Raw genomic sequence first — 56244 nt, forward strand, 5'->3', positions numbered from 1 at the left:
CGCCCTCCATGCCCTGGTAGCGGCTGAAGTCGAGCGGCTTGCCGATGCGGATGCCCGGGCGCATGAGCTTCGGCATGACCTTGCCCGGCGGCTGGATCTTCTCCGTGTCGATCATCGCGACCGGGATGACGGGCGCGCCGGTGGCGAGCGCCACGCGCGCGAGGCCGCCCGGCTTGCCGCGGTAGAGACGGCCGTCGGGCGAACGCGTGCCCTCCGGGTAGATGCCGAACAGCTCGCCGCGCTCCAGGACCTCGATGCCGCTCTTGATGGCGGCCTCGCCCGCGCCGCGCGAACCGGAGCGGTCCACCGGCAGCTGTCCGACCCCCTTGAAGAAGGCGGCCGTCAGCTTGCCCTTCACCCCCGGAGTGGTGAAGTACTCGGCCTTCGCGATGAAGGTGACCTTGCGGTCGAGCATCGTCGGCAGGAAGAAGGAGTCGGAGAAGGAGAGGTGGTTGCTGGCCAGGATCGCCGGGCCGGTGGCCGGAATGTTCTCCAGACCCTCCACCCACGGCCGGAAGCCGAGCTTGAGCGGCCCCCCGATGGCCACCTTCATTGCGCCGTAGATCAACCCTCTGCCTTCCCTCGTTCTCGGACCCGGTACACGGACTCGTACGCGGATCGGTCCGAGGATCAGACCTTAACCCGCAGGGCCGTCAGGGAGCCCGACGACCCTGGTCGGTGTCAGTCCGGTCGCGTACGGTGAAGACCTCACTCCCGATGCCCCCGTAGTCCCCACATACCCACGAACAGGAGACCGAAGGTGCCGGTCCTTCCTGGAGCCGAGCCGTACCGCCACGACGGCGGCGAGATCGGCGTCCTCCTCTGTCACGGCTTCACCGGAACGCCCCAGTCCCTGCGCCCCTGGGCGGAGTACCTGGCCGGGCGCGGTCTGACCGTCTCGCTCCCCCTGCTGCCCGGGCACGGCACCCGCTGGGAGGACCTGTCGGTCACCGGATGGCAGGACTGGTACGCGGAGGTGGACCGCGCCCTGCGCGATCTCAGGGAGCGCTGCGCGCAGGTCTTCGTCTTCGGTCTGTCGATGGGCGGCGCGCTCGCGCTGCGGCTGGCCGCCCGCCATGGGGACGAGGTGGCGGGTCTCGTTCTGGTGAACCCGGGGAACAAGGTGCACGGTCTGGCCGCGCACGCGCTCCCCGTCGCCCGGCACCTGGTGCCCACCGTCAAGGGGATCGCCAGCGACATCGCCAAGGAGGGCTCGCAGGAGGTCGGCTACGACCGGGTGCCGCTGCACGCGGCGCACCAGCTGCGCCAGTTCTTCCGGCTCGTCGACCGGGAGCTGCCGCAGGTGACCCAGCCGCTGCTGGTGCTGCACAGCGTGCAGGACCACGTGGTGCCGCCGGCCGACTCCGCGCGCGTGCTCAGCCGTGTCTCGTCGACGGACGTCACCGAGATCCTGCTGGAACAGAGCTACCACGTCGCGACGTTGGACCATGACGCGGACCGGATCTTCGACGAGAGCGTGACGTTCGTCGACCGGATCGCCCCCCGTGTCGGCCAGATCCCCGGCGAGGGTGGGACAGGCCCCGGCGACAGTGCGGAAGGGACGGCCAGCGGTGGCTGAGCAGGAGGAGCGGCGGGAGCCCGAGAAGCCCGAGCCGCAGGAGCCGGAGCAGACGGACGGGCAGCAGCCCGACCCCCTGCTGCCGGCCGACGAGGACGCCGCCTGGGCCGAGATCGTCGCCGGGTACGGCGCCGAGCCGCCGGACCCGCCGGGTGCCAAGCCGTTCAAGTCGGTGGAGGACCTGGCGCTCCTGGACCCGGAGACCAACGACTCCCCCGACGCGGGACCGCGCCAGGACACCCCGGGGCCGCTCGGCTCCTCGGTCTCCTTCGCCCCGGGCGTCGCCGCGACCCCGGGCCCGCGCGACTATGCGGCGTCCGAGCCGTCCGACGACGACCTCGGGGACGACGACGAAGGCCACTTCGTGCAGCCGGACCCGCAGCTCCCTGAGGCGGACGTCACGGCGAAGTTCGCCTGGCTGGCCGTGGTCGGCGGCCCGGTGCTGCTGCTCCTCGCGGTGCTGCTCGGCTGGGACATGACGTGGTGGCTGGCGACGCTCTGCATCGGCGGCTTCCTCGGCGGATTCGCGACGCTGGTCGCCCGGATGCAGTCGGGCGACGAGGAGGACGACGACCCGGGGCGCGGCGCGGTCGTCTGACCTGCACGAGTACGCGGAAGAAGGCCCGGCCCGGATGCTTCCGGCCGGGCCTTCGCCATGCCGGACGGAACCCGATCGGGCGCTGCGGCGAAGTACCGGTGAACCAGCCCAAGCCTTCAAGGCGTTCACACGGACGAAAGGAGCCCCGATGACCGTCAGACCCCGGGAGCACCGCCTGTCTCAGCACGACGAGAGCGACGCCCGGGCGATCGAGCGGTCGCGGGAGGAGCCCGAACAGTTCGCCGCCCTCTTCGACCGGTACGCCGACGCCGTGCACCACTACGCGGCGCGGCGGCTCGGCCCCGAAGCGGCGGAGGATCTGACGGCGGAGACCTTCACCACCGCCTTCAAGCAGCGCCACCGCTACGACCCGGCAAGGTCCGACGACGCCCGCCCGTGGCTCTTCGGGATCGCCACCAACCTCGTCGGCCGGCACCGCCGGGCGGAGGCGCGCCGCTTCAAGGCGCTGTCCCGCCTGCCGGAGCCGGTCGAGCACGAGGAGCCGGTGGCCGATCGCGCGGTGTCCCGGGCCGGCGCGCACGGTCTGCGCCGGGAACTGGCGGCCGCTCTCGCCGCCCTGCCGGCGCGGCAGCGGGACGTGGTGCTGCTCGTGGCCTGGACCGACCTCGGCTACGAGGAGACGGCCGAGGCCCTGGGGGTGCCGGTGGGCACGGTCAGGTCCCGCCTGAGCCGGGCTCGCAGCGCGTTGCGTGAAGCACTGGGCGGCACCGATCCGACCGCTCCGACCGCCCTCCGGGAGGCATCCGCCCATGACTGACCGCGAACTCGACCTGGCCCTCGACGAACTGAGCACCTGGGAGGGGGACGCCGCGCCCCTCGACCCCGCCGCCCGCCACCGGGTCCGTACCCGCCTGCTGTCCGCGATGGAGGTCCGCCGTCCGCTGTGGCAGCGGCCCGGTCTGCGGATCGCCGTGACGGGCCTGGCCACGGCGGCGGTCGCCGCGACCGTCCTGGTGGCGGTGCGCGACGACGGCGGTTCCGCCGGGCCGGCCACGGCTCAGCGGACCGAACAGCCGGCGGTGCGGCCGGTGTCGGCCCGTACCGTGCTGGCCGGGGCCGCCGTCTACGAACGCGAGCACTCCCAGGCGCCCGCGACACCGCCGCGCGACGACCAGTTCATCTACACGAAGGAGATCATCAAGGAGACGAACCAGAAGACGGGCGAGACCAAGACGCACGTCGACGAGGACTGGCGCTCGGTCGACGGCTCGCAGCGCTCCTGGGTCATGGAGATCGGCAAGGGCTGGTGGTCGGAGCCCCTGAAGAAGAACGAGTCCTCCTGGCCGCCGCAGGACTGGACGGTCCTGGAGAAGCTGCCCACCGACCCGGAGAAGCTGATCCTCTCGCTGCTCCACAAGAACGGCGGGTCCGCCAAGAACGACTCGCTCGCCCACATCACCGCGCAGGACTGGTCCCTCATCCACTTCAGCCTCGCCGGGCTGCTCAAGCTGGTCCCGGTGATGCCCGAGGGCCTGCGCCCGGCGGCGTACGAAGCGCTCGCCAAGGTGCCGGGGGTGAAGACGGTGCCGGACCAGAAGGACGCGAAGGGCCGGACCGGCGTGGCGATCACGTACAAGGACCCGACGCTCCCCAAGGGCGTCACCAGCTTCGGCGGCTACTTCATCTTCGACCCGAAGACCTACGAGTTCCTGGGCTTCAAGGACGACCGCACCTCCGGTGACGGCGCGAAGAAGAAGACGTACACCCAGCTCTCCTACCTGGACAGCTGGGCGATCACCGACAAGGTGAAGCAGCGCCCGTAGCTCACGCGGCGGGGATTCTGAGGGCGGCCAGGACCGGCAGATGGTCCGTGGCCGCCCTCAGTTCGTCCGCGTCGAGGAAGTCCGGCACCCCGCACCCCAGCACCTCCACGCCCTTGGTGGCGAGGATCGCGTCGATCCGCTGATGGGGGTCGTCCGGCGTCGAGGTGTACTCGCCGCCCCAGGGCGCCTTCGCCCAGCAGTCCTGGAGCGCCGCGCTCAGCCGCCGGAAGGTCCGTCCGTCCGGCCGCTCGTTGAGATCGCCGCCCGCGACGACGTGCTCGACGCCCAGCTCCGCGATCCGGTCGAGCAGCAGCCCGCCCTGCGCGTACCGCTCGTCCTTCTGCAGGCTCAGGTGGCAGCTGATCACGCCCAGCCGTGGGCCCTGAGAGCCCCCGAACCGTACGACGGCGGTGGCGAAGCCGCGCCGGTGCAGGCCGGGGGTGAGCGGGAGCAGCACGTCCTCGGTCCGCTCGACGGTGGCGCGCAGGGAGCAGAGCAGCGCGGGTCCCGCGGCGCTGCCGCCGCCGGAGAGGAGCACCAGGTTCGCGGCGCGGGCGAGCCTGGCGAGCTGCTTGCGCCAGCGGAAGAACCGGGGCGCCTCCTGGATCAGCACCAGGTCCGGGGCGCAGGCCTTGATCACCCGGGCGAGGGCGACCGGGCTGTCGCGCATCGAGCGGATGTTGTAGCTGAGGACGCGGATGACGGCCGAACCGTCGGGTTCCGTAACGGAGTTGGGCAGTTCGGAAAGGTCGCTGAGGGAGCCGGAGTCCATGACGATCAAGATACGCCGGTGCCCGCCGCCCCCGGGGGGAACGACGGGCACCGGGCCGTACGGATGTCACATGACGGGGTCGGGCTCCCGCGCCAGGTCGGCGGCGCCGACCATGCCCGCCTTGTTGCCGAGCTGGGCCGCGATCACGTCGGCCACCGGCCGCCAGTTGCCGCCGACCAGCCAGCGCTTGTACGACTTGCGGATCGGGTCGAGGACCAGTTCGCCCTCGTCCGACAGGCCGCCGCCGACGATGAACGCCGACGGGTCGAAGAGCGAGGCCAGGTCGGCCAGGCCCGCGCCGGCCCAGCGGGCCAGCTCGCGGTAGGAGTCGACGGCCACCAGGTCGCCCTGCCGGGCGGCCATGGAGATGTGCTTGCCCTCGATGCCCTCGGGGGTGCCGTCGCCGAGCGACAGCAGGTACTCGGCGCTCTCCGGCGTCGCGTTGGCCCGCTGGCGGGCGTAGCGCACCAGGGCACGGCCGGAGGCGTACTGCTCCCAGCAGCCCTGCGAGCCGCAGCCGCACAGCAGGCCGTCCGGCACCATGCGGATGTGGCCGAACTCGGCGGCCACGCCGAAGTGGCCGCGGCGCAGCTTGTTGCCGATGATGATGCCGCCGCCGAGGCCGGTGCCGAGCGTGATGCAGATGACGTTGCGGTGGCCCTTGCCGGCGCCGAACTTGTACTCGCCCCAGGCCGCCGCGTTCGCGTCGTTCTCCACGACGACGGGCAGGCCGACGCGTCCCTCGACCTTCTCCTTGAGCGGCTCCTGGCGCCAGTCGATGTTCGGCGCGAAGTACACGGTGGAGCGCTGCCGGTTGACGTATCCGGCGGCACCGATGCCGACGCCGACGATCTCGTGTCCGGCCCTGGCACCTTCCACGGCCGAGGCGATCGCGTCCACGATCCCGTCAGGCGTGGAAGGCGTCGGCACCTTGAACGTGGAGAGGATGTTCCCCTCCTCGTCGACCACGCCGGCCGCGATCTTCGTGCCGCCGATATCGACGCCGATGGTGAGTCCCATGAATCCCTCAGTTCGGTCGAGCCCCGCTATGGCCCACCGTACCTGAGCGGCGTTCAGTCCAGGTCGATGTGCTCCCCGCCGGGGCCTTCGTCCTCGGGCTTGCGGGGCTCGGGCGGCCGGGGCTCCTGAGACGCCCTGGTCCAGCGCCCTTCCTGGCCCTCGACCGCGGAGCGGTAGGCGGCGAGCAGCTCGGAACCGGCGGCGGCGAGGTGGTCGAAGACGTCGGCGTTGCGCTCGATGACGGGCTCGACGACATTGCGGACCTGCCGGACCACCTGCCTGGCAGCCTGCTCGGCGGTGCCCTGCGCGACGGAGCCGAGGAAGGGGGCCTGTCCCGCGGAGATCCCCGAGAACTCGGACAGCTTGTCGGCGACCGCGTCGACGAGCTTCTTCAGCTCCTCGGCGGCGGAGCCGGGCGGCGCCCCGTGCTCGGCGCGGCGGCGGGCCTTCTCCTCCGCGAGGTCCTCGGCGCACGCCTTCTCCCACGCGTCGGCGTCTACGGGCTTCTCGGTGGCGTCGCTCATGGCGCTGACTCCTGCGAAGAGCTGAGGGTTTCCTGAACCGGTTGCATCTTCGACGTTACCCGAACGGGTGCAGGGCGTTCACCGTGCTTGCGGCCACAGATCCGGGTCGGGTGCGAACCGTACGCACAGTTCCCCGTCGACCAGGCCGGCGCCGGCGACGGTGCAGCGGCGCGGGGCGGAGGGCAGCGGGACGATGCGGCGGAAGGGGCCCGCCCCGATGACCAGCTCGTCGCCCCGGCGCACCAGGCTCAGCTCCTCGCGCACGGCGCCGGGCAGCGGGATCCGCCAGACCAGCACGCCGTCGTCCGCGAGCCGGTCCTCGACGGGCCAGGTCACCGGGGGCACGGGCGCCGCGGGCGGCGGCACGTCGAGGTCGGCGGCGCGCGCGTCCCGCCCCAGGTGCGCGATGGCGTACGTCTCGTGCTGCCACCCGGCGATCACCTTGCGCTGCCGGGCCGCGGCGTCGGCGAGCCAGGGGTCGGTGGAGCCGTCGGGCAGGAGGCGGTTGGCGAGCACCGCGTCGAGGCGCAGTCCGTGCAGCGCGAGTCCGGCGACGGTGGTGCGCAGGATCTCGGCGGCGGCCTCGGTGGGCTCGGCGACGAGGCGTACGGAGGTGTCGTCGGCGTCGATCACGGCCTGCGCGGCGGCGAGTTCCCCGTCCCAGCGGGTGGCGGCCTCGTACAGCCATTCCGCGGGCATCGGCACCCCGGCCAGCCGGCCGAGGACGGGCCGCAGGGCGCGGGCGGCCTGCCGTTCGGCGGGCAGCAGCCGGCGCAGATAGCGGCGCAGCTGCTCGGGCAGGGCGAGCAGGGAGACGGCGCGCGGGGCGGCCGGGAGGTCGACGACGACCAGGTCGTGGGGTCCGTCGGCGCTGTCCCGCAGGGCGCGCAGCAGGGCCAGTTCCCCGGCGCCGGGCAGCGGGGTGAGTTCGTCGCCGTCGAGCCGGGAGGCGCCGAGGAGGTCGAGGCCGGTGGCGGCCCGCTCCTGGAGCGCGAGCAGGTCGGCACGGAAGTCGTCGGCCGGGGTGAGCCGGGTGACGGTGACGCCGGGGAGGTCGTCCTCGGCGCCCCCGGTGCCCCTGGTGTCTCCACCGATCAATCGGACGCGCGCGCCGTCCCGGGCGGCCCGGAGGGCGGTGGCGGAGGCGACGGCCGTCGTGCCGGAACCGCCGGGGCCGGTGACGAAGAGGGTGCGCATGAGAGTGCAGGGTACCGACGGCCGCCGGGGACCTGTCGGGCGCTACTTGGCGGCGCCCGACTCCACCCACTTCTTCAGCCCGGCCAGCGCGCGGTCCGTGATGACCTTCTCGGCCTTGCGCTTGATCATCCCGAGCAGCGGGATCTTCACGTCGACGGTCAGGGAGTAGGTGACCTCGGTGCCGGTGCCGGCGGGCCGGAGGACGTAGGACCCGTCGAGGGAGCGCAGCATCTGCGACTTCACGAGGGACCACGACACCTCGTCCGGACCGGCCCAGGTGTACTTGAGGACCTGGTCGTCCTTGATGGCGCCGGCGTCCATGACGAGCCGGACCTGCTCGGCGCGGCCGGCGTCGTCGGAGCTGAGGACCTCGGCCTCCTTCACCTCGCCCGTCCAGTCCGGGTAGCGGGCGAAGTCGGCGATCACCTCCATGACGTCGGCCGGTGCCGCCTCGATCGTGATGCTCGAACTGGTGTGTTCCGCCATCGCCGTGGCTCCTCCGGATACCGGTCAGGGGTGGGTGCGCCGCGCTGGGGTGCCTGCGCCCATGCGCGTCGCGAGCAGGCTATCGCGCGCGAGTGGCCGCGCCGTCACCACTCCAGGGCCCAGGGCCTGCCGGAACCCGCGAAATGGCCGACGTTGACGCATTCGGTGGCGCCGATCCGCATCCGCCGGACCAGCGGCTGATGGACGTGGCCGAACAGGGCGTAGCGGGGGCGGGTCCTGCGGATGGCGTCGAGCAGCGCCCGGCTGCCGCGCTCGAACCGCCGCGCGACGGTGTCGTACACGAGGTCGGGCACCTCGGGCGGGATGTGGGTGCACAGCACGTCGACCTCGCCGAGGGCCTCGATCTTGGCGGCGTACTCCTCGTCGTCGATCTCGTACGGGGTCCGCATCGGGGTGCGCAGGCCGCCGCCGACGAAGCCGAAGACCCGGCCGCCGATCTCGACCCGCTGTCCGTCGAGCACGGTCGTGCCCGGTCCCGCGTACTCGCTCCACAGGTGAGGGACGTCGACGTTGCCGTACGTGGCGTACGTCGGGGTGGGGAAGACCGCGAACAGCTCCGCGTACTGCTTGCGCACTGCTTTTTCGATGGCGGGCCTACGGTCGACGCCCGCCCACAGGCGCGCTCCGAACTCCCGTGCCTCGTCGAAACGGCGGGCGGTGCGCAGCTCCACGAGACGCGAGGCGTTCTCCTTTCCGAACAAGTCCGGGAAAATGCCGCGCGAGTGATCCGCGTAGTCGAGGAAGAGCACCAGGTCACCGAGGCAGACGAGCGCGTCCGCCCCGTCGCCGGCCCGTGCGAGGTCGGTGGAGTTTCCGTGCACATCGCTGACTACATGAACGCGCATGCGATCACCCTAGGACGACCGGCCTAAGGTGGGTAGAGCCCGCCGGACCTGCGGTTACTTCCGAGTCGGGAAACTCCTGGACTACTGTGCGCTGAGCACCGCCGTGACGTGTGACGCAGCGAACATCTGGCCTGGACCCCCTACCGAAAAAGCAGTACTGGTGGGTAACGTCCGGGCAGTCCAGTCGTGCTCAGTTCAACCGGATCGACCAGTTCAGGGACTGAGCACCTGCCCGATCTTGGACCGCACCGACGCAGCACACAGAGTCGTGGCGCCGGCGCCCTATGAGGAGCAGCAGTCTTGCGCGAGTTCAGCCTTCCGGCTTTGTACGAGGTCCCTGCCGACGGCAATCTGACCGACATCGTCCGCAGAAACGCCGCGCAGCATCCGGACGTCGCCGTCATCGGCCGCAAGATCGACGGCACCTGGCAGGACGTCACCGCGACCGCCTTCCTCGCCGAGGTCCGCGCCGCGGCCAAGGGTCTGATCGCCTCCGGTGTGCAGGCGGGCGACCGCGTCGGCCTGATGTCCCGTACGCGCTACGAGTGGACGCTGCTCGACTTCGCGATCTGGAGCGCGGGCGCGGTCACCGTCCCGGTCTACGAGACCAGCTCGCCGGAGCAGATCCAGTGGATCCTCGGCGACTCCGGGGCCGTCGGCATCGTCGTCGAGTCGGACGCGCACTCCGCGGCCGTGGACTCCGTGCGCGGCGCGCTGCCGCAGCTCGCGCACGTCTGGCAGATCGACGCGGGCGGGGTCGAGGAGCTGAACCGGTCCGGCGCCGAGGTGCCGGACACGACGGTCGACGAGCGCAGCGCCGTCGCCAAGGCCGACGACCCGGCGACCATCGTCTACACCTCGGGCACCACCGGCCGCCCCAAGGGCTGTGTGCTGACCCACCGCAGCTTCTTCGCGGAGTGCGGCAACGTGGTCGAGCGCCTGAAGCCGCTGTTCCGCACCGGCGAGTGTTCGGTCCTCCTCTTCCTCCCGGTGGCGCACGTCTTCGGCCGGCTGGTCCAGGTGGCCTCGCTGATGGCCCCGATCAAGCTGGGCCACGCCCCGGACATCAAGAACCTCACGGACGAACTCGCCGCGTTCCGCCCCACGCTGATCCTGGGCGTCCCGCGCGTCTTCGAGAAGGTCTACAACTCGGCGCGGGCCAAGGCGCAGGCCGACGGCAAGGGCAAGATCTTCGACAAGGCCGCGGACACGGCGATCGAGTACAGCCGCGCGCTCGACACCCAGAAGGGCCCGTCGCTGGCCCTCAAGCTGAAGTACAAGACGTTCGACAAGCTGGTCTACAGCAAGCTGCGGGCCGTGCTCGGCGGGCGCGGCGAGTACGCGATCTCGGGCGGCGCCCCGCTCGGTGAGCGGCTCGGCCACTTCTTCCGCGGCATCGGCTTCACGGTCCTGGAGGGCTACGGCCTCACCGAGTCCTGCGCGGCCACCGCCTTCAACCCGTGGGACCGGCAGAAGATCGGCACGGTCGGCCAGCCGCTGCCGGGCTCGGTGGTCCGCATCGCCGACGACGGCGAGGTGCTGCTGCACGGCGAGCACCTGTTCACCGGGTACTGGAACAACGAGGGTGCGACGGAGGAGGCGCTGGCCGACGGCTGGTTCCACACCGGTGACATCGGCACCCTCGACGAGGACGGGTACCTGCGGATCACGGGCCGCAAGAAGGAGATCATCGTGACGGCCGGCGGCAAGAACGTCGCCCCCGCCGTCATCGAGGACCGCATCCGCGCGCACGCGCTGGTCGCCGAGTGCATGGTCGTCGGGGACGGGCGGCCGTTCGTCGGCGCGCTGGTCACGATCGACGAGGAGTTCCTCGGCAAGTGGGCCGCCGACCACGGCAAGCCGGACGGTGCGACGGTGGCGTCGCTGCGCGAGGACGCCGATCTGCTGGCCGCGATCCAGTCTGCGGTCGACGACGGGAACGCGGCGGTGTCTAAGGCGGAGTCGGTGCGCAAGTTCCGCATCCTCGGCACCCAGTTCACCGAGGATTCGGGGTACCTGACGCCCTCGCTGAAGCTCAAGCGAAACGTTGTGGCGAAGGACTACGCGGACGAGATCGAGGCCATCTACCGGGGCTGACCGTTCCGCGCGCCCCTGAAGCGAGCGAAGCTCGCCCTCGGGGGCGCGGGGAACTGCGCGAGAAGCGGCCACCGGCCGTCAGCCGACGACGAATCCCCGTTACAGCAGCTCCTTCAGGCGCTCGGCAAGCAGATCCCAGCGCCACTTCTCCTCCACCCAGGCGCGCCCCCGCTCCCCCATCCGGGCCCGCAACTCGGCATCGAGCAACAGCGGCACCACCCGGTCCGCCGCCTCCTCGGGGGAGCCGCCCCGGACCACCCAGCCCGTCTCGCCGTCGAGCACGGCGTCCGGCGCCCCGCCCGAATCCCCGGCGACCACGGGCAGCCCGGTGGCGGAGGCCTCCAGATAGACGATGCCGAGCCCTTCGACGTCCAGGCCCCCGCGCCGCGTCCGGCACGGCATGGCGAACACGTCACCGGCGCCGTAGTGCGCCGGAAGCTCCTCCCACGGCACCGACCCGGTGAACCGCACGGAGTCGGCGACCCCGGTCTCCGCGACGAGCCGCCGCAGCTCCTTCTCGTACGGCCCGCCCCCCACGATCAGCAGCACCGCGTCCGGCACGGCCGCCAGAATCCGCGGCATGGCCAGGATCAGCGTGTCCTGCCCCTTACGCGGCACGAGCCGCGAGACGCAGACCACGACGGGCCGGTCGGCGAGCCCGAGCCGGGCCCGGACCGCGTCCCCGCCCGACGCGGGATGGAAGGTCTTCTCGTCGACGCCGGGCGGCAGTTGAACCATCCGCGCCGCGGCCTCGGGCGTGAGTGCGGCGGCGATCCGGGAGCGCGTGTACTCGCCCAGGTACGTGATGCAGTCCGTCGACTCACCGATCCTGCGCAGCAGTTGACGGGAGGCGGGCAGCTGCGCCCACCCCGCCTCGTGCCCGTGCGTCGTCGCGACGAGCCGCCGCGCGCCCGCCTTGCGCAGCGCGGAACCCATCAGCCCGAGCGGTGCGGCCGCCCCGAACCAGACCGATGTACAGCCGTGCTCCTTCAGCAGGCCCACCGCGCGCCGGGTCACCCGCGGCGTCGGCAGCAGCATCGTCGTACGGTCGCGCACGACGATGAACGGCTGCTCGGCGTCGAACGCCGCGGTCGCCTCCGCGCCCTCCCGGCCGTGCTTCCACGTCGAGGCATACACGACGAGCCGTTCGGGATCGAGCCGCAGCGCCATGTTGTGCAGGAACGCCTGGATACCGCCGGGGCGGGGCGGGAAGTCGTTCGTCACGAGCAGCGTCTTGTGTGTCTGGTGCATCGCCGCAGACAGTACCGAACCGGGCCGTCGGATCGCGCCACGCCGCCGGGTTCCGTGGCCAGGGCACAGTTCTCCCCGGCATGATGAGTCGAATGAAGACGCGAAATCCCACCGCACTCCTGTTCACCTGGGCCCTGACCAGGACCCTGCTCCTGCTCTGCGTCTTCAAGGTCATCGTCGTTCCCGGACCGGACGTGACCAGCGACGTCTCGGTGATCTACCACGGCTGGTTCGACATCCTGCGTACCGGAACGTTCCCTCTGGACGACGTGACGTGGCAGTACCCGCCCGCCGCCGCGGTCGCGATCCTCTCGCCGGCCCTGCTGCCGTTCCTCGAATACGCCTCCGCGTTCTTCCTGCTCGCCTTCCTCGCGGACGCGGTCGTCTTCCTGATGCTGCTCCACATGTCCGGCCGGCAGGAGGCGTCGCGGCGCGGGGTGTGGGTGTGGGTCGCCGGTCTGCCGCTGCTCGGACAGACCGTCTACGCGCGCTACGACGTGATGGTCACCGCCGTCGCGGTCGCCGCGGTGCTCGCCGCCGCCCGGCATCCGAAGGCCGCGGGGGTGCTGGCCGCGATCGGCGCGCTGCTGAAGGTGTGGCCGGTGCTGATCCTGCTCGGCACCCGGCGCGGCCGGGCCACTCGGGAGTCGTGGGGCGCCGCCGCACTGACGGTGGGCGGGCTCGTCCTGGCCTTCGTCGTCGCGATGCCGGGCGCCATGGCCTTCCTGACCTTCCAGCGGGACCGGGGCACCGAGGTCGAGTCGCTGGGCTCGCTCGTCTTCCACGTGGCGCGGCAGTTCGGCTGGTCGGGGACGGTGCAGCTGAACTACGGCTCGGTGGAGTTCCTCGGCCCGTACGTGGACCTGGTGAGCATGCTCGCCCAGGTGCTGACCGCGCTCGCCTTCGGCTGGCTGCTGCTGTGGCGGCTCAGGGCGCGCGCCTGGGGACCGGCCACGCTCGCCGACGCGGCGCTCACGGCGGTGCTGCTGTTCACGACCACCAGCCGGGTCATCAGTCCGCAGTACATGCTGTGGCTCGTCGGGCTCGCGGCGGTCTGTCTGCTGTTCCGCGAGAGCCGGATGACGCTGCCGGTGTGGCTGGTGCTCGCGGCCACGTTCGTCACCTTCCTGGAGTTCCCGATCTGGTTCTCGCACGTGGTCGCGAGCGACGCGCTCGGGCTGACCCTGCTGCTCGTCCGCAACGGCCTGCTGGTCGTGGCGTCCCTGTCGGCCTGCCGCCGCCTGTGGCGGGCGACGGTGACCGAACCGCGCCGCGCCGAGCGGCGGCAGCTCCCCGCTCAGGCCGCCCGCGAGAACTCGGTGATCGGCTCCTGAGCGGCGGCCCGCCGGGCCAGGAACAGCAGGGCCGCGCACTGCACGGCCATGGCGGCCCCGAGCGCGGCGCACACCCCGGGCAGTCCCCACAGCTCTGACAGCCAGAAGGCGCACGGGAGTTGCAGGGCGGTCCCGAGCACGGTCACCCGCAGCACCCGGCCCGCTCCCCCGCTGCCCTCGAAGACGCCGCCCAGCGCGATGAAGCCGGCCATCAGCACCAGGTACGGGCCCACGCAGCGCAGGAACAGGGCGGCCTCCGCGGTGACCGCGTCCGGCGCCCCGAACGCCCGCGGCAGCCACGGCGCGAGCACGAGGAAGAGCCCGGCCGCGGTGAGCCCCGCCGTCCCCGCGACCAGGACCGCCTGCCGCCCGACGGCGCCGCGCTCGTCGTGGCCCGCGCCCCGGCGGTGGGCGGTGTGGATGGAGGCGGCCTGACGCACCGCGTAGGCGGCCATCGTCGCGATGTAGAGGATCTTGTAGGCGACGGCGTACGCGGCCACCGACGTCACCCCGAGCCGCGCCACGACCGCGATCAGCGCGAGTGCGCCCGCCTGTCGCACGGTGAAGTCGGCGGACATGGGCAGGCCGGTGCGCAGGGTGCGCCGCACGGAGGCCGCCGCCCGCTCCCCGGCGGCCACGGTGCGCGCCACGCAGAGCACCGCGTCGCGCCGCATCACCACCACCCCCACGGCCAGCGCGACCAGCCGGGCCGCCACCGTGGAGACGGCGGCGCCCACGACCCCGTACGCGTGGATGAGCAGCGGGTCCAGGACGAGGATCAGGCCGTTCGCGAGCAGGGCGAGCCGCATCGGGGTGCGGGTGTCGCCCGCGCCCTTGAGGATCCCGTCGACGAGCTGCTGCGCGAAGAAGACGGCCATGCCGGGCAGGGAGACCGCAAAGTACGACGTGGCGAGCCGCAGCGCGCCCTGCTCGTCCCCGCCGCCCAGCACGAGCCGCGCCAGGTCCGACCGGAACAGCCAGCCACCGGCCACGACGGCCGGGACGAGGAGCGCGCACAGCCCGGCCCCGCCGCGCACCGCGGCCCGCACCGCGCCCGGGTCCTCGGCGCCCCGGGCGTGCGCGACCAGCACCGTCGTGCCGGAACCGAAGACGAGGGCCACGCCCAGCAGCACGTTCTCCACGTTCGTGGCGACGGCGACGGCCGCGACGGCGTCGCCGCCGAGCCGGGCGACCCACACGGTGTTGATGATCCCTGCCGCCACGGAGGCGAGCAGGGAGAAGTAGACGGGCCGTGCCAGCCCGATGAGCCTCCTGCGGTGTTCGGCTTCCGTCATTCCCGCCCCGGTTCCCATCCCAGCCCCAATGCCTCGATTCGAGGTACCTATTACCTCGAAAAGAGGTAGCATGAGCGCCGAGCCATTCACAAACCCCGACGGAGGCCGCGTGCTGGAGCTGCCGATTCTCGGCTTCCTCTGTGAACGGCCGCTGCACGGCTATGAGTTGAAGGAGCGCATCACGGCGCTCAGCGGCCATGTCCGCCCGGTCAGCGACGGCGCGCTCTACCCGGCGATCACCCGGCTCGTGGCGGCGGGCCTGCTCGACGAGCACACGGCACCGGGCACGCGGGCGGCCCGGCGGCGCGTGCTCACGCTCACCGGCGCGGGCCGCGCGCACCTCCTCGACCGCCTCCGCCGGCCGAGGGACACCGAGATCAGCGACCACACCCGCTTCAACACGCTCCTGGCGTTCCTGCGCCATCTGCCCGACCCCGCCGAGCAGGCCGCGGTCCTGCGCCGCCGCCTGGAGTTCCTGGAGACCCCCACGAGCTTCTTCTACGACACGGAGGGCCGGCCGGTGCGCGCGGAGGAGCCCGACGACCTGTTCCGGCGCGGCATGCTGGAGGTGGCGCGCGCGACGGGCCGGGCCGAGCGGGCCTGGCTGCGCGAAGCCCTCACCGCACTCGACGGGTGACGGCTCAGCCCAGCTGATCGCGCACGTAGGCCCGCCAGCGCGCCTCGAACTCCCGCTCGTCGATGCCGAGCACGCTCTGCAGGGCGCCGTCGACGGCCCCGGCCCGCTGCTGGTGTCCGCCGACCGCCTTGTAGAAGGCGTTGAGCTTCCCCTCGCCCCAGTCGTCGGCGATCATCCGGCAGGCCAGCCAGCCGGACTCGTAGGCCTGCGCGAGGTCGGCGGAGTCGCCGCTGAAGCCGAAGTCGGCGTCGTCCGGGAGGGAGCCGGGCGCCGAACCGCCGCGCACCGCACGCTGCAGCTCGGGCGCGGCCTGGGCCGGAGTGCGGCCGCTGCCGCGGTACCCCGCCCAGTCCGCGTACCCCTCCGACAGCCACAGCGGGGTCGCCGCCGAGGTGTGCGCCCGCGTCGCCACGTGCGTCGTCTCGTGGGTGAGCACGACCTGCTTGCCGAAGTACCCGAGCACGCTGTACGCCTCGGGGTTGATGATCACCCGGTCCGCGGGCGCGGTGCGCGAGCCGCCCGCCTCCCCCGTCGTGACGGCCGCGATGCCCTGGTAGCCGGAGGCCGGCGCGCCCAGCAACTCGCCCATGCCGTCCAGCGACTTGGGGACGACGACGATCACGCGCCGCGCCCAGTCGGTGCCCCACGCGCTGTCCACGGCGGGCACCGCGTCATCGGCGTCGTCGGCGTAGGACCGCAGCGCGGAGCGGCGCTGGCCCACGCCGAGGACCAGGCTGTGCTCGCCCTTCACCGCCGTCACCCGGCCCTGGTCCCACAGCTGGTCGGCCGACTTCTTCGCGGGCCGGTCGTCGGTGACGTACCAGTGCCCGGTCCGCAGGCGGAGCGTGAGCGTGCGCTCGGTGACGACGGGGGCCTTGTCGTAGCCCTCGACGCGGTAGCGCAGCTCGGCCGTGGCGGTGGCGCGGGCGTGCTCGGTGCGGCCGAGCCGGGTGAGCCGGTAGCTCCAGCCGTCGAGCGGAACCTCCGCGAGGTCGGACAGGAGCGTGGGGTCGGCGTCGCCGGTGGCCCGGTACGCCGTCGTGTCCCCGGCGACGACGGCGGCGGCCCGGCGGTCGAGGACGTGCTGCACGGCGGTCGAGCGGGCGTCCGACGGCGCCCCGTCCCCACCGCCGCACGCGGACACGGCGGCGAGCAGGGCGCCGAGCGCCACGAAGGAGCCCGCCCTGCTCATCGCACGCCGACGACCAGCCATCTTGCCGATCGTACGGCGGACCGGACCCGGGGCGCCTACGGCCGGGTCACGGATGAGACGGGCATCATGCCGACCGGGTCGTAGCGGACCGCGGCGCCCGGGTAGGGCGCGTGGATCACCTGCCCGTTGCCCGCGTAGATGCCGACGTGGCTGGCGTCGTCCCGGTAGGTGACCAGATCGCCGGGGCGGGCCTGCGACAGGGACACCTGCTGCCCCGCGTACCGCTGCTCCTGCGAGGTGCGCGGCAGGCCGACGCCCGCCTGCGCGTACGACCACTGGGTCAGGCCCGAGCAGTCGAAGCCGGAGGGCCCGCTGGCGCCCCAGACGTAGGGCTTGCCGAGCGCGGACTGCGCGGCGGCGAGGGCCGCGGCGGCGCGTGCCGAGGAGGCCGGGCCCGCGCCCGCCAGATCGGGGCGGGCGCCGCCGCGCGAGGCCCGATCGAACGCGGCCCGGTCGGGGCCCGTCATGGAGTTGAGCAGCCGCCGCGCCTTGGCCAGCTTCTTCTCGACGGTGTGCTTGTGCCGGGCGACGGCCTTGCGGCTCTGCTCCAGCTCGGAGAGCTGCTGCCGGGCCTCGGCCCGCTGCTGCGCCAACTGTCGCTGGGCCCCCTGCAGTTCCGCCAGGTCGTCGGCCTGGCGGGCGCTGATCCGGTCCATCGTGCCGGCCCGGTCGAGATAGCCCTCCGGGTCGGAGGAGAGCATCAGGACGAGCGAGGGGTCCATGCCGCCGGAGCGGTACTGGGCACCGGCCACCATCCCGAGCGCCTGCCGCATCGCGTTGATCCGGTCCTGCCCGCGGGCCACCTCGTCCTGGGTCCTGGCGAGTTCCTTGCGGAGCCGGTCGGCGCGCTCGTCCGCCTTGTTGAAGGACTCGGTGGCCTGCTCCGCCTGCTCGTAGAGGCGGTCCACCTCCGCCTTCGTGTCGGCGGGCCGGTCCTGCGGCGCGGCGCCCGCGGGAGCGGCACCGAGCGCGGCGACGGCCCCCGCCGCGGCCACGGTCAGCACGGTGACGCGCGTACCGAGGTCGAACCCTGACTGCCGAGAGTGCGCTGTACGGCGATGGGACCCCACGGGCGGCAGCTCTCCCTTCCGCTGACGGTCCCCCAGGCTTCAGCTCGGGGGAAGTGCGGGCCGACAGTAGCCGCGCAACCACCCCCTCACCAAAGACCCTTCACGGGGCGCACACACCGGCGCCCCGCCTCTGACGCAGGTCATGGGCGGGGCGCGGGGTCAGCGAAAGGTGTCGGGATTCGCCCGAACGGGCGCGTTTTCCGATCTCCTCAGGCCGTTGGTACGAGGATCAGATGCGGACGCCGAACTGGAACGAACCGATGGTGCTCATCGACTCGTAGCGGACGACGGCACCCGGGTGCGGGGCGTGCAGCACCTGGCCGTTGCCGGCGTACAGGCCGACGTGCGCGAGGTTGTTGAAGAACACGAGGTCACCGGGCTTGAGCTGGCTCATGCCTATCTTGGTGCCGTCGTTCTGCTGCGTGTACGTGGTCCGGGTGATGCCGACGCCGGCCTGGTTGTACGCGAACTGGGTCAGGCCCGAGCAGTCGTAGGAGTTCGGGCCGGTGCCGCCGGAGACGTACGGCTTGCCGAGCTGGGTGGCGGCGGCGCTCAGGGCGGCGGCGCCGTACTTGGAGGCGGCCGCCTCGTTGCCGAGGTCCACGCGGCTGGCGGAGGAGCGGCTGGCGCGCGTCTCGGCGTCGGCCATCTGCTGGCGCTCGGCGGCGGTCAGGGAGTTGAGCAGCTTCTGCGCCTCGCTCAGCTTGCCCTGGACTTCCTTCTTCTTCTTGCCGAGCTCGGTGCGGGTGTCGGCGAGGTCCTTGAGCTTCTCGCTGGCCTCGGCGCGCTCCTGGGCGAGGGTGCGCTGCTTCGCCTGGACCTTCTTCAGCGACTCCAGCTGCTGGGCGGAGAGCGCGTCGAGGGTGGACGCCTTGTCGAGGTAGTCGTCCGGGTCGGCGGAGAGGAAGAGCTGGACCGATGAGTCGATGCCGCCGGAGCGGTACTGCTCGCTGGCCATCGTGCCGATGCCGGTGCGCAGTTCGTTGAGCTCGTCCTGCTCGCGGGCGACCTTGTCCTGAAGCTGGTCGATCTCCTTCTCCAGCTTCTTCTGCTTCTCCTTGGCCCCGTTGTAGAGGTCGGTGGCCTTACCCGCCTCTTCGTAGAGCTTGTCGACCTTGGCCTTGACCTCGCTCTTGTCGGGCTTGGGGGCGGCACTGGCCGCCTGCGACGTAAGGGCCACGGCAGCGGCGGCGGTCGCGGTGAGCACGGTCACGCGGGTGCGGCTCGGCTGCTTGGGTCGACGGTGGGACGCCACGAAGGCGAGCTCCTTCTTCCTCCAGCCGCCCAAAGAACACCCGATGGGCGGTGCCCCTCCACCGTCACTCACCTCATGTGAGTGATCAACCGAGCGGAGGTTCGAGGCTCGACCCTAGTGACCTTCTTGTGATCAGTTCAAATCCTGTCGGGAAAAATCTCGGTCACCCACTGCATTCTTTGCACTCAACTCACATGCAGTGATGTCGCTTTGACGCTACGTTGCGTGAAGGTTTCGCCAATTCGGGCAAGCGGAACGGAAGTTGCAGTTCCGCCGAATGCGGACATCAGCCCCGGGAGAGGCGCTTCAGCAGCATGACGGACGCAACCGGACGCGCACCGGCCTTCGCCACCCCGTCGGCGACCTCGCGGTCCGTCGAGACGACGATCACCGGCCGGCCGGGCGGCTCGGCGCGCACCAGCTGCCGGATCAACTCGTCGGCGGTGACACCCGCCTTGGAGAACAGCACCCGGACCCCGCGCGGCGGCGCGAGCAGCACCGGCGCGGCCAGCTCCGCCCCGTCGAAGACACAGGTCACCTCGGCGCCGGTCTGCGCGGCCAGCTGCGAGAGCGAGCCGAGCAGCCGCAGCCGCTGCTTCTCCAGCGGCATCGTCGGATAGCCGGTCTTGGTGACGTTGTAGCCGTCGACCACGAGATGGGCCTGCGGCAGCGCCAGCAACTGGTCGAGGATGGCCGGGTCGTGCTCGTGCAGCGCGCGCGCCGCGATGTCCTTGGGGGTCATCTTCCCCGGCTCCACGGCGTCCACGGAGTCGGCGGGCCGTGCCGACACGGGCGGCAGCGCCAGCTCCCGGCGCAGCCCCTGGGCCGCGTCGAGCACGGTGTCCAGGAGCAGCCGTACGCGCATGTCCTCGACGCTGCGCCCTTCGCGGGCCGCGCGCCGGGAGGCCTCCAGGGCCGCCTCGACCTCGCCCAGCCGGCCCTTCAGCCGCCGCGTCTCGCTCTCCGCGGCCGACACCTGCGCCTGCGCCTCGGCCCGTGCCGCGTCGATCTCACCGCGCGCCTTGCGCACCGCGGCCTCACCGCGCTTGACGTCGCTCTGCGCGGAGCGCAGCTTGCGGTGCACGGCGTCGATCTCGCGCCGGGACGCGTCCAGCTCGGCGCGCAACCGTTCCGTCTCGGCCCTGGTCTGGGTCTGCGCCTCGGCCAGCTCGGCGCGCAGCCGCTCCAGCTCGGCGCGGGTCTCCTCGTCGGCGCGCTCGGCGTCGGCGCGCTGCGCCTCCTCGCCGGCGGCGGCCACGAGCTTCACCCAGCCGGTGGGCCGCAGCACGTACGCGGCGGCGGCGACGTCGAGCGGGTCGGCGGCGGGCGGCGGCGACCCGGACTCCAGGGCGCCCGCCAGCTCGGGCTGCGCCTCACGGAACCGCTCGGCGATCCGCTGCCGGAAGATCGTGTCGCCCTCCACCGCGGCGGCCATGGCGTTGCCGGCGAACTTGGCCCGCCGCGTGGGGGTGAAACGGGCATACTGCCGCAATTGCGCAGGGAGTTCGCCGACGGTCAGCCCGCCGAAGCCGTCGGAGACGATCTGCACGACCCGACGCCGTACGCCTTCGGGCAGCGGCCGGTCGAGCACCTCGGCGGCGGCCTGCTCAGGGTCTTTGGCCTCCCCGCCCGTGCTCTGCACCATCCGTCACCCCAACTGTCTTGAGTGCACCGGCTCCTTCAGGAGTCGGTGCCCGGCCTGTCGACGATCTCCACCTGGTCCACCGCGTTGCACCAGCGACAGCGGACCGACTCGATGGTCTCACTGACCACCTCGCGTTCCTCGACCTTCGGCTCACCGGCCAGGTCGAGATGGACGTACTCGACGACCTTCGAGGAGCGCGTCACGTCGAACCGCGTCAGGTTGCCGCACAGCGTGCAGCGCCAGCGGGTGGTGGCGGTCGGCAGGGGAACCGTCATCTCAGAGCATCTCTTCCTCGCGCGTGCACGGCGTGGTGCGTGGTGCTTGCTGTATTGCCCGTAACCCTACGGCCTGCCGTACGCCGCCCGCTCCCCGCCTTGCGTCATGCTCTTCCCATGATCGGCGACGGGCGCGACGCGACCGGAAAATTCGGAAAAGTGACCGCATTCCTCAGAGGGCATCCGGCCCCGGTCACGTACGGGATCATCGCGCTGTGCTGTGCGGTCTTCGTGATCTCTCCCGCCTCGGGCTTCAATCCCACCTACGGCACAGGTGCCCGGCTGCTCACGGAACAGACCGCCTACTTCGATCGCTGGGGCGTGGTCCCCTCCGAACTCTTCGCAGGATCGGCGCGGGCCGCCCTCACTCCCCTCACCGCTCTGTTCGTGCACGGCAGCTGGCTGCACCTGCTGGGCAACATGCTCTTCCTCTACGTCTTCGGCGCGATGGCCGAGGAGCGCATGGGCCGCGTCCAGTACGCGCTCTTCTACCTGATCACCGGGTATCTGGCGCTGTTCGCGTACGCGGTCGCCCACGCCGACTCCGACCAGAGCCTGGTCGGCGCCTCGGGGGCCATCTCGGCGGTCCTCGGCGCCTTCCTGTACCTGTTCCCCGGAGCGCGGGTGACGAGCCTGTTCCCGTTCCTTCTCTTCCTGCCCCTGCGCTTTCCGGCCTGGGTGGTGCTGCCGTTCTGGGTGGCGCTGCAGTGGGCGGCCGCGGGCCAGGACACCCAGGGGCCCGCGGTCGCCTATCTGGCGCACCTCGTCGGCTTCTCCCTCGGGTTCCTCTACGCGTGGGTGCGGTACAGGGGCCGGGCTAAGGTTGAGCCGACCCATGCCACGGCCACCGAGGGAGACAGCCAGCCGTGATCACCGCGATCGTGCTCATCAAGACCAGCGTGGACCGGATCCCCGAGATCGCCGAGTCGATCGCGGCTCTGGACAGCGTCAGCGAGGTCTTCTCCGTCACCGGCACCTACGACCTGATCGCCATGGTCCGCGTCGCCCGCCACGACGACCTCGCGGATGTCATCCCCGGCCGGATCAGCAAGATCCAGGGCGTCGAGGCGACGGACACGCACGTCGCGTTCCGCACCTACTCCCAGCACGACCTCGAGGCCGCCTTCTCGATCGGCCTGGACGGCTAGGAGCGCCCCGCCAGGGGCGCGGGGAACTGCGCGAGCAACCACAGAAAAGCCGCAGACGCACTGCCCACGAACCAGGCAGACGCGACTGCGGCTTTCATGACTGGCCGAGCCTCACGACGCCGGAACACACCGCCCCTGCTCGGTGCGGTAGCTCCACGCGGCGCCGTTGCGGACCAGCTCGGTGACGGCCGCGACGAACCGGTCGACGTGCTCGTCGGGCGTACCGGCGCCGAAGCTGACCCGGATCGCGTTCAGCGACTTCTCCCCGGGCGCCGCCTCGGGCGACCCGCACTCGCCCTGCGTCTGCGGGTCGGAGCCGAGCAGCGTACGCACCAGCGGGTGGGCGCAGAACAGGCCGTCGCGGACCCCGATCCCGTACTCGGCGGAGAGCGCGGCGGCGAAGTGGGAGGAGTTCCAGCCCTCCACCACGAAGGAGATGACGCCGACGCGCGGGGCGTCGTCCCCGAACAGGGACAGCACCTTCACCTCGGGCACGGCGGCGAGCCCGTCGCGCACCTTGCCGATCAGGTACTGCTCCCGCGCGACGAGGCTGTCGAACCCGGCCTCGGTCAGCGCCTTGCAGGCGGAGGCGATGGAGTACACGCCGATGACGTTCGGCGAACCCGCCTCGTGCCGGGCCGCGCTCTCGTGCCACTCGACGTCCACGCCGCCGTCCGCGCGCCGGGCGACCTTGCGGGAGGCGCCGCCGCCGGCGAGGTAGGGCTCGGCCTCGGTCAGCCAGTCGGAGCGGCCGGCGAGCACGCCGGAGCCGAACGGCGCGTACAGCTTGTGTCCGGAGAAGGCGATCCAGTCGACGTCCAGTTCCTGCACGGAGACGGGGTGGTGGGGCGCGAGCTGGGCGGCGTCGAGCACGATGCGGGCACCGTGCGCGTGAGCGGCCGCCGCCAGTTCGCGCACCGGCCAGAGCTCACCGGTGACGTTGGAGGCACCGGTGACGCAGACGAGGGCGGGGCCGTACGGATCGCGGTCGGCGAGGGCACGCTCCAGGGTGGCGACGGCCTCGTCGGGGGTGCGCGGCGCGTTGAGGTAGGTGACCTGCGCGTCGCGCCACGGCAGCAGCGAGGCGTGGTGCTCGGTCTCGAAGACGAAGACCTGGCAGTCGGCGGGGAGCGCGGCGGCGAGCAGGTTGAGCGAGTCGGTCGTCGACCGGGTGAAGACGACCTGGTCGCCGTCGCGGCAGTCCAGGAACTCGGCGACCGTCCGGCGGGAGTTCTCGAAGAGGTCGGTGGAGAGCTGGGAGAGGTACCCGGCGCCGCGGTGCACGCTGCCGTAGTACGGGGCGTACGCGGCGACGTCGTCCCACACCCGCTGCAGGGCCGGCGCGCTGGCGGCGTAGTCGAGGGCCGCGTAGGTCACCTCGCCACCGGTGACGAGCGGCACGGTGACGTCCCGGCCGAGCACGGGAAGCGGGGCCGCGATGTCGGTGGGGGCCGGGGTACAGGCAGCGGCGGCGACGGAAACAGACATGGGTGAACTCCCTGGCGCGGTAAGCGAATTGACCATGCCGAAGCCACGGCTGAGCGCTACGGAACAGGGCTCGACGGCATGGAAAGAAAAGTGGAACGGGTACGCAGAGGCGGGGCCGAAACGCCCTATCGCATTCGCTTGCTCACGAGACTGCTCCCTTGAGGACCAGGACCCCAGGGTGTGCAGGGGTCCGCGCTTGCCATAGACCTCGCTGCCTACGGCCTGGTCTTCACCCAGGGCACCCCGCCACGGACGGAGGGTTGCCGGACAGCGGGCTGGGGCCTCGATCGCTGTCACTCATGACCTTGTAGAGGATCCTGCCACACGTATCCGGAATGGCAAGGGCGCAGTCCATCTCCTGAGACAGGAAGGACTGCGCCCTGCGTCACACTCAGCGGTTGCTGGCGACGACCCACCGCTCCAGGGTGGCCTTCGCGGCGCCGGAGTCGATCGACTCGGCGGCCCGCTCCATACCGGCCCTGATCTGCTCGACGAGCGTGCCGCCACCGGGGCGTACGGCGACGAGCGCGGCGGCGGAGTTCAGCAGCACGGCGTCCCGCACCGGGCCCCGCTCCCCGTCGAGGATCCGCCGGGCGACCTCGGCGTTGAAGGACGGGTCGCCGCCGCGCAGCGCCTCGATGCCGACCGGCTCGATACCGACGTCACGCGGGTCGAAGACCTCCTCGCGGACGGCTCCGTCGCGCACGACCCAGACCCGGGAGGTCCCGGTGATGGTCAGCTCGTCGAGCCCGTCGTCACCGCGGAAGACCAGGGAGGAGTTGCCGCGCTCGGCGAAGACCCCGGCGACCACCGGGGCCATCCGCGGATCGGCGACCCCGACGGCCTGCGCGCTCACCCGGGCCGGGTTGGTCAGCGGGCCGAGCAGGTTGAACACCGTACGGATGCCGATCTGGCCGCGGGCCGCGCCCGCGTACCGCAGCGCCGGGTGGAACTTGACCGCGAAGCAGAAGGTGATGCCCGCTTCTTCGGCCACCTGGGGGACGCGGGCCGGCGTCAGGTCCAGGTTGACGCCCAGCTTCTCCAGGACGTCCGAGGAGCCGGAGGCGGACGAGGCCGCCCGGTTGCCGTGCTTGACGACCTTGGTCCCCGCGCCGGCGATCACGATGGCGGACATGGTGGAGATGTTGACGGTCTTCGCGCCGTCGCCGCCCGTCCCGACGATGTCGACGGTCTCGCCGGGCACCTCGATGGTGTTGGCGTGCTCGTACATGGCGCGGACCAGACCGGTGATCTCCTCGACGGTCTCGCCCTTGGCGCGCAGCGCGACCACGAAGGCGGCGATCTGCGCGTCGGTCGCCTCGCCGCTCATGATGCGGTCCATCGCCCAGGCGGTGTCGTCGGCGCTCTGGTCGCGCCCGTCGAGGAGTCCGTTCAGCACACTGGGCCAGGAACGGCCCGCCGCGGTGTCGCCTCCAGCGGGGGTCAAAGCGCTCATGGCCGCTCCTGTGGTGTTGTCCGTACGAGGATGGGGAACGGCACCCACCTTATCGAGCGGCGGAGACGGCAAAGAGCCCCCGTCCAGTGCCTGGACGAGGGCTCTTGCCGTGGCGATCAGCGTCGGAGGTGGAACCTCAGAGATCAGTGGTGGCCGTGGCCGCTGGTGATCTCCTTGTACTCCTCGGCGGTGGGCTTGGGGATCTGGTTGTGCTCCCCGTAGTAGCCCTTCGACAGCTTGGCGCGCAGCTTCTGCGCACGCGACACCTTGCGCTCCACACCGTTCTCGTCGACCGTCGGGCCGATCTCGGCGGGCTTGTACTGCTCGTGCGCGGTGAGCGTGTGCAGGGCCTCCGCGTCGAGCGGCTCGTGGACCTCGATGAACTCACCGTGCGGCAGGCGCTTGATGATGCCGGACTCGCGTCCGTGCAGCACCTTGTCCTTGTCGCGGCGCTGGAGACCGAGGCAGATCCGCTTGGTGACGATGAAGACCAGGACCGGCATCACGAAGAAGCTGATGCGGACGAACCAGGTGATCGCGTTGATCGACAGGTGGAAGTGCGTGGCCCAGAGGTCGTTGCCACCACCGATCATCAGCACGAAGTACCAGGAGATCCACGCGGCACCGAAGGCGGTGCGCGTCGGCGCGTTGCGCGGGCGGTCCAGGATGTGGTGCTCGCGCTTGTCGCCGGTGACCCAGGACTCGATGAACGGGTAGACCGCGATCGCGACCAGGACCAGCGGGAAGATCACCAGCGGGATGAACACGCCCAGGACGAGCGTGTGACCCCAGAGGTTGATCTCCCAGCCCGGCATGACACGGATCAGGCCTTCGGAGAAGCCCATGTACCAGTCGGGCTGGGCGCCGGTGGAGACCTGGTCCGGACGGTACGGGCCGATGGCCCAGATCGGGTTGATCGAGGCGATCGCCGCGACCACCGCGATGACACCGAAGACCAGGAAGAAGAAGCCACCCGCCTTGGCCATGTAGACCGGGAGCAGCGGCATGCCGACGACGTTCTTCTCGGTCTTTCCGGCACCCGCGAACTGCGTGTGCTTGTGGTAGAAGACCAGGATCAGGTGGGCCACCATCAGGCCGAGCATGATGCCCGGCAGCAGCAGGATGTGGACCGAGTAGAACCGCGCGACGAAGTCGCCGCCCGGGAACTCACCGCCGAAGAGGAAGAACGACAGGTACGTGCCGACGATCGGCACGGACAGGACCGCGCCCTCCATGAAGCGGACACCGGTGCCGGACAGCAGGTCGTCGGGGAGCGAGTAACCGGTGAAGCCGGTGAACATGCCCAGGACGAACAGCAGGAAGCCGAACAGCCAGTTGACCTCACGCGGCTTGCGGAACGCACCCGTGAAGAACACGCGCATCATGTGCACGAACATGCCGGCGAGGAAGATCAGCGCGGCCCAGTGGTGGATCTGCCGGATCAGCAGACCACCACGCACATCGAAGGAGATGTGCATGGTCGAGTTGAACGCCTCGGACATCAGCTGACCCTGCAGCGGGATGTAGCTGCCGTGGTACTCCACCTCGTTCATCGACGGGTGGAAGAACAGCGTCAGGTACACACCCGTGAGGATGATGATGATGAAGCTGTACATGCAGATCTCGCCGAGCATGAAGGACCAGTGGTCCGGAAAGATCTTGCGCATGTTGGACTTGGCCAGGGAGTAGATCCCGAGGCGTCCGTCCGCCCAGTCGGCGACACGCTCACCGGCCGGTGCCTTCTCGCGAGAAGGCGCGTCGTTCGTGGTTGCAGTACTCATCCGCGCTCCCAGAAGGCAGGACCGACGGGCTCCGCGAAGTCGCCCTGCGCCACGAGGTAACCCTCATCGTCAGCGGCGATGCGCAGCTGCGGAAGGGCGTGACCGGCGGGGCCGAAGATGACCCGGGCACCGTCGGAGAGGTCGAAGGTGGACTGGTGGCAGGGGCAGAGCACGTGGTGCGTCTGCTGCTCGTACAGGGAGATCGGGCAGCCGACGTGGGTGCAGATCTTCGAGTACGCGACCACACCTTCGTGCGACCACTCGAGCTCCTGCTTGTCCTTGATGTTCTCCGGCTGGATACGGACCAGCATCAGAGCCGCCTTGGCGATCTCCTTCTGGAACTCCTCGTCGTGCTCCTCCAGGCCCTCGGGCTTGGCGAAGGTGAGCGAGCCGACCGCGATGTCCGAAGCGCGCAGCGGCTCGTTCGTGTTCATGTTGACGAGCTTCAGGCCCTTCTTCCAGGCCGTGGTGCGGAGCTTCTTCTCGGGGAGCGGGCCGAGGTCGCGCAGCAGGACGACGCCGGAGAGCGGCACCAGGGCCAGCGCGCCGAACATCGTGTTGCGGATCAGCTTGCGCCGGCCGAACTGCGACTCCCGCGCACCGTCCGCGAAGTCGGCCAGAACCTGGGCCTTGACCTCGGGCTCGGCCTCGATCGGGTGACGCTCGGAGGCGATCTCGACGTCCGACATCAGGGTGCGGGCCCAGTGGACCGCGCCCGCGCCGATGCAGAACAGCGCCACGCCCAGGGTCGTGCCCAGGGCGAAGTTGAGGGCGCTGATGTGCCCCATCGGGAAGATGTAGACGATCTTGTGGGCGCTGATGGTCACGTACGACGCGATGAAGCCGATGGTGGCCAGCATCGAGATCGTGAACAGCATCGCCACGACGCGCTCGGACCGCCGGGCGGCCCGCTCGTCGATGTCCTGGATCCGGTGCTCGTGCGGGGGCAGGCCCGGGTCGGCGAAGGGGTTGTCCTTCGCCGGCTCGACGGAACCGTGCGCTGCCTCTTCGGCGCCCCGCTCGTCCGGCAGGTTCTCTTCTGGAATGTCTTGGCTACTCATGACTTCTTGGCCTTTGCGGTCCGAGCGGCAACCCAGATGGCTACGGCGATCAGGGCGCCGAGACCGAAGATCCAGGCGAACAGACCCTCACTGACCGGGCCGAGCCCGCCCAGCTTGAGACCACCGGGGCTCTCGGACTTGTCGCCGTTGACCGCGTCGAGGTACGCGATGATGTCCTTCTTGTTCTGCTTGGTCATCGTCGTGTCCGGGAAGGACGGCATGTTCTGCGGGCCGGTCTGCATGGCCTCGTAGATGTGCTTCGGGCTGACGCCCTCCAGGCTCGGCGCGAACTTGCCGTGCGTCAGCGCGCCACCTTCACCGGTGAAGTTGTGGCACTGGGCACAGTTCGTGCGGAACAGTTCGCCGCCCTTGGCGACGTCCGCCCCGCTCGGGTCGTAGTCCTCCCTGGTCGGCGCGACCGGGCCGGCGCCGAGGGAGGAGATGTACGCGGCGAGCTGGTCGATCTCGGCCTGCGAGTAGATGACCTTCTTGCTGGGGACCTGGGCCCCCGGCTGCTGGGCCGGCATACGGCCGGTGCCGACCTGGAAGTCGACGGCGGCGGAGCCGACGCCCACGAGGCTCGGCCCGTCGGACGTGCCCTGACCGCCGGTTCCGTGGCAGCTGGCGCAGCCCACGGAGTAGAGCTTCTTGCCCTCGTCGATGGCGAGGGACTGGGCGGTTTCATCGGCCTGCGCCTTGTCCGCGGGCGCGAACGCGGCGTACAGCCCCCCGGTGGCCGCCAGCGCGAGGAGTAGGACGACGACCGCCGCCAGCGGATGGCGTCGTCGTGCGGAGAGCTTTTTCACGGATTACCCCGGTGTCAGGATCTTCTGCGTCGGTGCTGCGGGAATGTGTCGGGTGCTTCGCCCGATGCTGCGATCTGCGAACTACTTGATCAGGTAGATCGTGGCGAAGAGGCCGATCCATACGACATCGACGAAGTGCCAGTAGTAGGACACGACGATGGCGGCGGTCGCCTGCTCGTGGGTGAACTTCCTGGCCGCGTACGTCCTGCCGAGGACGAACAGGAAGGCGATGAGGCCACCTGTCACGTGCATGCCGTGGAAGCCGGTGGTCAGGTAGAACACCGAGCCGTACGGGTCGGAGGAGAGCGAGAGCCCATCCTTCTTGACCAGCTCGGTGTACTCGAAGACCTGACCGCCGATGAAGATCGCACCCATGATGAAGGTGACGATGAACCACATCCGGAGCTTCTTCACGTCCCCGCGCTCGGCGGCGAACACGCCGAGCTGACAGGTCAGGGAGGAGAGCACCAGGATCGTGGTGTTCGTCGCGGAGAACGGAAGGTTCAGGCTGGACGCCATTTCCTTCCAGTGGTCCGGTCCGGTCACCGATCGCAGGGTGAAGTACATCGCGAAGAGGGCCGCGAAGAACATCAGCTCGGAACTCAGCCAGATGATGGTTCCGACGCTGGTGAGGTTCGGTCGATTGACCGACGGGTGCGCGTGCCCGGTTTCTACTGTCGTTGCTGTCGCCACGACCGACATTATGTCGGTCGCTTATCTCGCCCTCACTCCGGGGGGTGCCGTTCGGAGTGTCTGGGGGGTGTGTCCAGCCCATATGGCCCATCGGAGGCGTGTGCGAACCGCTGTTGACGGGGTGTCGGGAGGAGTAGGCTCCGCGCCAACGACGCCCGTAAGACGCCGATGTCTGCCGATGTCTCGGAGGAACGATGCAGTCGACCGCGACCGTCCTGGTCTACAGCGACGACGCCAACACCCGCGAGCAGGTCCGGCTCGCGACCGGACGCAGGCCCGCATCCGACGCCCCCGAGGTCCAGTTCATCGAGTGCGCGACCCTGCCCGCGGTCCTCAAGGAGCTGGACCGCGGCGGGATCGACGTGTGCGTGCTGGACGGCGAGGCCGTGCCGGCCGGGGGCATGGGGGTCTGCCGGCAGATCAAGGACGAGATCTTCCGCTGCCCGCCCGTGCTGCTCCTGATCGGCCGCCCCCAGGACGCCTGGCTGGCCACCTGGAGCCGCGCGGACGCCGCGGTGACGCTTCCGGTCGAACCGGTCGAATTCGCCGGCGCGCTGGCCGCCCTGCTGCGCGCACGGCTCGCCGTGGGGACCTGACACGCGCCGACTCCCGTACGCGCTGCGCGTACGGGAGTCGGAAGTCTCACACTCGGCGTGCTCAGAGCTGCGGGCTGAGCCGGGCCTGCTGCGCCGGGTCGGGCGTGTCCGTGTTGTTCAGGGCGCTGCCCTTGCCCCATTCCTTCCAGCCGAGGTTCCAGTCCCCGAAGCCGTTGCCGAAGGGGTCCATGTCCTCGCCGTAGCTGTTGACGACCTTGACGACGTCACCCTTGCGGAAGGTGTCGAAGAACCACTCGGCGTTGCCGGTGCTCATGCCGGTGCAGCCGTGGCTGACGTTCGCGGCGCCCTGGGAGCCGGTGGACCACGGCGCGGCGTGCACGTATTCACCGCTCCAGGTGACCCGGGTGGCGTAGTACACGGGCAGGTCGTACGAGTCCGACGAGCCCTCGGAGATGCCGATGCTGGTGCCGCGCATCCGCACGTAGTACTCCTGCCCGAGGACGACCTTGGTGCCGTTGCGGGTCTCGAAGCCGGGCTTGCCCGTGGTGATCGGGATGGAGTTGATCTCCTCCCCGTTGCGGTACACCGTCATGTAGTGCGAGCCGGCGTCGGTGATGGCCACCATCTTGTCGCCGGTGGTGATGGTGAGCGGCTTGGACGCGCCGCCCCACAGCCGGTCGGTGACCTTGATGCCCTGGAGATTGCTGCGGGCCGTGACGGTCGCGTGGGCGGGCCAGTACTCCTTGGGGCGGTAGTGCAGTTCCTTGCTGTCCACCCAGTACCAGGAGCCGTCCACGGCGGGCTTGGACTCGACCTTCAGGGCGCGCTCGACGATGGCGCGGGCCTTCTTGTCCTTGACGGGCTTGTTCAGCTCGGCGACCAGGGGCTGGCCCACGCCGTACTTGCCCGCGTCGGGGCCGAAGGTGACCTTGAGGGCCTTCTCGTTGGCCGGGTTGCCGGTCTCGAAGGTGAGGACCTTGCGGCCCTGGGCCCCGTCCTCGTCCTCGGTGGAGACACGGACCGTGTACTGGGCCTCTGCGGCCAGCGGAGCCGTGGAGTGCCACCGGTGGCCGTCGGCGGTGAGTTCGCCCGCTACGTAGCGGCCCATGGCGTCCGTGGCGGTCACATCGGTGATGCGCGCCTCGTCGCCCTGTGCGGTGACTTCCAGCGGCTTGTCCGGATCCGCCTTCTTGGCTCCCACGGGCCCGCTGAAGGAGATCTGCCCCGCCGCGTCGTACGGCGCGGCGGAGAGCGGGTGGGAGGAGCTGCCGCAGGCCGTGAGGCCCGCACCGAGGGCCGCCACACCGAGGGTGCAGCCCAGAACCGTACGGATGCGCGGTGAGTGGCTCATGAACAGAACCGTATGAAGGTTCATCCCCTCCGGCGCGGTGATTGGGCCGCACGGGGCATGTCGGGGCATGCGGAAGGGCCCGGACGCTCCCTCGGGAGTGTCCGGGCCCTTCACGTACGGCAGTTCAGAACGCCGAGAGCAGGCTCGCTGCTACTGGTTCTGGTTCTCGCCGCGGTAGTACTCGAAGACCCAGCCCCACAGGCCGAACAGGATGACGGGGCTGGCGAAGTACAGCAGCCACCAGCCGAAGACGACGCCCAGGAAGGCGAGGGCGCCACCGACGGCCAGGGAGAGCGGCTGCCAGGAGTGCGGGCTGAAGAAGCCCACCTCGCCGGCGTCGTCCGCGACGTCGGCCTCCTTGTTGTCCTGCGCACCGGTGTCGACCCGCCGGGCCGTGAAGGCCAGGTAGTAGCCGATCATGATGCACAGGCCGAACGCCAGGAAGAGTGCCGTCGTACCGGCCGGCTCCTTCGACCACACGCCGTACACGGCGGCCATGATCAGGACGAAGAGGCTCAGCCAGATGAACATCTTGCCTTGGACCTTCACTTGCCGGCCTCCTTGCCGCCAGCGAGCGCCTTGGATCCGTGGCCGGAGTTCTCCAGCTGGTCCAGGGCCGCGATCTCAGGGTGATGCAGGTCGAACGCCGGCGATTCCGAGCGGATGCGCGGCAGGGTGAGGAAGTTGTGCCGCGGCGGCGGGCAGGAGGTCGCCCACTCGAGCGAACGGCCGTAGCCCCACGGGTCGTCGACCTCGATCTTCTTGCCGTACTTGGCGGTCTTCCAGACGTTGTAGAAGAACGGCAGGATCGACAGACCGAGCACGAACGAGGAGATCGTCGAGATCGTGTTCAGGGCGGTGAAGCCGTCGGCCGCGAGGTAGTCCGCGTAACGACGCGGCATGCCCTCGACGCCCAGCCAGTGCTGCACCAGGAACGTGCCGTGGAAGCCGCAGAACAGCGTCCAGAACGTGATCTTGCCGAGCCGCTCGTCCAGCATCTTTCCGGTGAACTTCGGCCACCAGAAGTGGAAGCCGGCGAACATCGCGAAGACGACCGTTCCGAAGACGACGTAGTGGAAGTGCGCCACCACGAAGTACGAGTCGGAGATGTGGAAGTCCAGCGGCGGGGCCGCCAGGATCACACCGGTCAGACCACCGAAGGTGAAGGTGATCAGGAAGCCGATCGCCCAGAGCATCGGTGTCTCGAAGGACAGCGAGCCCTTCCACATCGTTCCGATCCAGTTGAAGAACTTCACGCCTGTCGGTACGGCGATGAGGAACGTCATGAAGGAGAAGAACGGAAGCAGGACGCCACCGGTGACGTACATGTGGTGCGCCCACACCGTCACGGAGAGACCGGCGATGGCGATCGTCGCGCCGATGAGGCCCGAGTAGCCGAACATCGGCTTTCTCGAGAACACCGGGATCACTTCGGAAATGATTCCGAAGAATGGCAGGGCGATGATGTACACCTCTGGGTGTCCGAAGAACCAGAAGAGGTGTTGCCATAGCAGCGCGCCGCCATTCGCGGCGTCGAATACATGGGCACCGAACTTGCGGTCCGCCTCCAGGGCGAACAGCGCGGCCGCGAGGACCGGGAAGGCCAGCAGGACCAGGACACCGGTCAGCAGGACGTTCCAGACGAAGATCGGCATGCGGAACATCGTCATGCCCGGAGCGCGCATGCAGATGATCGTGGTGATGAAGTTGACCGAGCCGAGGATCGTGCCGAAGCCGGAGAAGGCCAGACCCATGATCCACATGTCGGCGCCGATGCCCGGCGAGCGGACGGCGTCCGACAGCGGGCTGTAGGCGAACCAGCCGAAGTCGGCCGCGCCCTGCGGGGTGAGGAAGCCACCCACCGCGATCAGCGAGCCGAACAGGTACAGCCAGTAGGCGAACATGTTCAGCCGCGGGAACGCGACGTCGGGGGCGCCGATCTGCAGCGGCATGATCCAGTTCGCGAAGCCCGCGAACAGCGGCGTCGCGAACATCAGCAGCATGATCGTGCCGTGCATCGTGAACGCCTGGTTGAACTGCTCGTTCGACATGATCTGCGTGCCGGGACGGGCCAGTTCGGCGCGCATGAAGAGCGCCATCAGACCGCCGATGCAGAAGAACGCGAACGACGTGACCAGGTAGAGCGTGCCGATCGTCTTGTGGTCAGTGGTGGTCAGCCACTTGATCACAGTCGCGCCGGGGCGCTTGGGCCGGACCGGCAGCTCGTTCTCGTACGAGTCGTCTGCTGCCGCGGCACCCTGAGGTTCGTTGAGGATGCTCACGTTGTCTTCGTCTCCCGGTTCTTCTCGTGCTCCGTCTGGGCGATGCCAGACGGGACGTAACCGGTCTGCCCCTTCTTCGCGAGGTCCTTGAGGTGCTGCTCGTACTTCTCCGGAGAGACGACCTTCACGTTGAACAGCATCCGGGAGTGGTCGACGCCGCAGAGCTCGGCGCACTTGCCCAGGAAGGTCCCCTCCTTGTTGGGGGTCACCTCGAAGGAGTTGGTGTGGCCCGGGATGACGTCCTGCTTCATGAGGAACGGAACCACCCAGAAGGAGTGGATGACGTCACGCGAAGTGAGGACGAACCGGACCTTCTTGCCCTTGGGGAGCCAGAGGGTCGGGCCGGGGTTGTTGGTCTGCGGGTTCCGCGTACCGGGGGTACCGACCTCGTAGACACCGCCGGCGTTGGCGGGGAAGTCCTTCTTGAAGCGCTCGGGGATACCCGAGAGCTCCTTGGAGGTCTTCGCGTCGCCGGACACGCCGGGCACGTTCTCGACGTAGTTGAAGCCCCAGCTCCACTGGTAGCCGACGACGTTGACGGTCACGTCCGGCTTGTCGGAGAGCTTGAGGAGCTTCGACTCGTCTCGAGCCGTGAAGTAGAAGAGGACCGACACGATGATGAGCGGTACGACCGTGTACAGCGCCTCGAGCGGCATGTTGTACCGCGTCTGAGTCGGAACCTCGATCTTGGTGCGGCTACGCCGGTGGAAGATGATGCTCCACAGGATCAGCCCCCACACCAGCACGCCCGTGGCGAGCGCTGCCGCCCACGAGCCCTGCCAGAGGGAGAGGATCCGGGGACCTTCTTCCGTCACCGGGGTGGGCATACCAAGACGAGGGAAGTCCTTGTATGTGCAACCGGTTGCGGTAACCAGGATCAGGCCCGCAGTCAGCACCTGCGGCAGCTTCCGCCGCATCGGGCGCCGCGACGAGCGGTCGGAGCCGTTGGGACTCACGTAGCGCCTTCCCGAGAGTCTCGCCCGCGCTCTTTGGTTGGCTACGGCCGCCATCTCGCTGGTCGCTCGCCGCCCTGGCACACGGGCAGGGGTTTGGATGTTTATGCGGACCAAACCCTACTGGACGCTATTTGGGGTCGCGCGGGGAGGGTGCCTAACGCGCCGCGGGTCACTCCGAAGGGTGGGATGTGCCTGCTCCGGGAGGTTTCTGACGGGGGGTCGGAGCGCCATCCGGGGTGGGGGATTTGTCCGGTGGCGAGTGCGGCTTTCGTCGTGGCTGCTCGCGCAGTTCCCCGCGCCCCTGGCGGCGCCGTCCTTGCCCGGGGTTCTAGCCTCGGCGTGTGTCGTACTTCGATGTGGCCTCGTCCGCTCCCCTGCATCCCGTTGCCCGGCAGGCCCTGCAGGCCTCTCTGGACGAGGGATGGGCCGATCCTTCGCGGCTGTACCGGGAGGGGCGGCGGGCCCGGATGCTGCTCGACGCCGCCCGGGAGGCGGCCGCCGATGCGGTCGGATGCCGGACCGACGAGCTGGTGTTCACACCGTCCGGCACGGCCTCCGTGCACACCGCGGTCGCCGGCGCACTCGCCGCACGTCGGCGTGTCGGACAGCACTTGGTGGTATCAGCGGTGGAGCACTCGTCCGTACTCCATTCGGCGGCGGCCCATGAGGGACACGGCGGTTCGCTGACCGAGGTGGGGGTCGAGCGGACCGGCGCGGTCCGCTCCGACGCCTTCCGGGAGGCGCTGCGCGCGGACACCGCCCTGGCCTGTCTGCAGTCCGCCAACCACGAGGTGGGCACCGAGCAGCCGGTCGAGGAGGTCGCCGAGCACTGCCGGGCCGCCGGTGTACCGCTGTTCGTGGACGCCGCGCAGTCGCTGGCGTGGGGGCCGGTGCCGGGCGCGTGGTCGCTGCTCGCGGGCAGCGCGCACAAGTGGGGCGGGCCCGCGGGGGTCGGACTGCTCGTGGTGCGCAAAGGTGTTCGGTTCGCGCCCCAGGGGCCCGGGGACGAGCGCGAGTCGGGGCGGGCTCCCGGGTTCGAGAACATTCCGGGCATCGTGGCCGCGGCGGCGTCGCTGCGCGCGGTCCGCGCCGAGGCCGCGGCGCAGGCGGCGCGGCTGCGGGAGCTGACGGACCTGATGCGGGCGCGGGTGCCGGAACTGGTGCCGGACGTGGAGGTCGTCGGGGATCCGGTGCGGCGGCTGCCGCACCTGCTGACGTTCTCGTGCCTGTACGTGGACGGGGAGAGCCTGCTGCACGGGCTCGACCGGGCCGGCTTCTCGGTGTCGTCGGGTTCGTCGTGCACCAGCAGCACGCTGACGCCCAGCCATGTGCTGCGGGCGATGGGTGTGGTGAGCGAGGGGAACGTACGGGTGTCACTGCCGCTCGGGACGCCGGAGTCGGAGGTCGAGCGGTTCCTGGAGGTGCTGCCCGGTGTGGTGCGGGAGGTCCGCGAGCGGCTGGGGGCGCCGGTCGCGGGGGCCGCGGGCGACGCCGAGGCCGTCACCGTGGACGCGGTGGGCCTGACGTGCCCGCAGCCGGTGATCGAGCTGGCCCGGGCGATCGGGAAGGTCCGGGCCGGGGGCACGGTGACCGTGATCGCCGACGACGAGGTCGCCGCCGTGGACATCCCGGCGTGGTGCTTCACGCAGGGCCACGAGTACGTGGGGGCCGGCTCACGGCCCGACGGGGCCGTCGCCTATGAGGTCCGCCGAAGCAGCGCCCCGTGAGGGGCGCGGGGAACTGCGCGCACAGTTCCCCGGGCCTCACCGGACATCAGCTGAGGTAGGACTCGACCTCGCTGGCGGCCTCGTCGCCGTAGGCCTTGCGGAAGCGCTCCATGAAGGGGACCCGGCGCAGCGCGTACTCCTGGGTGCCGAGGGTCTCGATGACCAGCGTCGCGAGCATGCAGCCGATCTGCGCGGCACGCTCCAGGGAGACGCCCCAGGACAGCCCGGACAGGAAACCGGCGCGGAACGCGTCGCCGACGCCGGTCGGGTCGACCTTCGCCTCCTCCTCCGGGCAGCCGACCTCGACGGGCTCCTCGCCGACCCGCTCGATGCGGACGCCGCGCGCGCCGAGCGTGGTCACGCGGTGGCCGACCTTGCCGAGGATCTCGGCCTCGGTCCAGCCTGTCTTGGACTCGATGAGGCCCTTCTCGTACTCGTTCGAGAAGAGGTACGTGGCGCCGTCGAGGAGGGTGCGGATCTCGTCGCCGCCCATGCGGGCGATCTGCTGCGAGAAGTCGGCGGCGAAGGGGATCGCGCGGCTGCGGCACTCCTCGGTGTGCCGGAGCATCGCCTCCGGGTCGTCGGCGCCGATGAGGACGAGGTCGAGGCCGCCCACGCGGTCGGCGACGGTCTTGAGCTCGATGAGGCGGGCCTCGCTCATCGCGCCCGTGTAGAAGGAGCCGATCTGGTTGTGGTCGGCGTCCGTGGTGCACACGAAGCGGGCCGTGTGCAGTGTCTCGGAGATCCGCACCGACGACGTGTCCACGCCGTGCCGGTCGAGCCAGGCCCGGTACTCGTCGAAGTCCGAGCCGGCCGCGCCGACCAGGACCGGGCCCGTGCCGAGCTGGCCCATGCCGAAGGCGATGTTGGCGCCGACGCCGCCCCGGCGCACATCGAGGTTGTCGACGAGGAAGGAGAGGGAGACCGTGTGCAGTTGGTCGGCGACGAACTGGTCGGCGAAGCGGCCGGGGAAGGTCATCAGATGGTCGGTGGCGATGGAGCCGGTGACTGCGATTCGCACAGCGGGAACACGCTTCCTGAGGGGCGGCGGTTGACAGTTCACGCTACCCGGTCGGCACCCCTGCCCTGAAGTGCGGAAACTACCTGATAGTAGGCCTTTTTTCCGGAGCCGCCGCGTGCCTACGGTGCGTACATGACCTACGACGTGTCCTTCATGACGCAGGACGGGCTGGCGGCGCTGCGCGGCGACTGTGCCCGGATGGTTCCGCACTGGGTGCTGCCGCGGGCACCCTGGGAGGTGGAGCCGCGGGTCACCGTGGTCGGTGCGGCCGGGATCCACGGGGTCGTGGTGCCCGCTTCGTCCGCGCGGCTCGTCGACTCCCTGGCGGGCTTCGACGACTGACGGCGCGCGGGAGGGAACCGCACGCCCGGTTGCCGCGTCCCATCGCTGTCCCCTTCCGGTGTCCCCCATCGAGGGGATGCGGGATACGACACAGCAGGCGAAGGAGCGATGCGGTGAGCACCGAAGAGCAGACGCGGGACCGGCGCGGGCGGCGGAGCACGCTGGCGGTCGCCTCGGCCCTGGCGGCTGTCCTCCTGGCCGGTGGCGGTGGCGCGTACTGGGCGGCGAACATGTCCGACGACGGCGCCGGGGGCCGGACGGACGGCGCCGGAAGCGGCGGCACTCCCCCGCCGCTGGCGCTGGACGGTTACGGCGAGGGCGGCACCCCGGGGGCGTCGAACGGGATCGCGCCGGGCGAGCCGGATCCGAACGGCTCGCGGTACGAGGCCACGGGCGAGCTGCCCGACGGGCCGGACGAGGCCCCGGTGTACCGGGCGAAGGGCTCGGTGACCGCCGCCGACGTGAAGGCCCTCGGCAAGGCGCTCGACGTGGCCGGGACCCCGGAGCTGCAGGCCGGGACCTGGCGGGTCCGGCCGGCGCCGGACGGCTCGGGCCCGTCCCTCGAGGTGACCGGGAAGGCGCCGGGCACCTGGACGTACGCGCGCTACGCGCCGTCGGCGAGCGGGAAGAAGTGTCCGGGCGCCGACGGGTGCGCGGGCGGGGTGGGCAGCGGGAGCGAGCGGGACGCGGTGAGCGAGGCGGCCGCGAAGCAGGCCGCGGCGCCCGTCCTCAAGGCGCTCGGGCAGGACACCGCGAAGCTGGACGCGAGCCAGCTCATGGGCGCCACCCGGGTGGTGAACGCCGATCCCGAGGTGGGCGGCCTGCCGACGTACGGCTGGTCGACCGGGATCCAGGTCGGCGCCGACGGCCAAGTGGTCGGCGGCAGCGGGCGGTTGAAGACACCGGTCGAGGGCGCCACGTATCCGACGGTCGGCGCGCGGGAGACGCTGAAGAGGATGAACGGCGCGGCGGCGGGCGGCCGGGTCCCGGCCGACGCCTGCGCGAGCGCGGTGCCGCTGGACGGTGGTTCGGGGTGCACGCCGTCGTCGCCGAGGCCGCCCGCGTCGACGACGGTCGACGTCACCGACGCCACGTTCGGGCTGGCGACGTACGCCACCGGCGGCGAGCAGGTGCTCGTACCGTCGTGGCTGTTCACGGTGGAGCAGCCGGGTGCCGAGCGGCCGATGACCGTGACGCGTCCGGCGGTCGCGCCGAAGTACCTCATCGCGCCCGGGAGTTCGACGGCCGCACCGGAGCCGTCGGCGTCGGCTTCCGCCTCGGCGCCGGGCGGGCAGGGGTCCGAGGCCCGGGACGTGCGGGTGCAGGGGTACCGCGCCGACTCCTCCGGGAAGAGGCTGACCCTGCACTTCACCGGGGGCGTGTGCGCGACGTACAAGGCGGTGGCGGACGAGTCGGGGAAGGCCGTGACCGTGCGGGTCACCGGGACCCAGAAGGAGGGGACGGTCTGCATCGAGCTGGCCAAGTCCTACACGCTGCCGGTGACGCTCGACGCCCCGCTGGAGGGGCGGAAGGTCGTCGGCGCGGACGGGGCCACGGTGGCGCCCGCCGAGCGGAACCAGCCGGGCAGCGGCCCCGCCCCCCGCGACTAGAGCAGGACAAAGGGCCGGGACACCCCGTGGGGGTGTCCCGGCCCTTTGTCCTGCTCGTGGCGCTCGTGCTGTTTAGCTGAACGAGTCGCCGCAGGCGCAGGAGCCCGTCGCGTTCGGGTTGTCGATCGTGAAGCCCTGCTTCTCGATGGTGTCGACGAAGTCGATGGAGGCGCCGCCCAGGTACGGGGCGGACATGCGGTCGGTGACGACCTTGACGCCGCCGAAGTCCTTGACGACATCGCCGTCGAGCGAGCGCTCGTCGAAGAAGAGCTGGTAGCGCAGGCCGGAGCAGCCGCCGGGCTGAACAGCCACACGCAGGGCCAGGTCGTCACGGCCTTCCTGGTCGAGCAGAGCCTTGACCTTCGCCGCGGCTTCGTCGCTGAGGATGATGCCGTCGCTGACGGTGGTGGTCTCGTCCGATACGGACATCTACATCTCTCCCGGGTTGTACGGAGACTGCTTGCCGACCATTGCAACCGGCAAAGGCCCGGATCCATTCCGGATCCGCCGAGGGTTTTGCACTTCCTCTTTTCATGCTCGCACACCTGGGGCGAACGGGGCACGGGCCGTCCTGCGCGGATTGCGTCACATCGACGACATCGGCATCGTCAAACTGACGTGAAGCACGTATGATAGATAGCGTCATTTCGACGAGAAGTGTTCTGCAGAACTCAAGAAAGGGTGCGTGACGTGACCACGGCCCAGACCCCCGTTGACCTGGATGTGTCGCCCACTCCGCTGGCGCTGCTCCTGCTCGGCCGCGAGGCCGACACCCGGAGCGAGCGTGGCGTGGAGTGCCCCGGCGACCTGCCCTCCCCGTCCGACCCGGACCTGGTGGAGCGCGCCCGCGCGGCCAAGGAGAAGCTCGGCGACAAGGTGTTCGTGCTCGGGCACCACTACCAGCGCGACGAGGTCATCCAGTTCGCCGACGTCACCGGCGACTCCTTCAAGCTGGCGCGGGACGCCGCCGCGCGCCCCGAGGCCGAGTACATCGTGTTCTGCGGTGTGCACTTCATGGCGGAGTCGGCCGACATCCTGACCGGCGACGACCAGAAGGTCGTCCTGCCGGACCTGGCGGCCGGCTGCTCGATGGCCGACATGGCCACCGCCGAGCAGGTCGCCGAGTGCTGGGACGTGCTGACCGAGGCCGGGATCGCCGAGTCCGTCGTCCCCGTCTCGTACATGAACTCCTCGGCCGACATCAAGGCGTTCACCGGCAAGCACGGCGGCACCATCTGTACGTCGTCCAACGCCGAGCGCGCCCTGAACTGGGCGTTCGAGCAGGGCGACGCCGAGTCGACCAAGGTGCTCTTCCTGCCCGATCAGCACCTCGGGCGCAACACGGCCGTCCGTGACCTCGGGATGTCGCTGGACGACTGCGTCGTCTACAACCCGCACAAGCCGAACGGCGGGCTGACCGTCGACGAGCTGCGTGCCGCCAAGATGATCCTGTGGCGCGGGCACTGCTCGGTGCACGGGCGGTTCTCGCTGGAGTCGGTGGAGGACGTGCGGGCGCGCATACCCGGGGTGAACGTCCTGGTGCACCCCGAGTGCAAGCACGAGGTCGTCGCCGCGGCCGACCACGTCGGGTCGACGGAGTACATCATCAAGGCCCTGGAGGCCGCGCCCGCCGGGTCGAAGTGGGCCATCGGCACGGAGCTGAACCTGGTCCGCCGCCTCGCGAACCGGTTCGCGCCCGAGGGCAAGGAGATCGTCTTCCTCGACAAGACGGTCTGCTTCTGCTCGACCATGAACCGGATCGATCTGCCGCACCTGGTCTGGACGCTGGAGTCCCTGGCCGACGGTCAGCTCGTGAACCGCATCGAGGTCGACCCCGAGACGGAGCACTTCGCGAAGCTGGCTCTCGAAAGGATGCTGGCGCTCCCGTAGCGAAATGCTTCAGCGGGGCCGCACCTTGGAGAAGGCACGGCCCCGCTGAAGCGCCCCTTCAGGGGCGCGGGGAACTGCGCGAGAAGCCCCACCGGGGCCGCACCCGCCAACGGCGCTGAACTGACCGCCCCCTGAGCCGGGGAGGTCGTCAGACCTGGGCCGGCTCCGATTCCGGGGCCGGGGACTGCGACGGAACCCCGGTACCCCGCTTGGCCGCCCGCTTACGCGCCCGCTTCTCCTTGCGGAGCTCCAGCATCGCGTAGAGCGTCGGCACGAGCAGCAGGGTCAGCAGCGTCGACGTGATCAGACCGCCGATCACCACCACGGCCAGCGGCTGCGCGATGAACCCGCCCTCCCCGGTGACGCCGAGCGCCATCGGAAGCAGCGCGAAGATCGTCGCCAGGGCCGTCATGAGGATCGGGCGGAGACGGTGCCGACCGCCCTCGACCACGGCTTCCACGACGCCGAGGCCCTGACTCCGGTACTGGTTGATCAGGTCGATCAGCACGATCGCGTTCGTCACCACGATGCCGATGAGCATCAGCATGCCGATCATCGCCGGAACACCCATCGGCGTACCGGTGGCGACCAGCAGACCGATGGCGCCGGTGGCCGCGAACGGGATCGAGACCAGCAGGATCAGCGGCTGCGCCAGCGAGCGGAACGTCGCCACCAGCAGCATGAACACGATCGCGATCGCCGCGAGCATGGCCAGCGCCAGGTTCTTGAACGCGTCGTCCTGGTCGGAGGTGACCCCGCCGATGGTCGCCGTGGCGCCCTTCGGAAGGTCCAGCGCCTTGATCTTCGACTGGAGATCGGCGCTGACGGCACCGGTGTTGTCCCCGGTCGGCTTCGCCGTGATCGTCGCCGCGCGGGCGCCGTCGATCCGGGTCATCGAGACCGGGCCGTCGACCAGCTTCACCGTGGCGATGTCGCCGAGGGTCAGACCGCGCGGGCCCATCGGCAGCTTCTTCAGCTGGGCCGTGGTCCCGGCGGGCTTCGCCGACTTGATCACGATGTCGCGCTCGGTGTCGTCCAGGGTCGCCTTGCCGCTGGTGGTGCCGCGCACCGCCTGGGTGACGGCGGCGCCGAGCGTCGTGTCGTCGAACCCGGCCGCGGCCGCCTTGGAGTTGGCCCTCACCGAGATCCGCGGGACGGACTGGGAGAGGTCGCTGGTGACGTCCGTGACGTCGTCCAGCGTGCCGACCGCGTCCTTGACCTGCTCGGCCGCCCGGTCGAGAACGGCGCCGTCGGCGGCCTTCACGACCACGCTCAGGTCCTGGCTGCCGAAGCCGTCACCGGCCGAGATCGTCGTCGTACCGATCCCGTCGAGGTCACCGAGCTCGCGCTCGATGCGGTCCTGCGTGTCCTCGTACGACGCCTGGTCCTTCAGGGTCACCGAGTACGAGGCCTGGTTGGTGTCGGTGCCGCCGCCGAAGGCCGCCATGAAACCCGACGAGCCGACGGTGACCTGGTAGTCCTTGACCGCGTCGATGCTCTGGAGCACCTTCTCGACCTTCTTGGCCGACGCGTCGGTGGCGGCGAGGCTGGTGCCGGGGGCCAGCTCCTGCTTGATGGAGAGGACCTCCTGCTCGCCCTGGTCGAAGAAGTTGGTCTTCAGCAGGGAGGACATGCCGAACGTGCCGACGAGGACGACGACGGCGATCGCGAGGCTGGTGAGGCGGCGCCGGGTCGCGAAGCGCAGCACCGGGACGTACGCCCGCTGCAGCCACGACCTGGCCTCCTTCTCCTCGGCCAGGCGGCGGGCCTCCTCCGGGTCGACGCCCCGGATGGCCTTGGGCGCGCGCAGGAACCAGTAGGACAGCACCGGGACGACCGTCAGCGACACCAGCAGGGACGCGAGGAGCGCCGCGGTGACGGTGAGGGAGAACGAGCCGAACAGCTCGCCCACCATGCCGCCGACCAGGCCGATCGGCAGGAACACGGCGACCGTCGTCAGGGTCGAGGAGGTGACCGCGCCGGCCACCTCGCGGACCGCGGTGAGGATGGCCTCCTTGCGTTCCTCGCCGTAGCCGAGGTGGCGCTTGATGTTCTCCAGGACGACGATCGAGTCGTCGACGACCCGGCCGATCGCGATGGTCAGCGCGCCGAGCGTCAGCATGTTCAGGGAGAGGTCACGGGTCCACAGCACGATCAGGGCGAGGACCACGGACAGCGGGATGGAGACCGCCGTCACCAGGGTCGAGCGCAGCGACGCCAGGAAGACCAGGATGACGATGACGGCGAAGAGCAGACCGAGCGCGCCCTCCGTGGTCAGGCCCGAGATGGACTTGGAGACCGCCGGGCCCTGGTCGCTGACGACGGTGAGGTCGGCGCCCTTGCCCAGGTCCTGGCGCAGGCCGGGCAGCTTGTCCTCGACCGCCTTGGAGATCGTGACGGCGGAGCCGTCGTGGTCCATGGTCACCGCGACGGCGAGGCTGGGCCGGCCGTCGGTGCGGGTGAGCGAGTCGGCCGTGGACGGCTGCTGCTTCACCGTGGCGACGGCGGAGAGGCGTACGGGCTTCTTGACGCCCTCGCCCGAGATCATCAGGTTCTTGATCTGCGCCAGCGAGGTGAAGCCGCCGCCGACCTGGACCGTGCGGTTCTTGCCGTCCTCGTCGAAGGAGCCCGCGGGCACGGTGGCGCCGCCGGCCTGGAGGGACCGGCCGATCGCCTGGACGCCGACACCGGCGGCGGCCAGCTTCTTCGGGTCCGGGGTGACGTTGATCTGGAGGTCGCGGACGCCGTCGACCGACACCTGGCCGACGCCGTCGATGTCCTTGAGGGACGGCACGACGGTCTTGTCGAGCTGGTCGGCGAGCGCCTGCTGGTCCTGGTCGGAGGTGACCGCGAGGACCACGGTGGGGATGTCGTCGGTGGAGCCCGCGACGACCTGCGGGTCGACGTCGTCGGGCAGCCCGGCACGGGCCCGGTTGACGGCCTGCTGGACATCGGCGACGAGCTGCTTGGTGCCGGTCCCGTAGTCGAACGAGGCCATCACCAGGGCATTGCCCTCGCTCGCCGTCGAGGTGACGCCGGTGATCCCGGAGACGGCGTCGAGGGAGTTCTCCAGCGGTTCGACGACCTGCTTCTCCACGACGTCGGGGGACGCGCCCTGGTACGGGGCGATCACCGACACCATGGGCAGTTCGATCGTGGGTAGCAGCTGCTGCTTGAGCTGGGGGATCGCTATCGCGCCGAAGACGATCGCGATGATCGACATCAGGCCGATCAGGGCACGCTGGGCGAGGCTGAATCTCGACAGCCAGGACATGTTGGCAGGTCTCCCCGGGGAGCGGTGAGCGGTGGGCAGCGCCCCGTGCGCAGACACGCGGGGCACGAGTACACCCTGGTGCACGGGAAAGGCCCGGGACGTCGCTCCCAGGTCCCGTTACTTATCCGCCTCCTACTGCGCCCGTAGTACGTGAGCGGTGCGGGTCACTCCACCCGTGGGCGGACCAGGCCCGATTCGTAGGCAATCACGACGAGTTGGGCCCGGTCGCGGGCGCCCAGCTTGGCCATCGCGCGGTTCACGTGGGTCTTCACGGTGAGCGGGGAGACCTCGAGGCGCTCGGCGATCTCGTCGTTGGAGTGGCCGCCCGCGACCTGCACGAGGACTTCGCGCTCGCGCACGGTGAGCGCGGCGAGCCGCTCCGCGTGGGCTCCGGCGGACCGGCCGCCGTCCTCGTAGCCCTCGCCCTGCGCGAGGAACTTGGCGATCAGTCCCTTGGTCGCGACGGGCGACAGGAGGGCGTCGCCCGCGGCCGCGATGCGGACGGCGCCGAGCAGTTCCTCCGGCTCCGCGCCCTTGCCGAGGAACCCGGAGGCGCCGGCCCGCAGGGACTGCACCACGTACTCGTCGACCTCGAACGTGGTCAGCATGACGACGCGGACGGCGGCGAGTTCGGGATCCGCGCTGATCTCGCGGGTCGCGGCGAGGCCGTCGGTGCCGGGCATCCGGATGTCCATCAGGACCACGTCGGGCCGCTCGGACCGGGCGAGCCGGACCGCCTGGGCGCCGTCCGAGGCCTCCCCCACCACCTCCATGTCCGGCTCGGAGTCGACGAGCACCTTGAAGGCGCTGCGCAGCAGGGCCTGGTCGTCGGCGAGGAGGACCCGAATCGTGCCGCTGGTCATGTGGTGACGTCCCCTGAAGTGGTGTCGGTGGCCCGGTCCTTGACGGGAAGGATCGCATGGACGCGGAATCCTCCGCCGTAGCGCGGTCCCACGGTGAGGGTGCCGCGCAGGGCGGTGACGCGCTCGCGCATGCCGAGCAGCCCGTGTCCGCCGCTGCTGTCCCCCGGGTCGGGGGCGAGGGCGATGCCGGGTCCGTCGTCGAGGACGCTGACCTCGACATTGGGTCCCACCCGTACGACGCTGACCTCGGCCTTGGCGCCCTGTCCCGCGTGCTTCTGTACGTTCGTCAGCGCTTCCTGCACGACGCGGAACGCGGCGAGGTCGACGGCCGCGGGCAGCGCCGGGGCGTCCTCGGCGCGGGCCACCTCGACCGGCAGGCCCGCGTGCCGGAAGGTGTCGACGAGGTCGTCGAGCCGGTCCAGGCCGGGGGCCGGTTCGGTCGGCGCCTCGGGGTCGCCGGTCTGCCGCAGCAGGCCGACGGTGGCGCGGAGTTCGTTCAGTGCGGAGCGGCTGGCCTCGCGGACGTGCGAGAGCGCTTCCTTGGCCTGGTCGGGGCGCTTGTCCATGACGTGCGCGGCGACCCCGGCCTGCACGTTGACCAGGGCGATGTGGTGGGCGACGACGTCGTGCAGGTCGCGGGCGATGCGCAGCCGCTCCTCGGCGACCCGGCGCCGGGCCTCCTCCTCGCGGGTGCGCTCGGCACGCTCGGCGCGCTCCCGGATGGCGTCGACGAAGGCGCGCCGGGAGCGGACGGCGTCGCCCGCGGCCGCGGCCATGCCGGTCCAGGCGAAGATGCCGAGGTTCTCCTGCGCGTACCAGGGCAGGGGGCCCGCCAGCATGGCGACGCCGGTGAGCGTCGCCATCGTGGCCAGGCCCACCCGCCGGGTGGTGGGGCGGTCGGTGTGGGCGGCGACCGTGAACAGGGCGATGACGGCGGACATCACGACGGGGGTGCGGGGTTCGCCGGTGCCGAGTTCGACCAGGGAGACGGTGGCCGTCGCGCCGAGTACGCACATGGGGGCGGCGCGCCGGAAGACGAGGGCGGCGGCGCCGAGCACCATCAGGACCAGGCTGAGGGGGTTCGGGGTGCGGGCGCCCCAGGTGTAGCTGCCGCCGTCGGCGCTGCTGTGGTCCACGAAGGAACCGGCGACCATGCAGACGAGCACGGCGAGGGCGAGGGCGGCGTCGAGGGCCAGGGGGTGGGTTCTGGCCCAGCGTACGAGGGGGGTCACCGGGGTCACGGTAACGGTCCCCTTTCGCGCGGGTCGCCGCGGGCGGCGTGTGCCGGGTCCGCTCGTTCTCCGGGTGCCGCAGCCGGAGAACGAACGACCGGGTCAGCCCGGGATCAGGCCGTCGTCGGAGAGCATGGCGCGGACCTCGTCGAGGGTCGCGTCCGGTGCCGGGAGGATCAGCTCGGACGGCTCCAGGGAGTCGTCCGGGAGCGGCTCGCCGCGGTGGCGGACGGCGTCGAGGAGCGCGCCGAGCGTGCGGCGGAAGCCCTCCTCGTCGCCGGTCTCCATCTCGGCCAGAAGCTCGTCGTCCAGCTTGTTGAGCTCGGCGAAGTGGCTGTCGGCCAGCTTCACCTGGCCCTCCCCCATGATCCGTACGATCACGTCGGCCTCCTCGGGGCTGCTGCTACTGCTTGTCGAAGCGCGGGGTGTCGGTCGGCTGCTGCGTCTGCTGGGGCTGGCCCTGACCGCCCTCGATCGCCTGCTGCGACGCGGACGATCCGCCGGCCAGCTCCTGCTTCATGCGCTGCAGCTCCAGCTCTACATCCGTACCACCGGAGAGCCGGTCCAGCTCGCTCTGGATGTCGTCCTTGGCGAGGCCGGAGGAGTCGTCGAGGGCGCCGGAGGCGAGCAGCTCGTCGATGGCACCGGCCCGGGCCTGGAGCTGGGCCGTCTTGTCCTCGGCACGCTGGATCGCCATGCCGACGTCGCCCATCTCCTCGGAGATGCCGGAGAACGCCTCGCCGATGCGGGTCTGCGCCTGGGCCGCGGTGTAGGTGGCCTTGATGGTCTCCTTCTTCGTACGGAAGGCATCGACCTTGGCCTGGAGCCGCTGGGCCGCGAGAGTGAGCTTCTCCTCCTCGCCCTGCAGCGTCTGGTGCTGCGTCTCCAGGTCGGTGACCTGCTGCTGGAGCGCGGCGCGCCGGGACAGCGCCTCGCGGGCCAGGTCCTCGCGGCCGAGCGCGAGCGCCTTGCGGCCCTGGTCCTCCAGCTTGGAGGACTGGCCCTGGAGCTGGTTCAGCTGCAGTTCCAGGCGCTTGCGGCTGGTCGCGACGTCCGCGACGCCGCGGCGCACCTTCTGCAGCAGCTCCAGCTGCTTCTGGTAGGAGTAATCGAGGGTTTCGCGCGGGTCCTCGGCCCGGTCAAGGGCCTTGTTCGCCTTCGCGCGGAAGATCATCCCCATACGCTTCATGACACCGCTCATGGGCTTCGCGCGCCCCCTTCTACTGACTGATCAAGCCGACGGTCCAGCTCCGGCACTGCGACACAACCCACAGTACGGGTCCTGCATCTATTACCGCACTGTCCAGGTGCGGATGCGCTCATCCCCAAGGACGACTGCGTACGGTCCCGCTCCGGCGCAAGGAGTAGGTGTCCCCCCAGTGGCTGTCCGGACGCACCCGGTGTGTCCCCATGTGCCTCTATGGACGCAGGGTGTTGCCGGATCGTTCCCCATGGGCCTGTGGTCCATGCACGACCACCACGTACCCTTGGCTTTTGTGTTCCGTAGCCGATCCAAGGACGACAAGGCGCCGGCCGACAAGGCCGTGGTGACCTCTCTGTCCAAAGAGACCCGTGACCCGCAGGCGCCCAAGGGCCGCCCCACGCCCAAGCGCAGCGCGGCCCAGTCGCAGCGCCGCAGCGTGGCCAACACCAAGATGTCGCCGAAGGAGGCCCGCGCCCGCCAGCGCGACGAGCGGCGTTCCGCGATGGAGAAGCAGCGCGCCGCGCTCGCCAGCGGTGACGAGCGCTACCTGCCCGCCCGTGACAAGGGCCCGGTGCGGCGATACGCCCGCGACTTCGTCGACTCGCGGTTCTGCATCGCGGAGTACTTCCTGCCGATGGCGGTGATCATCCTCGTCCTGAGCATGGTCCGCGTCGGCTCGCTGCAGAACATCGCGCTGCTGCTGTGGCTCTTCGTCATCGTCGCGATCGTGATCGACTCGGCCATCACCGGCTTCCGCCTCAAGAAGCGCCTCGCGGAGAAGTTCCCCGACGAGCGCCGCAAGGGTGCCGTCGCGTACGCCCTGATGCGCACGCTCCAGATGAAGCGGCTGCGGCTGCCCAAGCCGCAGGTCAAGCGCGGAGAGCGGCCCTGAGCACGGACGCCTTCGCCGGGGACGCGCCGGGCGCCTGGCTGCAGAAGCTGGGCGGCCTGCGCAACGTCGTGCGGCAGGAACTGGTGTCCCGGCAGCTCGACGAGCAGATAGCCGGGCGTTTCCCCGTCGGGCAGCGGCTGCGGGTGCTCGACGTCGGGATGGGCCAGGGCACCCAGGCGCTGCGCCTGGCACGGGCCGGGCACAAGGTGACCGGTGTCGACCAGGACCCGGCGATGCTCGCCGTCGCACAGGCCGCGCTCGCCGCGGAGCCCGCGGGCGTGCAGGAGCGGGTGCGGTTCGTCGAGGGCAGCGGCATGGAGACGGGCGTCCACTTCCTGCCCGGCAGTTTCGACGTCGTGCTCTGTCACGGCGTCCTGATGTACGTCGACGAGCCGGACGCGCTGCTCGCCGGACTCGCGCGGATGCTGGCGCCGGGAGGTCTGCTCTCCCTGCTCGTACGGAACGCGGACGCGCTGGCGATGCGGCCGGGGCTGGCCGGGGACTGGGTCACCGCGCTCGGCGCCTTCGACTCGGTGAAGTACACCAACCGGCTCGGCCTGGACGTCCGCGCCGACCGGCTCGACGCGCTGACCGAGACCCTCGCCGGGATCGGGGCGCCGCTGCACGCCTGGTACGGGGTGCGGGTCCTCACCGACCAGGCCGGCGACGCCGCGGTGGTGCCGGAGCGCGGGGAGCTGCAGACGCTGCTCGCCGCCGAGGAGCGCGCCGGGCGCACCGAGCCGTACCGGCGGGTGGCCGCGCTGCTGCACCTGTGCGGGGTGCGGGGCTGATCCGGGGCGGACCTCGCGCGCCGGGGTCCGCTGTTCGGCCGCTCAGCGGGGGCGCCCGCCCGGAGCGAACGTGACAATCCGGGCATGACAGCTTCTTCGCGTTCTCTGCGTTCTCTGCGTTCGCGCCTCGTGCTCCCCGTGACCGCCGTCGTCTGCTCGGCGGCGCTCGTCGGGGGCTGCTCCGGCTCCGGTTCGTCGAACTCCGGGGACTCGTCGTCGTCCGGCTCGACCACGCAGGCCGCCAAGGCCTCGGGCGGCAACGCTCTGCAGGACGCGTACCAGGACGTCATCAAGGACGTCCTGCCGTCCGTCGTCCAGGTGCAGGCGTCGTCCGACCTCGGTTCCGGCGTCGTCTACGACGACAAGGGGCACATCGTGACGAACGCGCATGTGGTCGGTGACGAGAAGACGTTCAAGGTGACGACGTCGACGAGCGAGGACGAGCTGACGGCGAAGCTCGTCTCCGCGTATCCGGACCAGGATCTCGCCGTCATCAAGCTGGACAAGGTGCCGGACGGGCTGAAGGCGGCGGAGTTCGGGGACTCGTCGAAGGTGGAGGTCGGGCAGATCACGCTGGCCATGGGCTCGCCGCTCGGGCTGTCGTCGAGCGTCACCCAGGGCATCGTGTCGGCGACCGGCCGGACCGTCAGCGAGGGCCGCTCGGGCGGCGGCACCGGCGCGACCATCGCCAACATGGTGCAGACCTCGGCGGCGATCAACCCCGGCAACAGCGGGGGCGCCCTGGTCGGCCTGGACAGCAAGGTCATCGGCATTCCCACGCTGGCGGCGACCGACCCGGGGCTCGGGGACGGCGCGGCGCCGGGCATCGGGTTCGCGATCCCCGCGTCGACGGTGACGGACATCGCCGACCAGATCGTCAAGAACGGCAAGGTGACGGACTCCGGGCGGGCGGAGCTCGGCATCACCGCGCGGGTCGTCGTCGACAGCGATCTCAAGGCGGCCGGGGTCTCGGTGGTCTCCGTGACCGACGGCGGCCCCGCCGACAAGGCCGGCCTGCGGCCCGGCGACGTCATCACCGCACTCGGCGACGAGAAGATCACCACCATGACCTCCCTCCAGGAGGCCCTGGCCGACGAGAAGCCGGGCGACAAGGTCCGGATCACCTTCACCCGCGACGGCGCCGAGAAGTCGGCCGACGTCACCCTCGGCGAGTTGTAGCCGAGCGCCCCGTAAGAGGCGCGGGGAACTGCGCGACCAGCCACGACGAAAGCCGCGGACGCGTCTGCTCGGTACATGAGCAGACGCGTCCGCGGCTTTTCTGCGGTCGCTCGCGCAGTTCCCCGCGCCCCTTACGGGGCGCCCCGCACCATGCGGTCGCCCATCTCCCGTACGGCGGAGATCAGCTCCTCGGGGCCCCGGACGCGGAAGTCGAACCCGGTCGTCGCCAACCGCACGGCCATCCACTCCACGGCGTCCGACGTCGAGGCCCGCAGCCGGCACCCGGAACCGTCCGGCAGCGCCTCGAGCGGCCCCACCGCGGCGGGAACCCGTTCGGCGACCGCCTCCACCGGCGCCGAGAACTCCACGTCCAGTTCGTAGGGGACCGCCCCGCGCGACGACACCGACCGCCGGACGAACGCGGCGGCGTCCCCGTCCGGCACCTCCCGCGGAGCGAACCGCGCCCCGGTCGCGAACGGCTCCGTCAGCCGGTCGACCCGGAACGTCCGCCAGGCGGCGCGATCGATGTCGTAGGCCACGAGATACCAGCGGCGCCCGGTGGAGACGAGCCGGCTCGGCTCGACCAGGCGGCGCGTCTCGGAGCCGTCGGCCGCCCGGTAGTGGAAGCGCAGCCGCTCCGTGCCGGCCGTCGCCGAGGCGATCACCGTCAGCGTCTCGGGCGCGATCGTGGCGCCGTCCCCCGAGGTCAGCGGGATCGTCGCCGCCTGCAGCGTGGCCACCCGGTGCCGCAGCCGGCCCGGCAGCACCTGCTCCAGCTTGGCGAGGGCGCGCACCGACGCCTCCTCCACCCCCTCGACCGCGTGCCCGGCCCCCGCGCGCAGCCCGACCGCGATGGCCACCGCCTCCTCGTCGTCGAGCACGAGCGGCGGCAGCGCCTTGCCCGCGACCAGCCGGTAGCCGCCGTCGGCGCCCAGCGTCGCCTGCACGGGATAGCCGAGGTCGCGCAGCCGGTCGATGTCGCGGCGGACGGTGCGGCGCGAGACCCCGAGCCGGTCGGCGAGTTCGCCGCCGGGCCATTCGCGCGGGGTCTGGAGGAGGGAGAGCAACTGGAGGAGCCGGGCCGGAGTGTCCGTCGGGGACGTACGTGGCGTCGTCATGCGTGCCAGGATGCCGCGCATCTAGGACACGATCCGACCTATATGACTTCTACTGTCGGGACATGACCTCAACCGCAGCAACCGAACCGACCGTGCCGACGGAACAGACCGGTACGGGCGTCGGCGACCGCCGTCGCTGGTTCGCCCTCGCCATCGTCATGACGGCGGCGTTCATGGACCTCGTGGACGTCACGATCGTGAATGTCGCCCTGCCCACCATCCAGCACGACGAGGGCGCCACCGCGGGCCAGATCCAGTGGATCACCGCCGGGTACGCGCTCGCCTTCGCGGCCCTGCTCATCACGGGCGGACGGCTCGGTGACGTCTTCGGCCGCAAGCGGCTCTTCCTGCTCGGCATCGGCGGCTTCACCGTCGCCTCCGCGCTGTGCGGGTTCGCGGCGAACCCGGAGATGCTGGTCGCCTCCCGGATCCTCCAGGGCGGCACGGCGGCGATGATGGTGCCGCAGGTCCTGTCGATCGTGCACGCCACGTTCCCCGCGCACGAACGCGGCAAGGTCTTCGGTCTGTTCGGCGCGATCGTCGGACTCGGCGCGGTGACCGGGCCGCTGCTCGGCGCGCTGCTCACCGAGTGGAACATCGGCGGCCTGGAGTGGCGCCCGATCTTCCTGATCAACCTGCCGGTCGGCATCGCCGCCCTCGTCCTCGGCTCCCGCGTCATCACCGAGTCGAAGGCGCCCAAGGCCCTGAAACTGGACCTCGTCGGCGTCGTCCTGGTCACCCTCGCGATGCTCGCGCTGGTCTACCCGCTGACCGAGGGCCACGAGAACGGCTGGCCGGTCTGGGGATTCGTAATGATGGCGGCCTCGGTGCTGATCGTCGGCGTCCTCGTCGCGTACGAGCGGACCAAGACCCGGCGCGACGGCTCCCCGCTGATCGAGCTGTCCCTGTTCAAGGTGAAGAGCTTCGCGGCGGGCATCGCCGTGCAGACCGTCTTCGGCATCACCACCGGCATCTTCTTCCTGACCTGGACGCTGTACATGCAGCTCGGCCTCGGCTGGAGCCCGCTGCGGGCCGGTCTGACCGGTGTGCCGTTCTCGATCGCGGTGTCGGTCGCCGCCGGGATCTCGGTGCAGAAGCTGGTGCCGCTCTTCGGCCGCAAGGTGCTCCAGGCGGGCGCCCTGCTGATGGCCGCCGGTGTGCTGATCTACGTATGGCAGGCCGGGCACTACGGGCTCGGGATCGCCTCCTGGCAGATGGCGCTGCCGCTGGTGGTGATGGGCCTCGGCATGGGGCTGATCGTCGCGCCGCTGACCGACGCGATCCTCTCGGAGGTGCCGCGTGAGCACGCCGGATCGGCGTCCGGGCTGATCAACACCGTGATGCAGATGGGCAACGCGCTGGGCCTGAGCCTGGTCTCGGTCGTCTTCTTCACCGTGGTCGAGGACCACGCGGCGCAGGGCGGCACGGCATTCGTCGACGGATTCCGCAGCGCGCTGCTGTGGGCCGCGGGCATCCTCGTCGGCATCTTCCTGCTGATGTTCGCCCTGCCGAGGCGGGCGGCTTCCGACGGGCCCGCCGAGACGGCGGAGCCGGACGCCGAGCGGGAGCTGGTCGCGGCCCCGTAAGGGACCGACACGGGACTCCGCCCCGGACCCCGCTCCTCGATCGCCGGAGAGGCTTGAATCAGGCGCTGGATCTCAGGGCGCTGGACCCCACCTGGTCCAGCGCCTCCAGCACATGCGCAGGGTTCCCTCCGGGCGCCACGGCCTCCCCGATCCGCTGCCGGACGGCGGAGCGCACGGTGGCCCACGACCGCAGCCCCACCGGATGGAACTCGGCGTCCGGCAACTCGTGCGCGAACGGCCACAGCGCCCGCATCGAGGGGTCCTCCTGCAGTTCGTCGGAGTCGCTCACGGTCGCCGGAAGGGTGCCGGTGTCCGAGCCGTAGGTGCGGGCGGCCGGTGAGGTGAACAGGAACGTCAGGAACGTCCGCGCCGCCGCCAGCCGGCCGTTCTGCCGGAACGCCATCAGCCAGTCGTTGAGCCCGACCGGCGGTGCGGCCCCGTCGCCGTCCCGCTTGGGGAAGGGCGCGGTGGCGACCTTCAGGCCCGCCTGTCCGGCCGCCGGGAGCAGCACCGGGTGGGCCAGCAGCATCCCGGCCCGGCCCCGGAGGAACTCCGCGTACGCCTGGGTCCGGGTGAGCTTCGCCGGGTCGGCGCCCGCGAGCCCCGGCACGACCAGCTTGTCGCGCAGCCAGGTCAGCGTCGCCACGTTCTCCACGGTCGCGAAGTCGTACCCGGACAGCGACGCGTAGCCGCCGTCGCCCGCGAGCAGCCAGGCGAGGAGTTCGTCCTCGGCGGCCTCGGGGCCGAAGGTGAGCGCGTACGGCGTCGCGACCCCGATGCCCCGCAACGCCTGTGCGCAGGAGCGCAGTCCGGCCCAGGACGTGGGGGCGCCGGTGAGTCCGGCCTGCCGGAACAGGGCCGTGTTGTAGAACAGGCGCGGCGCGCTGGCCTGTGTCGGAAGGCCGTACTGCACGGAGTCGACCTTGCCCGCGTCGGCGAACGAGTTGATGAAGTTCGCCTGCACCGGCACGTCGAAGAGGTCGTCGGCCGAGTAGAGCCTGCCCTCCTCGGCGTACGGCGCGAAGAAGTTGCCCTCGGAGATGTCGGGGGCGCGGCCGTCCTTGACCCGGCGGGCGAGCGTGGCGTCCAGCTTGAGGAAGGGGACGCGCTCCACCTTCACCGTGATCGCCGGGTGCTTCTTCTCGAAGGCCCGCACCGCGGCGTTCCACCGCTTCTCGATGGACGTGCCGACCGTGCCGTCGTAACCGGCGAGCAGCACCTCCAGCGTGACGGCGTCGCCCTCCCCGTCGCCGCCCGAGCCGCAGCCGCTCAGCGCCAGGGCACCCGCCCCGCTCAGGCCCGCCGCCCGCACAAGGAACCGCCGTCGCCGCATGTGCCATCCCCCACTGATCGCTTGATGGCACATTGTGTCACACAGGCATACCCTGACTTTGTGGCAGGTGTGGCCGCTCGGGCGGCCCGGCCGGCCCCGCAACACCGGTACATCCCCAGCGAAGTGGAGTCCCTGATGAACGACCTGACCGGCAAGACCGTCCTCGTCTCCGGCGGAGCCCGTGGCATCGGCGCCGAGATCGCCCGGCGCGCGGTGGCCGCCGGTGGCGCCGTCGTGATCGGCGACGTGCTCGACGACGAGGGCCGGGCGCTCGCCGCCGAGCTGGGTGAGCGGGCGCGCTTCGTGACCCTCGACGTGACCTCGGAGGAGGCGTGGCGGGCGGCGGTGGCGTACGCGGTCCAGGAGTTCGGCGGCGTCCACGGCCTCGTCAACAACGCCGGGGTCTCCACGGGGACGCCCCTGGAGCAGGAGAGCGTGGAGCACTTCCGCAAGGTCGTCGACATCAACCTGGTCGGCGTCTTCGCGGGCATGAGGACCGCGATCCCGGCGATGAAGGAGGCGGGCGGCGGCTCCATCGTCAACATCTCCTCGGCCGCGGGCCTGATGGGGCTCGCGCTCACCTCCTCGTACGGGGCCTCGAAGTGGGCGATGCGCGGCCTCACCAAGATCGCGGCGGTGGAGCAGGGCATGGCGCGGATCCGGGTCAACTCCGTGCACCCCGGCATGACGTACACCCCGATGACCGCCCAGCTCGGCATCCCGCGCGGCGACGGCGGCTACCCGAACACCCCGATGGGCCGGGTCGGCGAGGCCGGGGAGATAGCGGCCGCCGTGGTGTTCCTGCTGTCGGACGACGCCGCGTACGTGACCGGCGCCGAGCTGGCCGTGGACGGCGGCTGGACCACGGGCCCGACGGTCAAGAACGTCATGGGCCAGTAGGGGCGGCCCGGCGCACGGGATGCCCGTTTGTGTCTGCCTGATGCCCGAGTCTGTTTACTTCCTGGCAATTTGGTCGTAGCCTGCCAGTGAAGCAACAGATTCGGGCACACTCGCAGGCGGAAGCACAGGTATACGGGCATGTACGCACCGGAGCGCCAGCAGGAGATCCTCCGACTCGCACGGGACGGCGGCCGGGTCGACGTGCTGTCCCTCGCCGAGGAGTTCCAGGTCACCGCCGAGACGATCCGGCGCGACCTGAAGGCCCTGGACCGTGCCGGACTCGTCCGCCGGGTGCACGGCGGCGCCATCCCCGCGGGCCGCCTCGACTTCGAGCCCGACCTCGCGGAGCGCGAGTCCACCGCCGCCGACGAGAAGGACCGCATCGCCCGCGCCGCGCTCGCCGAGCTGCCGGCCGAGGGCAGCGTCGTCCTCGACGCCGGTTCCACGGTCGCCCGGCTCGCGGCCGCGCTGCCGCCGGAGTCCGGCCTGACGGTCGTCACCCACTCGCTGCCCGTCGCGGCCCGGCTCGCCGACCACCCCGGCATCCAGCTCCACCTCGTCGGCGGCCGGGTCCGCCACCGCACCCGCGCCGCCGTCGACGCCTGGGCGCTGCGGGCCTACGGCGAGATCCGCGCGGACGTCGTCCTGCTCGCGGCCAACGGCTTCTCCGCGGAGTCCGGACTGACCACCCCCGACCTGGCCGAGGCCGCCGTCAAGCGGGCCGCCGTCGCCGCGGCCCGCCGGGTCGTGCTGCTCGCCGACTCCGCCAAGCACGGCCAGGAGCACTTCGCCCGCTTCGGCGACC

The 56244-nt window shown here is 70.9% G+C and carries 53 protein-coding genes and 1 riboswitch (2 of these 54 running past the window's edge); of the genes, 20 read left to right on the forward strand and 33 right to left on the reverse strand.

The genetic code is table 11. The features are described 5' to 3' along the window. Positions 1 to 565 carry the 5' portion of a lysophospholipid acyltransferase family protein gene (locus ABT127_RS01255; protein WP_351444047.1) on the reverse strand. Its footprint begins 215 nt before the window's first position, so 565 of the gene's 780 nt are visible here — the first part of the coding sequence; its start codon is at positions 563 to 565; its stop codon lies beyond the left edge, outside the window. A gap of 195 nt (positions 566 to 760) precedes the next feature. Between ABT127_RS01255 and ABT127_RS01260 the strand changes: the two genes are divergently transcribed. From ABT127_RS01260 to ABT127_RS01275, 4 genes are all read left to right on the forward strand, one after another. After that, positions 761 to 1579 (forward strand): alpha/beta hydrolase, encoded by an 819-nt coding sequence (locus ABT127_RS01260; RefSeq protein WP_351443776.1) that lies wholly within the window; start codon positions 761 to 763, stop codon positions 1577 to 1579. Beyond that, the gene (locus tag ABT127_RS01265; RefSeq protein ID WP_351443777.1) at positions 1572 to 2177 is read left to right on the forward strand and encodes a hypothetical protein; all 606 of its coding nucleotides are present in this window, start codon (positions 1572 to 1574) and stop codon (positions 2175 to 2177) included. Before ABT127_RS01260 ends, ABT127_RS01265 begins: the two co-directional genes overlap by 8 nt. A gap of 148 nt (positions 2178 to 2325) precedes the next feature. Continuing rightward, the gene (locus ABT127_RS01270; protein ID WP_351443778.1) at positions 2326 to 2955 is read left to right on the forward strand and encodes an RNA polymerase sigma factor; all 630 of its coding nucleotides are present in this window, start codon (positions 2326 to 2328) and stop codon (positions 2953 to 2955) included. Further along, a complete protein-coding gene (locus ABT127_RS01275) occupies positions 2948 to 3961 on the forward strand; it encodes a CU044_5270 family protein (RefSeq protein WP_351443779.1) in 1014 nt (337 codons plus the stop codon). The genes ABT127_RS01270 and ABT127_RS01275 overlap by 8 nt, the downstream gene beginning before the upstream one ends. Position 3962: 1 nt before the next feature. Here the strand turns inward: ABT127_RS01275 and ABT127_RS01280 are convergent, their stop codons facing one another. From ABT127_RS01280 to ABT127_RS01305, 6 genes are all read right to left on the reverse strand, one after another. Further along, on the reverse strand, positions 3963 to 4733 hold the full coding sequence (locus ABT127_RS01280) for an endonuclease/exonuclease/phosphatase family protein (RefSeq protein ID WP_351443780.1): 771 nt from the start codon (positions 4731 to 4733) through the stop codon (positions 3963 to 3965). A gap of 66 nt (positions 4734 to 4799) precedes the next feature. Next, positions 4800 to 5753, reverse strand: coding sequence for an ROK family glucokinase (locus tag ABT127_RS01285; protein ID WP_351443781.1), 954 nt, complete (start codon positions 5751 to 5753; stop codon positions 4800 to 4802). Positions 5754 to 5806: 53 nt separating this feature from the next. Next, a complete protein-coding gene (locus ABT127_RS01290) occupies positions 5807 to 6277 on the reverse strand; it encodes a DUF5304 domain-containing protein (RefSeq protein ID WP_351443782.1) in 471 nt (156 codons plus the stop codon). Between the two features lie 78 nt (positions 6278 to 6355). Beyond that, complete coding sequence (locus ABT127_RS01295) at positions 6356 to 7474, reverse strand: ArsA family ATPase (RefSeq protein ID WP_351443783.1); 1119 nt, start codon at positions 7472 to 7474, stop codon at positions 6356 to 6358. 42 nt (positions 7475 to 7516) lie between these two features. Beyond that, positions 7517 to 7960, reverse strand: coding sequence for an SRPBCC family protein (locus ABT127_RS01300; RefSeq protein ID WP_351443784.1), 444 nt, complete (start codon positions 7958 to 7960; stop codon positions 7517 to 7519). Between the two features lie 104 nt (positions 7961 to 8064). After that, positions 8065 to 8826, reverse strand: a complete 762-nt coding sequence (locus ABT127_RS01305) for a metallophosphoesterase family protein (protein WP_351443785.1) — start codon at positions 8824 to 8826, stop codon at positions 8065 to 8067. Positions 8827 to 9126: 300 nt separating this feature from the next. On the opposite strand from ABT127_RS01305, the gene ABT127_RS01310 reads away from it, so the two are divergent. Beyond that, positions 9127 to 10923 (forward strand): AMP-dependent synthetase/ligase, encoded by a 1797-nt coding sequence (locus tag ABT127_RS01310; RefSeq protein ID WP_351443786.1) that lies wholly within the window; start codon positions 9127 to 9129, stop codon positions 10921 to 10923. Positions 10924 to 11022: 99 nt separating this feature from the next. Here the strand turns inward: ABT127_RS01310 and ABT127_RS01315 are convergent, their stop codons facing one another. Continuing rightward, positions 11023 to 12174: a glycosyltransferase family 4 protein gene (locus ABT127_RS01315; RefSeq protein WP_351443787.1), complete on the reverse strand. Its 1152-nt coding sequence runs from the start codon at positions 12172 to 12174 to the stop codon at positions 11023 to 11025. A gap of 92 nt (positions 12175 to 12266) precedes the next feature. Here ABT127_RS01315 and ABT127_RS01320 point away from each other — a divergent pair, with 92 nt between their 5' ends. Continuing rightward, entirely contained in the window at positions 12267 to 13508 is a 1242-nt protein-coding gene (locus tag ABT127_RS01320) for a glycosyltransferase 87 family protein (RefSeq protein WP_351443788.1), read from the forward strand. On the opposite strand, the gene ABT127_RS01325 is transcribed toward ABT127_RS01320, so the two are convergent. Then, entirely contained in the window at positions 13472 to 14803 is a 1332-nt protein-coding gene (locus ABT127_RS01325; RefSeq protein WP_351443789.1) for an MATE family efflux transporter, read from the reverse strand. The two genes, ABT127_RS01320 and ABT127_RS01325, sit on opposite strands and share 37 nt — an antisense overlap. 109 nt (positions 14804 to 14912) lie before the next feature. On the opposite strand from ABT127_RS01325, the gene ABT127_RS01330 reads away from it, so the two are divergent. Further along, a complete protein-coding gene (locus ABT127_RS01330) occupies positions 14913 to 15440 on the forward strand; it encodes a PadR family transcriptional regulator (RefSeq protein WP_351444048.1) in 528 nt (175 codons plus the stop codon). A 4-nt stretch (positions 15441 to 15444) separates the two neighbouring features. Here the strand turns inward: ABT127_RS01330 and ABT127_RS01335 are convergent, their stop codons facing one another. The 5 genes from ABT127_RS01335 to ABT127_RS01355 all read right to left on the reverse strand — a co-directional run bounded on the left by ABT127_RS01335 (position 15445) and on the right by ABT127_RS01355 (position 20898). Next, on the reverse strand, positions 15445 to 16653 hold the full coding sequence (locus ABT127_RS01335; RefSeq protein ID WP_351443790.1) for a gluzincin family metallopeptidase: 1209 nt from the start codon (positions 16651 to 16653) through the stop codon (positions 15445 to 15447). Positions 16654 to 16688: 35 nt separating this feature from the next. After that, positions 16689 to 17723, reverse strand: a complete 1035-nt coding sequence (locus tag ABT127_RS01340; RefSeq protein ID WP_351443791.1) for a C40 family peptidase — start codon at positions 17721 to 17723, stop codon at positions 16689 to 16691. A gap of 229 nt (positions 17724 to 17952) precedes the next feature. Next, complete coding sequence (locus tag ABT127_RS01345; protein ID WP_351443792.1) at positions 17953 to 18978, reverse strand: C40 family peptidase; 1026 nt, start codon at positions 18976 to 18978, stop codon at positions 17953 to 17955. A 286-nt stretch (positions 18979 to 19264) separates the two neighbouring features. Continuing rightward, complete coding sequence (locus ABT127_RS01350) at positions 19265 to 20623, reverse strand: NYN domain-containing protein (RefSeq protein WP_351443793.1); 1359 nt, start codon at positions 20621 to 20623, stop codon at positions 19265 to 19267. Positions 20624 to 20658: 35 nt separating this feature from the next. Further along, a complete protein-coding gene (locus ABT127_RS01355; RefSeq protein ID WP_351443795.1) occupies positions 20659 to 20898 on the reverse strand; it encodes a hypothetical protein in 240 nt (79 codons plus the stop codon). A gap of 117 nt (positions 20899 to 21015) precedes the next feature. Here ABT127_RS01355 and ABT127_RS01360 point away from each other — a divergent pair, with 117 nt between their 5' ends. Together ABT127_RS01360 and ABT127_RS01365 are read left to right on the forward strand one after the other, a co-directional pair. After that, positions 21016 to 21768, forward strand: a complete 753-nt coding sequence (locus ABT127_RS01360; protein ID WP_502971606.1) for a rhomboid family intramembrane serine protease — start codon at positions 21016 to 21018, stop codon at positions 21766 to 21768. Beyond that, on the forward strand, positions 21765 to 22046 hold the full coding sequence (locus ABT127_RS01365) for an Lrp/AsnC family transcriptional regulator (protein ID WP_351443798.1): 282 nt from the start codon (positions 21765 to 21767) through the stop codon (positions 22044 to 22046). The genes ABT127_RS01360 and ABT127_RS01365 overlap by 4 nt, the downstream gene beginning before the upstream one ends. A gap of 111 nt (positions 22047 to 22157) precedes the next feature. Here ABT127_RS01365 and ABT127_RS01370 read toward each other — a convergent pair whose 3' ends face one another. The 6 genes from ABT127_RS01370 to ctaE form a co-directional block, all read right to left on the reverse strand. Then, positions 22158 to 23534, reverse strand: coding sequence for an aminotransferase class V-fold PLP-dependent enzyme (locus tag ABT127_RS01370; protein WP_351443799.1), 1377 nt, complete (start codon positions 23532 to 23534; stop codon positions 22158 to 22160). 187 nt (positions 23535 to 23721) lie between these two features. After that, positions 23722 to 23839, reverse strand: a riboswitch (SAM riboswitch). An 86-nt stretch (positions 23840 to 23925) separates the two neighbouring features. Then, the gene (gene trpD, locus ABT127_RS01375) at positions 23926 to 24990 is read right to left on the reverse strand and encodes an anthranilate phosphoribosyltransferase (RefSeq protein WP_351443800.1); all 1065 of its coding nucleotides are present in this window, start codon (positions 24988 to 24990) and stop codon (positions 23926 to 23928) included. Between the two features lie 143 nt (positions 24991 to 25133). After that, positions 25134 to 26771 (reverse strand): cytochrome bc1 complex cytochrome b subunit, encoded by a 1638-nt coding sequence (gene qcrB / locus ABT127_RS01380; protein WP_351443801.1) that lies wholly within the window; start codon positions 26769 to 26771, stop codon positions 25134 to 25136. Next, the gene (qcrA, locus tag ABT127_RS01385; RefSeq protein WP_351443802.1) at positions 26768 to 27832 is read right to left on the reverse strand and encodes a cytochrome bc1 complex Rieske iron-sulfur subunit; all 1065 of its coding nucleotides are present in this window, start codon (positions 27830 to 27832) and stop codon (positions 26768 to 26770) included. Before qcrA ends, qcrB begins: the two co-directional genes overlap by 4 nt. Next, a complete protein-coding gene (gene qcrC / locus ABT127_RS01390; protein WP_351443803.1) occupies positions 27829 to 28638 on the reverse strand; it encodes a cytochrome bc1 complex diheme cytochrome c subunit in 810 nt (269 codons plus the stop codon). The genes qcrA and qcrC overlap by 4 nt, the downstream gene beginning before the upstream one ends. Before the next feature lie 81 nt (positions 28639 to 28719). Further along, on the reverse strand, positions 28720 to 29340 hold the full coding sequence (gene ctaE / locus ABT127_RS01395) for an aa3-type cytochrome oxidase subunit III (protein ID WP_026246331.1): 621 nt from the start codon (positions 29338 to 29340) through the stop codon (positions 28720 to 28722). A 185-nt stretch (positions 29341 to 29525) separates the two neighbouring features. Here ctaE and ABT127_RS01400 point away from each other — a divergent pair, with 185 nt between their 5' ends. Beyond that, positions 29526 to 29927 (forward strand): hypothetical protein, encoded by a 402-nt coding sequence (locus tag ABT127_RS01400; RefSeq protein ID WP_351443804.1) that lies wholly within the window; start codon positions 29526 to 29528, stop codon positions 29925 to 29927. Between the two features lie 61 nt (positions 29928 to 29988). Here ABT127_RS01400 and ABT127_RS01405 read toward each other — a convergent pair whose 3' ends face one another. The 4 genes from ABT127_RS01405 to ctaC form a co-directional block, all read right to left on the reverse strand. After that, a complete protein-coding gene (locus ABT127_RS01405; RefSeq protein WP_351443805.1) occupies positions 29989 to 31239 on the reverse strand; it encodes a L,D-transpeptidase in 1251 nt (416 codons plus the stop codon). Positions 31240 to 31389: 150 nt separating this feature from the next. Next, on the reverse strand, positions 31390 to 31788 hold the full coding sequence (locus ABT127_RS01410; RefSeq protein ID WP_111661846.1) for a cytochrome c oxidase subunit 4: 399 nt from the start codon (positions 31786 to 31788) through the stop codon (positions 31390 to 31392). Then, positions 31785 to 33521, reverse strand: a complete 1737-nt coding sequence (ctaD, locus tag ABT127_RS01415; protein ID WP_351443806.1) for an aa3-type cytochrome oxidase subunit I — start codon at positions 33519 to 33521, stop codon at positions 31785 to 31787. The genes ABT127_RS01410 and ctaD overlap by 4 nt, the downstream gene beginning before the upstream one ends. Beyond that, positions 33518 to 34477: an aa3-type cytochrome oxidase subunit II gene (gene ctaC, locus ABT127_RS01420; RefSeq protein WP_351443808.1), complete on the reverse strand. Its 960-nt coding sequence runs from the start codon at positions 34475 to 34477 to the stop codon at positions 33518 to 33520. The genes ctaD and ctaC overlap by 4 nt, the downstream gene beginning before the upstream one ends. 341 nt (positions 34478 to 34818) lie before the next feature. Here ctaC and ABT127_RS01425 point away from each other — a divergent pair, with 341 nt between their 5' ends. After that, complete coding sequence (locus tag ABT127_RS01425) at positions 34819 to 36204, forward strand: cysteine desulfurase/sulfurtransferase TusA family protein (protein ID WP_351443809.1); 1386 nt, start codon at positions 34819 to 34821, stop codon at positions 36202 to 36204. Positions 36205 to 36250: 46 nt separating this feature from the next. Here ABT127_RS01425 and ABT127_RS01430 read toward each other — a convergent pair whose 3' ends face one another. Next, positions 36251 to 37225 (reverse strand): carbohydrate kinase family protein, encoded by a 975-nt coding sequence (locus ABT127_RS01430; protein WP_351443810.1) that lies wholly within the window; start codon positions 37223 to 37225, stop codon positions 36251 to 36253. 132 nt (positions 37226 to 37357) lie between these two features. Between ABT127_RS01430 and ABT127_RS01435 the strand changes: the two genes are divergently transcribed. Beyond that, positions 37358 to 37567, forward strand: a complete 210-nt coding sequence (locus ABT127_RS01435) for a hypothetical protein (protein ID WP_351443811.1) — start codon at positions 37358 to 37360, stop codon at positions 37565 to 37567. Between the two features lie 113 nt (positions 37568 to 37680). After that, the gene (locus ABT127_RS01440; protein ID WP_351443813.1) at positions 37681 to 39177 is read left to right on the forward strand and encodes a hypothetical protein; all 1497 of its coding nucleotides are present in this window, start codon (positions 37681 to 37683) and stop codon (positions 39175 to 39177) included. Between the two features lie 72 nt (positions 39178 to 39249). Here the strand turns inward: ABT127_RS01440 and ABT127_RS01445 are convergent, their stop codons facing one another. Next, positions 39250 to 39606: a HesB/IscA family protein gene (locus tag ABT127_RS01445; RefSeq protein ID WP_111661853.1), complete on the reverse strand. Its 357-nt coding sequence runs from the start codon at positions 39604 to 39606 to the stop codon at positions 39250 to 39252. A 261-nt stretch (positions 39607 to 39867) separates the two neighbouring features. Between ABT127_RS01445 and nadA the strand changes: the two genes are divergently transcribed. After that, positions 39868 to 41067: a quinolinate synthase NadA gene (gene nadA, locus ABT127_RS01450; RefSeq protein ID WP_351443814.1), complete on the forward strand. Its 1200-nt coding sequence runs from the start codon at positions 39868 to 39870 to the stop codon at positions 41065 to 41067. Between the two features lie 148 nt (positions 41068 to 41215). Here the strand turns inward: nadA and ABT127_RS01455 are convergent, their stop codons facing one another. The 5 genes from ABT127_RS01455 to ABT127_RS01475 form a co-directional block, all read right to left on the reverse strand. After that, the gene (locus tag ABT127_RS01455) at positions 41216 to 44341 is read right to left on the reverse strand and encodes an efflux RND transporter permease subunit (RefSeq protein ID WP_351443815.1); all 3126 of its coding nucleotides are present in this window, start codon (positions 44339 to 44341) and stop codon (positions 41216 to 41218) included. Positions 44342 to 44505: 164 nt separating this feature from the next. Next, positions 44506 to 45204, reverse strand: a complete 699-nt coding sequence (locus tag ABT127_RS01460; RefSeq protein ID WP_351443817.1) for a response regulator — start codon at positions 45202 to 45204, stop codon at positions 44506 to 44508. Continuing rightward, positions 45201 to 46436 carry a sensor histidine kinase gene (locus tag ABT127_RS01465; RefSeq protein WP_351443818.1) on the reverse strand — a complete coding sequence of 412 codons (1236 nt, stop codon included), beginning with the start codon at positions 46434 to 46436 and terminating at the stop codon, positions 45201 to 45203. The genes ABT127_RS01460 and ABT127_RS01465 overlap by 4 nt, the downstream gene beginning before the upstream one ends. Before the next feature lie 102 nt (positions 46437 to 46538). Then, a complete protein-coding gene (gene pspAA, locus ABT127_RS01470) occupies positions 46539 to 46817 on the reverse strand; it encodes a PspA-associated protein PspAA (RefSeq protein ID WP_351443819.1) in 279 nt (92 codons plus the stop codon). A gap of 22 nt (positions 46818 to 46839) precedes the next feature. Further along, positions 46840 to 47637 carry a PspA/IM30 family protein gene (locus tag ABT127_RS01475; protein ID WP_351443820.1) on the reverse strand — a complete coding sequence of 266 codons (798 nt, stop codon included), beginning with the start codon at positions 47635 to 47637 and terminating at the stop codon, positions 46840 to 46842. A gap of 250 nt (positions 47638 to 47887) precedes the next feature. Between ABT127_RS01475 and ABT127_RS01480 the strand changes: the two genes are divergently transcribed. The 3 genes from ABT127_RS01480 to ABT127_RS01490 all read left to right on the forward strand — a co-directional run bounded on the left by ABT127_RS01480 (position 47888) and on the right by ABT127_RS01490 (position 50502). Next, positions 47888 to 48532, forward strand: coding sequence for a DUF3043 domain-containing protein (locus ABT127_RS01480; protein ID WP_351443821.1), 645 nt, complete (start codon positions 47888 to 47890; stop codon positions 48530 to 48532). Positions 48533 to 48600: 68 nt separating this feature from the next. Further along, positions 48601 to 49323, forward strand: a complete 723-nt coding sequence (locus ABT127_RS01485) for a class I SAM-dependent methyltransferase (RefSeq protein WP_351443822.1) — start codon at positions 48601 to 48603, stop codon at positions 49321 to 49323. A gap of 84 nt (positions 49324 to 49407) precedes the next feature. Continuing rightward, a complete protein-coding gene (locus ABT127_RS01490; protein WP_351443823.1) occupies positions 49408 to 50502 on the forward strand; it encodes a S1C family serine protease in 1095 nt (364 codons plus the stop codon). Positions 50503 to 50633: 131 nt separating this feature from the next. Here the strand turns inward: ABT127_RS01490 and ABT127_RS01495 are convergent, their stop codons facing one another. Further along, a complete protein-coding gene (locus ABT127_RS01495) occupies positions 50634 to 51620 on the reverse strand; it encodes a helix-turn-helix transcriptional regulator (protein ID WP_351443824.1) in 987 nt (328 codons plus the stop codon). Positions 51621 to 51682: 62 nt separating this feature from the next. On the opposite strand from ABT127_RS01495, the gene ABT127_RS01500 reads away from it, so the two are divergent. Beyond that, positions 51683 to 53206, forward strand: a complete 1524-nt coding sequence (locus ABT127_RS01500; RefSeq protein WP_351443825.1) for an MFS transporter — start codon at positions 51683 to 51685, stop codon at positions 53204 to 53206. A 58-nt stretch (positions 53207 to 53264) separates the two neighbouring features. On the opposite strand, the gene ABT127_RS01505 is transcribed toward ABT127_RS01500, so the two are convergent. Next, entirely contained in the window at positions 53265 to 54539 is a 1275-nt protein-coding gene (locus ABT127_RS01505; RefSeq protein ID WP_351443826.1) for an ABC transporter substrate-binding protein, read from the reverse strand. Positions 54540 to 54674: 135 nt separating this feature from the next. Here ABT127_RS01505 and ABT127_RS01510 point away from each other — a divergent pair, with 135 nt between their 5' ends. Continuing rightward, complete coding sequence (locus tag ABT127_RS01510; protein ID WP_351443827.1) at positions 54675 to 55439, forward strand: glucose 1-dehydrogenase; 765 nt, start codon at positions 54675 to 54677, stop codon at positions 55437 to 55439. Positions 55440 to 55577: 138 nt separating this feature from the next. Beyond that, positions 55578 to 56244 carry the 5' portion of a DeoR/GlpR family DNA-binding transcription regulator gene (locus ABT127_RS01515; RefSeq protein ID WP_351443828.1) on the forward strand. The gene runs 95 nt beyond the window's last position, so the window shows 667 of its 762 coding nt (coding positions 1–667); its start codon is at positions 55578 to 55580; its stop codon lies beyond the right edge, outside the window.

It is taken from the genome of Streptomyces sp. NPDC001904 (genome assembly GCF_040297005.1).
Lineage (GTDB): Bacteria > Actinomycetota > Actinomycetes > Streptomycetales > Streptomycetaceae > Streptomyces.

Coding starts and splice junctions, on each gene's coding strand:
- ABT127_RS01460 (WP_351443817.1), bottom strand. CDS start 45,204: ATGACCAGCGGCACGATTCGGGTCCTCCTCGCCGACGACCAGGCCCTG.
- ABT127_RS01270 (WP_351443778.1), top strand. CDS start 2,326: ATGACCGTCAGACCCCGGGAGCACCGCCTGTCTCAGCACGACGAGAGC.
- ABT127_RS01280 (WP_351443780.1), bottom strand. CDS start 4,733: ATGGACTCCGGCTCCCTCAGCGACCTTTCCGAACTGCCCAACTCCGTT.
- ABT127_RS01325 (WP_351443789.1), bottom strand. CDS start 14,803: ATGACGGAAGCCGAACACCGCAGGAGGCTCATCGGGCTGGCACGGCCC.
- ABT127_RS01305 (WP_351443785.1), bottom strand. CDS start 8,826: ATGCGCGTTCATGTAGTCAGCGATGTGCACGGAAACTCCACCGACCTC.
- ABT127_RS01275 (WP_351443779.1), top strand. CDS start 2,948: ATGACTGACCGCGAACTCGACCTGGCCCTCGACGAACTGAGCACCTGG.
- ABT127_RS01405 (WP_351443805.1), bottom strand. CDS start 31,239: ATGAGCCACTCACCGCGCATCCGTACGGTTCTGGGCTGCACCCTCGGT.
- ABT127_RS01295 (WP_351443783.1), bottom strand. CDS start 7,474: ATGCGCACCCTCTTCGTCACCGGCCCCGGCGGTTCCGGCACGACGGCC.
- ABT127_RS01505 (WP_351443826.1), bottom strand. CDS start 54,539: ATGCGGCGACGGCGGTTCCTTGTGCGGGCGGCGGGCCTGAGCGGGGCG.
- qcrB (WP_351443801.1), bottom strand. CDS start 26,771: ATGAGTACTGCAACCACGAACGACGCGCCTTCTCGCGAGAAGGCACCG.
- ABT127_RS01350 (WP_351443793.1), bottom strand. CDS start 20,623: ATGGTGCAGAGCACGGGCGGGGAGGCCAAAGACCCTGAGCAGGCCGCC.
- ABT127_RS01315 (WP_351443787.1), bottom strand. CDS start 12,174: ATGCACCAGACACACAAGACGCTGCTCGTGACGAACGACTTCCCGCCC.
- ABT127_RS01400 (WP_351443804.1), top strand. CDS start 29,526: ATGCAGTCGACCGCGACCGTCCTGGTCTACAGCGACGACGCCAACACC.
- ABT127_RS01475 (WP_351443820.1), bottom strand. CDS start 47,637: ATGAGCGGTGTCATGAAGCGTATGGGGATGATCTTCCGCGCGAAGGCG.
- ABT127_RS01370 (WP_351443799.1), bottom strand. CDS start 23,534: ATGTCTGTTTCCGTCGCCGCCGCTGCCTGTACCCCGGCCCCCACCGAC.
- ABT127_RS01445 (WP_111661853.1), bottom strand. CDS start 39,606: ATGTCCGTATCGGACGAGACCACCACCGTCAGCGACGGCATCATCCTC.
- ABT127_RS01480 (WP_351443821.1), top strand. CDS start 47,888: ATGGGCCTGTGGTCCATGCACGACCACCACGTACCCTTGGCTTTTGTG.
- ABT127_RS01435 (WP_351443811.1), top strand. CDS start 37,358: ATGACCTACGACGTGTCCTTCATGACGCAGGACGGGCTGGCGGCGCTG.
- ctaE (WP_026246331.1), bottom strand. CDS start 29,340: ATGTCGGTCGTGGCGACAGCAACGACAGTAGAAACCGGGCACGCGCAC.
- trpD (WP_351443800.1), bottom strand. CDS start 24,990: ATGAGCGCTTTGACCCCCGCTGGAGGCGACACCGCGGCGGGCCGTTCC.
- ABT127_RS01360 (WP_502971606.1), top strand. CDS start 21,016: ATGATCGGCGACGGGCGCGACGCGACCGGAAAATTCGGAAAAGTGACC.
- ABT127_RS01300 (WP_351443784.1), bottom strand. CDS start 7,960: ATGGCGGAACACACCAGTTCGAGCATCACGATCGAGGCGGCACCGGCC.
- ABT127_RS01335 (WP_351443790.1), bottom strand. CDS start 16,653: ATGGCTGGTCGTCGGCGTGCGATGAGCAGGGCGGGCTCCTTCGTGGCG.
- ABT127_RS01355 (WP_351443795.1), bottom strand. CDS start 20,898: ATGACGGTTCCCCTGCCGACCGCCACCACCCGCTGGCGCTGCACGCTG.
- qcrA (WP_351443802.1), bottom strand. CDS start 27,832: ATGAGTAGCCAAGACATTCCAGAAGAGAACCTGCCGGACGAGCGGGGC.
- ABT127_RS01495 (WP_351443824.1), bottom strand. CDS start 51,620: ATGACGACGCCACGTACGTCCCCGACGGACACTCCGGCCCGGCTCCTC.
- ABT127_RS01290 (WP_351443782.1), bottom strand. CDS start 6,277: ATGAGCGACGCCACCGAGAAGCCCGTAGACGCCGACGCGTGGGAGAAG.
- ABT127_RS01320 (WP_351443788.1), top strand. CDS start 12,267: ATGAAGACGCGAAATCCCACCGCACTCCTGTTCACCTGGGCCCTGACC.
- ABT127_RS01490 (WP_351443823.1), top strand. CDS start 49,408: ATGACAGCTTCTTCGCGTTCTCTGCGTTCTCTGCGTTCGCGCCTCGTG.
- ABT127_RS01285 (WP_351443781.1), bottom strand. CDS start 5,753: ATGGGACTCACCATCGGCGTCGATATCGGCGGCACGAAGATCGCGGCC.
- ABT127_RS01455 (WP_351443815.1), bottom strand. CDS start 44,341: ATGTCCTGGCTGTCGAGATTCAGCCTCGCCCAGCGTGCCCTGATCGGC.
- ABT127_RS01510 (WP_351443827.1), top strand. CDS start 54,675: ATGAACGACCTGACCGGCAAGACCGTCCTCGTCTCCGGCGGAGCCCGT.
- ABT127_RS01500 (WP_351443825.1), top strand. CDS start 51,683: ATGACCTCAACCGCAGCAACCGAACCGACCGTGCCGACGGAACAGACC.